Origin of the sequence: Microbacterium paraoxydans (assembly GCF_019056515.1) — a bacterium.
GTDB lineage: Bacteria > Actinomycetota > Actinomycetes > Actinomycetales > Microbacteriaceae > Microbacterium.
In genome coordinates, this window is sequence record NZ_CP064873.1 from 3,250,237 (window position 1) to 3,305,276 (window position 55,040).

General features: G+C 70.9%; 59 protein-coding genes and 1 pseudogene (2 of these 60 only partly in view). 16 read left to right on the top strand and 44 right to left on the bottom strand.

The window, feature by feature from the left end; genetic code table 11:
• The 6 genes in view from IZR02_RS15905 to IZR02_RS15930 are tightly spaced (at most 49 nt apart) and all read right to left on the bottom strand, a layout consistent with a single transcriptional unit that may run on beyond the window.
• Window positions 1-765, bottom strand: the 5' portion of a protein-coding gene (locus tag IZR02_RS15905; protein WP_025102713.1) for a sugar ABC transporter substrate-binding protein. The gene continues 246 nt to the left of window position 1, outside the view; only the first 765 of its 1,011 coding nucleotides appear in the window; it begins with the start codon at window positions 763-765; the stop codon falls past the left edge of the window.
• A gap of 49 nt (window positions 766-814) precedes the next feature.
• Entirely contained in the window at window positions 815-1,852 is a 1,038-nt protein-coding gene (locus IZR02_RS15910) for an ABC transporter permease (protein WP_025102714.1), read from the bottom strand.
• 2 nt (window positions 1,853-1,854) lie between these two features.
• Window positions 1,855-3,354, bottom strand: coding sequence for a sugar ABC transporter ATP-binding protein (locus IZR02_RS15915; protein ID WP_025102715.1), 1,500 nt, complete (start codon window positions 3,352-3,354; stop codon window positions 1,855-1,857).
• On the bottom strand, window positions 3,351-4,406 hold the full coding sequence (locus IZR02_RS15920) for an NAD(P)-dependent alcohol dehydrogenase (RefSeq protein ID WP_025102716.1): 1,056 nt from the start codon (window positions 4,404-4,406) through the stop codon (window positions 3,351-3,353). The genes IZR02_RS15915 and IZR02_RS15920 overlap by 4 nt, the downstream gene beginning before the upstream one ends.
• A gap of 40 nt (window positions 4,407-4,446) precedes the next feature.
• Window positions 4,447-5,904: an FGGY family carbohydrate kinase gene (locus IZR02_RS15925; protein ID WP_051582167.1), complete on the bottom strand. Its 1,458-nt coding sequence runs from the start codon at window positions 5,902-5,904 to the stop codon at window positions 4,447-4,449.
• On the bottom strand, window positions 5,901-6,551 hold the full coding sequence (locus IZR02_RS15930; protein ID WP_051582168.1) for an SIS domain-containing protein: 651 nt from the start codon (window positions 6,549-6,551) through the stop codon (window positions 5,901-5,903). The genes IZR02_RS15925 and IZR02_RS15930 overlap by 4 nt, the downstream gene beginning before the upstream one ends.
• A 180-nt stretch (window positions 6,552-6,731) precedes the next feature.
• On the opposite strand from IZR02_RS15930, the gene IZR02_RS15935 reads away from it, so the two are divergent.
• Together IZR02_RS15935 and IZR02_RS15940 are read left to right on the top strand one after the other, a co-directional pair.
• Window positions 6,732-7,640, top strand: a complete 909-nt coding sequence (locus IZR02_RS15935; RefSeq protein ID WP_025102719.1) for a sugar-binding transcriptional regulator — start codon at window positions 6,732-6,734, stop codon at window positions 7,638-7,640.
• Window positions 7,637-8,245 carry a hypothetical protein gene (locus IZR02_RS15940; RefSeq protein WP_025102720.1) on the top strand — a complete coding sequence of 203 codons (609 nt, stop codon included), beginning with the start codon at window positions 7,637-7,639 and terminating at the stop codon, window positions 8,243-8,245. The genes IZR02_RS15935 and IZR02_RS15940 overlap by 4 nt, the downstream gene beginning before the upstream one ends.
• A gap of 6 nt (window positions 8,246-8,251) precedes the next feature.
• Here IZR02_RS15940 and IZR02_RS15945 read toward each other — a convergent pair whose 3' ends face one another.
• The 3 genes from IZR02_RS15945 to IZR02_RS15955 all read right to left on the bottom strand — a co-directional run bounded on the left by IZR02_RS15945 (window position 8,252) and on the right by IZR02_RS15955 (window position 11,958).
• On the bottom strand, window positions 8,252-9,562 hold the full coding sequence (locus tag IZR02_RS15945) for a xylulokinase (RefSeq protein ID WP_025102721.1): 1,311 nt from the start codon (window positions 9,560-9,562) through the stop codon (window positions 8,252-8,254).
• A 72-nt stretch (window positions 9,563-9,634) separates the two neighbouring features.
• Window positions 9,635-10,651, bottom strand: a complete 1,017-nt coding sequence (gene corA / locus IZR02_RS15950; RefSeq protein ID WP_025102722.1) for a magnesium/cobalt transporter CorA — start codon at window positions 10,649-10,651, stop codon at window positions 9,635-9,637.
• A 26-nt stretch (window positions 10,652-10,677) separates the two neighbouring features.
• A complete protein-coding gene (locus IZR02_RS15955; protein WP_025102723.1) occupies window positions 10,678-11,958 on the bottom strand; it encodes a serine hydrolase domain-containing protein in 1,281 nt (426 codons plus the stop codon).
• 85 nt (window positions 11,959-12,043) lie between these two features.
• On the opposite strand from IZR02_RS15955, the gene IZR02_RS15960 reads away from it, so the two are divergent.
• Window positions 12,044-12,358 carry a DUF2470 domain-containing protein gene (locus tag IZR02_RS15960; RefSeq protein WP_025102724.1) on the top strand — a complete coding sequence of 105 codons (315 nt, stop codon included), beginning with the start codon at window positions 12,044-12,046 and terminating at the stop codon, window positions 12,356-12,358.
• Window positions 12,359-12,414: 56 nt separating this feature from the next.
• Window positions 12,415-13,062: a heme oxygenase (biliverdin-producing) gene (locus tag IZR02_RS15965; RefSeq protein WP_025102725.1), complete on the top strand. Its 648-nt coding sequence runs from the start codon at window positions 12,415-12,417 to the stop codon at window positions 13,060-13,062.
• Window positions 13,063-13,076: 14 nt separating this feature from the next.
• On the opposite strand, the gene IZR02_RS15970 is transcribed toward IZR02_RS15965, so the two are convergent.
• Entirely contained in the window at window positions 13,077-14,465 is a 1,389-nt protein-coding gene (locus IZR02_RS15970) for an ATP-dependent DNA helicase (RefSeq protein ID WP_025102726.1), read from the bottom strand.
• A 117-nt stretch (window positions 14,466-14,582) separates the two neighbouring features.
• Here IZR02_RS15970 and IZR02_RS15975 point away from each other — a divergent pair, with 117 nt between their 5' ends.
• Window positions 14,583-15,653 carry a hypothetical protein gene (locus IZR02_RS15975; protein WP_025102727.1) on the top strand — a complete coding sequence of 357 codons (1,071 nt, stop codon included), beginning with the start codon at window positions 14,583-14,585 and terminating at the stop codon, window positions 15,651-15,653.
• A gap of 10 nt (window positions 15,654-15,663) precedes the next feature.
• On the opposite strand, the gene IZR02_RS15980 is transcribed toward IZR02_RS15975, so the two are convergent.
• The 17 genes from IZR02_RS15980 to IZR02_RS16060 form a co-directional block, all read right to left on the bottom strand.
• A complete protein-coding gene (locus tag IZR02_RS15980) occupies window positions 15,664-17,676 on the bottom strand; it encodes a cytochrome c oxidase assembly protein (RefSeq protein WP_025102728.1) in 2,013 nt (670 codons plus the stop codon).
• A gap of 82 nt (window positions 17,677-17,758) precedes the next feature.
• Window positions 17,759-18,046, bottom strand: coding sequence for an HU family DNA-binding protein (locus tag IZR02_RS15985; RefSeq protein ID WP_017203554.1), 288 nt, complete (start codon window positions 18,044-18,046; stop codon window positions 17,759-17,761).
• 323 nt (window positions 18,047-18,369) lie between these two features.
• A complete protein-coding gene (rpsN, locus tag IZR02_RS15990; protein ID WP_017829734.1) occupies window positions 18,370-18,675 on the bottom strand; it encodes a 30S ribosomal protein S14 in 306 nt (101 codons plus the stop codon).
• 3 nt (window positions 18,676-18,678) lie between these two features.
• Entirely contained in the window at window positions 18,679-18,849 is a 171-nt protein-coding gene (gene rpmG / locus IZR02_RS15995) for a 50S ribosomal protein L33 (RefSeq protein WP_017203558.1), read from the bottom strand.
• Complete coding sequence (gene rpmB / locus IZR02_RS16000; RefSeq protein ID WP_025102729.1) at window positions 18,849-19,085, bottom strand: 50S ribosomal protein L28; 237 nt, start codon at window positions 19,083-19,085, stop codon at window positions 18,849-18,851. The genes rpmG and rpmB overlap by 1 nt, the downstream gene beginning before the upstream one ends.
• 191 nt (window positions 19,086-19,276) lie before the next feature.
• Entirely contained in the window at window positions 19,277-19,999 is a 723-nt protein-coding gene (locus IZR02_RS16005; protein WP_025102730.1) for a DNA-3-methyladenine glycosylase, read from the bottom strand.
• 1 nt (window position 20,000) lies between these two features.
• On the bottom strand, window positions 20,001-21,857 hold the full coding sequence (locus tag IZR02_RS16010; protein WP_025102731.1) for a hypothetical protein: 1,857 nt from the start codon (window positions 21,855-21,857) through the stop codon (window positions 20,001-20,003).
• A complete protein-coding gene (locus IZR02_RS16015) occupies window positions 21,847-22,659 on the bottom strand; it encodes a TIGR03943 family putative permease subunit (protein ID WP_025102732.1) in 813 nt (270 codons plus the stop codon). The genes IZR02_RS16010 and IZR02_RS16015 overlap by 11 nt, the downstream gene beginning before the upstream one ends.
• Entirely contained in the window at window positions 22,652-23,692 is a 1,041-nt protein-coding gene (locus IZR02_RS16020) for a permease (protein ID WP_025102733.1), read from the bottom strand. Before IZR02_RS16020 ends, IZR02_RS16015 begins: the two co-directional genes overlap by 8 nt.
• Window positions 23,689-24,105 carry a Fur family transcriptional regulator gene (locus tag IZR02_RS16025; protein ID WP_025102734.1) on the bottom strand — a complete coding sequence of 139 codons (417 nt, stop codon included), beginning with the start codon at window positions 24,103-24,105 and terminating at the stop codon, window positions 23,689-23,691. The genes IZR02_RS16020 and IZR02_RS16025 overlap by 4 nt, the downstream gene beginning before the upstream one ends.
• Window positions 24,106-24,223: 118 nt before the next feature.
• The gene (locus IZR02_RS16030; protein WP_025102735.1) at window positions 24,224-25,096 is read right to left on the bottom strand and encodes a metal ABC transporter permease; all 873 of its coding nucleotides are present in this window, start codon (window positions 25,094-25,096) and stop codon (window positions 24,224-24,226) included.
• A complete protein-coding gene (locus tag IZR02_RS16035) occupies window positions 25,093-25,944 on the bottom strand; it encodes a metal ABC transporter ATP-binding protein (RefSeq protein WP_025102736.1) in 852 nt (283 codons plus the stop codon). Before IZR02_RS16035 ends, IZR02_RS16030 begins: the two co-directional genes overlap by 4 nt.
• Window positions 25,941-26,939: a metal ABC transporter substrate-binding protein gene (locus IZR02_RS16040; protein WP_025102737.1), complete on the bottom strand. Its 999-nt coding sequence runs from the start codon at window positions 26,937-26,939 to the stop codon at window positions 25,941-25,943. Before IZR02_RS16040 ends, IZR02_RS16035 begins: the two co-directional genes overlap by 4 nt.
• 63 nt (window positions 26,940-27,002) lie before the next feature.
• Entirely contained in the window at window positions 27,003-28,694 is a 1,692-nt protein-coding gene (locus IZR02_RS16045; protein ID WP_025102738.1) for a glycoside hydrolase family 13 protein, read from the bottom strand.
• Window positions 28,695-28,733: 39 nt separating this feature from the next.
• Window positions 28,734-29,612 carry a carbohydrate ABC transporter permease gene (locus tag IZR02_RS16050; RefSeq protein ID WP_025102739.1) on the bottom strand — a complete coding sequence of 293 codons (879 nt, stop codon included), beginning with the start codon at window positions 29,610-29,612 and terminating at the stop codon, window positions 28,734-28,736.
• Window positions 29,612-30,556 (bottom strand): carbohydrate ABC transporter permease, encoded by a 945-nt coding sequence (locus IZR02_RS16055; RefSeq protein ID WP_025102740.1) that lies wholly within the window; start codon window positions 30,554-30,556, stop codon window positions 29,612-29,614. The genes IZR02_RS16050 and IZR02_RS16055 overlap by 1 nt, the downstream gene beginning before the upstream one ends.
• Window positions 30,553-31,878, bottom strand: coding sequence for an ABC transporter substrate-binding protein (locus IZR02_RS16060; protein ID WP_025102741.1), 1,326 nt, complete (start codon window positions 31,876-31,878; stop codon window positions 30,553-30,555). Before IZR02_RS16060 ends, IZR02_RS16055 begins: the two co-directional genes overlap by 4 nt.
• 96 nt (window positions 31,879-31,974) lie before the next feature.
• On the opposite strand from IZR02_RS16060, the gene IZR02_RS16065 reads away from it, so the two are divergent.
• Window positions 31,975-33,189 (top strand): ROK family protein, encoded by a 1,215-nt coding sequence (locus IZR02_RS16065; protein WP_025102742.1) that lies wholly within the window; start codon window positions 31,975-31,977, stop codon window positions 33,187-33,189.
• Window positions 33,190-33,318: 129 nt separating this feature from the next.
• Here IZR02_RS16065 and IZR02_RS16070 read toward each other — a convergent pair whose 3' ends face one another.
• From IZR02_RS16070 to IZR02_RS16095, 6 genes are all read right to left on the bottom strand, one after another.
• A complete protein-coding gene (locus IZR02_RS16070) occupies window positions 33,319-33,990 on the bottom strand; it encodes an ArsR/SmtB family transcription factor (RefSeq protein WP_205272902.1) in 672 nt (223 codons plus the stop codon).
• A 17-nt stretch (window positions 33,991-34,007) separates the two neighbouring features.
• Window positions 34,008-34,631 (bottom strand): flavin reductase family protein, encoded by a 624-nt coding sequence (locus IZR02_RS16075; protein ID WP_025102744.1) that lies wholly within the window; start codon window positions 34,629-34,631, stop codon window positions 34,008-34,010.
• 52 nt (window positions 34,632-34,683) lie between these two features.
• Complete coding sequence (locus IZR02_RS16080) at window positions 34,684-36,048, bottom strand: dihydrolipoamide acetyltransferase family protein (RefSeq protein ID WP_025102745.1); 1,365 nt, start codon at window positions 36,046-36,048, stop codon at window positions 34,684-34,686.
• 28 nt (window positions 36,049-36,076) lie between these two features.
• A complete protein-coding gene (locus tag IZR02_RS16085) occupies window positions 36,077-37,042 on the bottom strand; it encodes an alpha-ketoacid dehydrogenase subunit beta (RefSeq protein WP_029989147.1) in 966 nt (321 codons plus the stop codon).
• Between the two features lie 11 nt (window positions 37,043-37,053).
• Window positions 37,054-38,181, bottom strand: coding sequence for a thiamine pyrophosphate-dependent dehydrogenase E1 component subunit alpha (locus tag IZR02_RS16090; RefSeq protein WP_025102747.1), 1,128 nt, complete (start codon window positions 38,179-38,181; stop codon window positions 37,054-37,056).
• A 105-nt stretch (window positions 38,182-38,286) separates the two neighbouring features.
• On the bottom strand, window positions 38,287-39,354 hold the full coding sequence (locus IZR02_RS16095) for a histidinol-phosphate transaminase (protein ID WP_025102748.1): 1,068 nt from the start codon (window positions 39,352-39,354) through the stop codon (window positions 38,287-38,289).
• A gap of 67 nt (window positions 39,355-39,421) precedes the next feature.
• Here IZR02_RS16095 and IZR02_RS16100 point away from each other — a divergent pair, with 67 nt between their 5' ends.
• From IZR02_RS16100 to IZR02_RS16110, 3 genes are read left to right on the top strand one after another with little or no spacing between them, the layout of a single operon-like run.
• Window positions 39,422-39,628 (top strand): ribbon-helix-helix protein, CopG family, encoded by a 207-nt coding sequence (locus tag IZR02_RS16100; protein WP_029989149.1) that lies wholly within the window; start codon window positions 39,422-39,424, stop codon window positions 39,626-39,628.
• Between the two features lie 3 nt (window positions 39,629-39,631).
• On the top strand, window positions 39,632-40,015 hold the full coding sequence (locus IZR02_RS16105) for a type II toxin-antitoxin system death-on-curing family toxin (RefSeq protein ID WP_025102750.1): 384 nt from the start codon (window positions 39,632-39,634) through the stop codon (window positions 40,013-40,015).
• A 34-nt stretch (window positions 40,016-40,049) separates the two neighbouring features.
• Window positions 40,050-40,454, top strand: a complete 405-nt coding sequence (locus IZR02_RS16110; RefSeq protein ID WP_025102751.1) for a phage holin family protein — start codon at window positions 40,050-40,052, stop codon at window positions 40,452-40,454.
• 25 nt (window positions 40,455-40,479) lie between these two features.
• Here IZR02_RS16110 and IZR02_RS16115 read toward each other — a convergent pair whose 3' ends face one another.
• Both IZR02_RS16115 and IZR02_RS16120 read right to left on the bottom strand, forming a co-directional pair.
• The gene (locus IZR02_RS16115) at window positions 40,480-41,775 is read right to left on the bottom strand and encodes a hypothetical protein (RefSeq protein ID WP_025102752.1); all 1,296 of its coding nucleotides are present in this window, start codon (window positions 41,773-41,775) and stop codon (window positions 40,480-40,482) included.
• Window positions 41,772-42,026, bottom strand: coding sequence for a hypothetical protein (locus IZR02_RS16120; RefSeq protein ID WP_025102753.1), 255 nt, complete (start codon window positions 42,024-42,026; stop codon window positions 41,772-41,774). The genes IZR02_RS16115 and IZR02_RS16120 overlap by 4 nt, the downstream gene beginning before the upstream one ends.
• Before the next feature lie 164 nt (window positions 42,027-42,190).
• Here IZR02_RS16120 and IZR02_RS16125 point away from each other — a divergent pair, with 164 nt between their 5' ends.
• Together IZR02_RS16125 and purB are read left to right on the top strand one after the other, a co-directional pair.
• Window positions 42,191-42,730, top strand: a complete 540-nt coding sequence (locus IZR02_RS16125) for a low molecular weight protein-tyrosine-phosphatase (protein ID WP_025102754.1) — start codon at window positions 42,191-42,193, stop codon at window positions 42,728-42,730.
• The gene (purB, locus tag IZR02_RS16130) at window positions 42,727-44,109 is read left to right on the top strand and encodes an adenylosuccinate lyase (protein ID WP_051582177.1); all 1,383 of its coding nucleotides are present in this window, start codon (window positions 42,727-42,729) and stop codon (window positions 44,107-44,109) included. The genes IZR02_RS16125 and purB overlap by 4 nt, the downstream gene beginning before the upstream one ends.
• 4 nt (window positions 44,110-44,113) lie before the next feature.
• Here purB and IZR02_RS16135 read toward each other — a convergent pair whose 3' ends face one another.
• Genes IZR02_RS16135 through IZR02_RS16145 form a run of 3 tightly spaced genes read right to left on the bottom strand, consistent with a single transcriptional unit; the run spans window position 44,114 to window position 46,602 of the window.
• Entirely contained in the window at window positions 44,114-45,547 is a 1,434-nt protein-coding gene (locus IZR02_RS16135) for an MFS transporter (protein ID WP_025102756.1), read from the bottom strand.
• Between the two features lie 49 nt (window positions 45,548-45,596).
• Entirely contained in the window at window positions 45,597-45,830 is a 234-nt protein-coding gene (locus IZR02_RS16140; protein WP_254385399.1) for a hypothetical protein, read from the bottom strand.
• A complete protein-coding gene (locus IZR02_RS16145; protein WP_254385401.1) occupies window positions 45,799-46,602 on the bottom strand; it encodes an acyl-CoA synthetase in 804 nt (267 codons plus the stop codon). Before IZR02_RS16145 ends, IZR02_RS16140 begins: the two co-directional genes overlap by 32 nt.
• 290 nt (window positions 46,603-46,892) lie before the next feature.
• Between IZR02_RS16145 and IZR02_RS16150 the strand changes: the two genes are divergently transcribed.
• Window positions 46,893-47,819: a hypothetical protein gene (locus IZR02_RS16150; protein ID WP_025102759.1), complete on the top strand. Its 927-nt coding sequence runs from the start codon at window positions 46,893-46,895 to the stop codon at window positions 47,817-47,819.
• Here IZR02_RS16150 and IZR02_RS16155 read toward each other — a convergent pair.
• Window positions 47,807-48,646 (bottom strand): sulfurtransferase, encoded by an 840-nt coding sequence (locus IZR02_RS16155; RefSeq protein ID WP_025102760.1) that lies wholly within the window; start codon window positions 48,644-48,646, stop codon window positions 47,807-47,809. The genes IZR02_RS16150 and IZR02_RS16155 overlap by 13 nt on opposite strands.
• Before the next feature lie 106 nt (window positions 48,647-48,752).
• Between IZR02_RS16155 and IZR02_RS16160 the strand changes: the two genes are divergently transcribed.
• The 3 genes from IZR02_RS16160 to IZR02_RS16170 all read left to right on the top strand — a co-directional run bounded on the left by IZR02_RS16160 (window position 48,753) and on the right by IZR02_RS16170 (window position 50,304).
• On the top strand, window positions 48,753-49,403 hold the full coding sequence (locus IZR02_RS16160; protein WP_025102761.1) for a GTP cyclohydrolase II: 651 nt from the start codon (window positions 48,753-48,755) through the stop codon (window positions 49,401-49,403).
• Between the two features lie 17 nt (window positions 49,404-49,420).
• Window positions 49,421-49,891: a MarR family winged helix-turn-helix transcriptional regulator gene (locus tag IZR02_RS16165; RefSeq protein ID WP_025102762.1), complete on the top strand. Its 471-nt coding sequence runs from the start codon at window positions 49,421-49,423 to the stop codon at window positions 49,889-49,891.
• Window positions 49,892-49,953: 62 nt separating this feature from the next.
• Complete coding sequence (locus tag IZR02_RS16170; protein WP_025102763.1) at window positions 49,954-50,304, top strand: helix-turn-helix domain-containing protein; 351 nt, start codon at window positions 49,954-49,956, stop codon at window positions 50,302-50,304.
• A 70-nt stretch (window positions 50,305-50,374) separates the two neighbouring features.
• On the opposite strand, the gene IZR02_RS16175 is transcribed toward IZR02_RS16170, so the two are convergent.
• Both IZR02_RS16175 and IZR02_RS16180 read right to left on the bottom strand, forming a co-directional pair.
• Window positions 50,375-50,977: a ClpP family protease gene (locus tag IZR02_RS16175; RefSeq protein WP_025102764.1), complete on the bottom strand. Its 603-nt coding sequence runs from the start codon at window positions 50,975-50,977 to the stop codon at window positions 50,375-50,377.
• Window positions 50,974-51,588, bottom strand: a complete 615-nt coding sequence (locus tag IZR02_RS16180) for a ClpP family protease (protein WP_025102765.1) — start codon at window positions 51,586-51,588, stop codon at window positions 50,974-50,976. Before IZR02_RS16180 ends, IZR02_RS16175 begins: the two co-directional genes overlap by 4 nt.
• A gap of 136 nt (window positions 51,589-51,724) precedes the next feature.
• On the opposite strand from IZR02_RS16180, the gene IZR02_RS16185 reads away from it, so the two are divergent.
• Entirely contained in the window at window positions 51,725-52,195 is a 471-nt protein-coding gene (locus IZR02_RS16185; protein ID WP_081811533.1) for an acyl-CoA thioesterase, read from the top strand.
• 94 nt (window positions 52,196-52,289) lie between these two features.
• On the opposite strand, the gene IZR02_RS16190 is transcribed toward IZR02_RS16185, so the two are convergent.
• The 3 genes and pseudogenes from IZR02_RS16190 to IZR02_RS16200 form a co-directional block, all read right to left on the bottom strand.
• Window positions 52,290-53,312: a hypothetical protein gene (locus tag IZR02_RS16190; RefSeq protein WP_217316531.1), complete on the bottom strand. Its 1,023-nt coding sequence runs from the start codon at window positions 53,310-53,312 to the stop codon at window positions 52,290-52,292.
• Between the two features lie 69 nt (window positions 53,313-53,381).
• Window positions 53,382-53,480 (bottom strand): annotated as a pseudogene (locus tag IZR02_RS18110) (hypothetical protein); the annotation flags it as partial.
• A gap of 365 nt (window positions 53,481-53,845) precedes the next feature.
• Window positions 53,846-55,040, bottom strand: the 3' portion of a protein-coding gene (locus IZR02_RS16200) for a trans-sulfuration enzyme family protein (protein ID WP_025102768.1). 44 nt of this gene lie beyond the right edge of the window; 1,195 of the gene's 1,239 nt are visible here — the last part of the coding sequence; the start codon falls outside the window, past its right edge; it ends in the stop codon at window positions 53,846-53,848.

The window sequence follows — 55,040 nt, forward strand, 5'->3', positions numbered from 1 at the left end:
GTCGAAGCCGCCCTTGCCCTTCACCGCCTCCAGCGCACCGGAGGCCATGTTGTCGTTCATCGAGATGATCGCGTCGATGTCGGAGTTGGCCAGCGACCAGTCCTCCATCAGGGTCATCGCCTCGTCCTTGTTCCAGTTCGCGATGTCCTCGGCGACGATGGTCACGTCGGGACGCTCGGCGAAGAACTCCTTCTCCCAGGCGTCGCGGCGAGCCGTGCTGTGGAAGTTGCCGGCCGGGCCGTTCAGCACCACGACGTTGGCCCCGTCCGGGATCTGCTCCACCGCGAGCTCGGCGACGACCGCGCCCTGCTTGTAGGGGTCGGCGTCGACCGAGTCGCCACCGGTCAGGCCCTCCACGCGCGGGTTGGTCGTGATGGTCACGATGCCCGCGTCGATGGCCTGCTGGATGTACGGCAGCTGTGCGTCGGCGTTGTTGGCCTGGACGATGATCGCGTCGAACTTGTTCGCGATCGCGTTCTCGATCATCTTGTTCTCGATCTCGTCGTCGGCCTGGCCGTCGAAGACCTCGAGGGTGATGTCGTCGTACTCGCCGGCGGCCGTCTTCATCTCGTTCGCGAGCCAGGCGGCGAACGAGTCGGCCTGCGCACGGGCGATGTACGCGACGCGGTACTCGTCCTTGTCCTCGGAGCCACCGCCTCCGCCGTTCCCGGTCGGGTTCCCGGTGGTGACGGCGCAGCCGGCGAGGCTGATCGCCGCGGCGGCAGCGGCGCCGAACGCGATGATCCTGCGGGTAAGACTCTTCATTGTCTTCTCCTGTTTCTCTGGGTGGGGTGAAGCGGTCGGGTGGGCGCGGTCAGGACGACGTCCTGCCGCCTCCCGGGTCGGATGCGGATGCGGATGCTCCGACAGGGAAGGGATCGCCCTTCGCGTCGGACTTGAGGATCGTGGTCTTGGCCTTGCCGCGCTTGCTGAACACGTCGTAGGCGACGGCGACGACGATGATCGCGCCCATCACGATCTGCTGGATGTACGAGCCGATCCCGATGAGGTTCATGATGTTGCCGAGGATGCCGACGATGAGCGCACCGGCGAGGGTGCCCATCACGGTGCCGACGCCGCCGGAGAAGCTCGTGCCACCGATGATCGGGGCGGTGATGGCCTGCAGCTCGTAGCCGACGCCCGCGTTGGGGAGACCGGCGTTGACGCGGGACATGAAGATGACACCGGCGATGCCGACCAGGGCGCCGTTCACGAGGAACGCCTGGTACTTCACGCGCTCCACGGAGATTCCGGCGGCGCGTGCCGCCTCCTCGTTGCCGCCCACCGCGTAGACCGAGCGGCCGTACCTGGTCTGGTTCATGAGATACCAGATCACGATCGTCACGCCGATCAGCACGAGCACCGGGATCGGCAGCCAGCCGAGGTTGCCCTGGCCGATGAGGATGAAGTCGCCCAGCTGGAGGACGTTCTGCCCCTGGGTCAGCTCCAGCACCGCGCCGCGGGCCATCAGCATCATCCCGAGCGTCACGATGAACGCGGGGGTCTTCAACGTCGCGACGAGGAAGGCGTTCACCAGGTTGCACAGCATGCCGATGAGGATGCCGGCGAGGATCGCGAGCAGCAGGTTGCCCGTCGACTTGTAGACCAGCACCGACACGACACCCGCGAACGCCATGACGGCGCCGGCGGACAGGTCGATCATGCCGCCGATGATCAGCGTCATCGCCCCGAAGGCGAGGATCGTGATCACCGCGACCTGGCGCAGCACGTTGAAGATGTTGTCCGAACTCAGGAAGTTCGGGCTCAGGAAGCTCGCCGCGACGATCACCACCAGCAGGATGATGTAGATCGAGAAGCGGTTCACCTCGAGTCTCTTCAGTGTCTGGAGCATTGTCATGCCACCTCGATTTCATTCATGGCGTAGGTGAGGATGGTTTCCTGCGAGAACTGATCGGGCGTCAGCTCCGCGGTGAGGCGTCCGGCCGACATCACGTAGATGCGGTCGCACATGCCGATGAGCTCGGGGAGCTCGGACGAGATCATGAGGATGCCGCGTCCCTGGCGGGCGAGCTCGGTCATGATCTTGTAGATCTCGAACTTCGCGCCCACATCGATGCCGCGCGTCGGCTCGTCGAGGAGGAGCACCTTCGGATCGGCGATCAGCCAGCGGGCCAGGAGCACCTTCTGCTGGTTGCCGCCGCTGAGGTTCGCGATGCGCGTCTGCAGGCTCGGCGCCTTGACGTTCATCTTCCGGAAGTACTCGGTGACGAGCTCCTCCTCCTCCCGACGCCGGGCGAAGCCGCCGTGGATCACCTTGCGGAGGCTGGCGAGGGTGGCGTTCTTCATGATGCTCAGCTGCGGGACGATCCCCACCAGCCGGCGGTCCTCGGACAGCATCGCGACGCCCGCCTTGATCGCCTGGGTCGGGTTCTTGATCTTCACGGTCTGCGTGTCGACCTCGATCTCCCCGGCGTCCAGCTTGTCGAGGCCGAACACGGCGCGGATGACCTCGCTGCGCCCGGCGCCGATGAGCCCGGCGAGCCCGACGATCTCGCCGGCGCGGATGTGCAGGTCGATGTCCTCGAACATGTGCTCGGCGGACAGCCCGGTGGCCCGGAAGACCGTGTCGCCGATCTCGACGCGCTCCTTCGGGTAGGACTGGTGGTCGAGGTCACGGCCCACCATCTGCGCGATCACCTGGCTCGACGTGATCTCGGAGGCCGGCTGCGAGCTCACCACCGTGCCGTCCCGCAGCACGCTGATGTCGTCGGCCAGCTCGAAGACCTCGTCCATCTTGTGCGAGATGTAGATGATCGACTTGCCCTGGGCGCGCAGGTCGCGGATCTTCGCGAACAGCGACTCGACCTCCTTGTGCGCGATCGCCGAGGTCGGCTCGTCCATGATCAGCACGTCCGCGCTGTGGTACACGGCGCGGAGGATCTCGAGCGTCTGGATCTCCGACACGGTGAGGGTGCCGAGACGGCGGTTGATGGAGAAGTCGAGCCCCTCCTCGGCGAGGATGCGCCGGGCCTCGCTGCGGATGAACCGCCAGTCGACCTTGCCGAACTTCATCGGCAAGCGGCCCAGGAAGAAGCTCTCGGCGATGGTCATGCCGGGCACGTAGTTGAGCTCCTGCGAGATCATCGCGATGCCGCGGGCGCGGGCGTCGATGGGGTTCTTGATCCGCACCTCCTCGCCGCGCACCCGGATGGTCCCGGCGTCGGGCTGGTAGATGCCGTTGATGATCTTCATCAGCGTCGACTTGCCGGCGCCGTTCTCTCCGCACAGGGCGTGGACGGTGCCGGGACGCACGTCGAACGAGACGTCGTCCAGGGCCTTCACCCCGGGGAACGACTTCGAGACGCCCTCGACCGAGAGCAGGGCCTCGGTCATGACGCCGCCTTCACGGCGGGCTCGTCGACGCGCCGGACGCGGGGCAGGACGATGCGCTTGAGGGAGTCGATCGATCCCTCGCCCGACAGCGCCTCCTCCACCTGCTCGATGCCGTAGACGTGGGTCACGAGCGAGTCGAGCTCCACCTGACCGGATTCGAGGAGCGCGCGGGCGATGGGCCACGTGCCGGTGTACCGGAAGATGCCGGTGACGTTGAGCTCGCGCATGGCGACCTCGGGCACCGACAGCGGGAACTCGTCGGCGCTGCCCACGAGCACGACCGTGCCGCCGGCCCGGGTGGAGCGGATGCCGTTGACGATGGCGGGCGTCGCGCCGGAGGCGTCGATGAACACGTTCGCCTCCAGCTCCACCGTGGAGTCGGCGGCCGGATCGATCGTGCGCGCACCGTACGACGCGGCGAGCTCGCGGCGGGCCGGGTTGATGTCGGCGATCACGACGTCGACCGCACCGAATGCTTTCGCGACCTGCGCCGTGATGATGCCGATGGGACCGCCTCCGGCGATCAGCACGGTGTCGCCGACCTTGATGCCGCCCTTCTGCGCGGCCGCGATCCCGACCGACAGCGGCTCCATGAGGGCGGCGGCGTGATCGCTGATCGAGTCGGGGACGTCGTAGGCGAAGTCGTCCTGGATGAGCACGTAGTCGCAGAACGCGCCGTCCACGGGCGGGGTGGCGTAGAAGGCCATCTGCGGGCAGAGGTTGTAGTCGCCCGCCCGGCAGAAGTCGCAGCGGCGGCAGGGCCGCTGCGGCTCGATGGCGACGCGCCGGCCGATCCGCGCCGGGTCGACGTCCGCACCCACCGCGACGATGCGTCCGCTCACCTCGTGGCCGAGGATGAGCGGGCTGTCGACGACGTACGGGCCGATGCGGCCGTGCTCGTAGTAGTGCACGTCGGAGCCGCAGACGCCGACGCTGGCGACCTCGATCAGCACCTCGTCGGCCGCGGGGACCGGGACGGGGCGCTCCTCGAGCGCCAGGTCCTTCACCCCCCGCAGCACGCTGGCGGTCATGGTGGTGGGGATCTCCGTCATGGGTGTCCTCTCTCTCCTGTGGAAGCGGGCATGCGTCCGCCTAGAACCGTCGGCCGTCGGCCTGGAGCTCGGCGAGCTCGAGGTAGCGGTCCGCGATGTCGGTGCGATCGGCGGCGGGGGCGGTGACGGAGGTGATCTCCGGCCGCCACTCCGCGGTCACGGCGGCGACCGTGGTCCCGCGCCACACGGCCGCGGCCTGCACGGCGGCGCCGCGCGCGGTGCCCTCGGGCGCGTCGACGGTGTGCACCGGGCGACCCGTGAGGTCGGCGATCACCTGCCGGTAGGCGAGCGACCGCGCGCCGCCACCGATGGCGATGGTGTTCCCCGTCACCGGGATGCCGAGGTCGGCGAGGGCCCGCTCCCCGCGGACCAGGCCGAGCACGACGCCCTCGAAGGCGGCGAGGGCGAGCTGCTCGCGGCTCGTCGCGGTGGTGAGTCCGGCGAGCATGCCCCGCGCGGCGGGGAGCCGCGGCGAGCGCTCCCCGTCGAGGTAGGCGGCGAGCACAGGACGGTCGGGGGCGAGCGGCGCGTCGAGGGCGAGGGCCGTCAGCGTCGCGTGGTCGACGGCGAGCAGCCGCGCCATCGTGTCGGTGACCTTGGTGGCGTTGAGCGTGCAGACGAGCGGCAGGTACCCGCCAGTGACGTTGGCCACGCCGTCGACGGCTCCGCGGGGGTCGACGACCGGGTCGGGCGTGGTGGCGAACACCACGCCGGAGGTGCCGAGGCTGTAGGCGATGTCGCCGGTGCCGAGACCGATGCCCTGCGCCGCGAGGTGCTGGTCGCCTCCGCCCGCGCTGACGACGGCCGCAGGATCGATGCCCAGCGCCGCGGCGGCCTCGGGGAGGATGCGTCCGGCGGCCTCGTCGGGTCCCAGGACCTCGGGCAGCAGGGCCGCCCAGTCGCGGGGTCCTACGAACTCGTCCAGGATGTCGGTGCGCCACTGCCCTGCGGCGGCCGCGTAGTAGCCGGTGCCCGATGCATCGGAGCGGTCCGTGACGTGACGGCCGGTGAGGCGGAAGGTCAGCCAGTCGTGCGGCACGGCGAGGTGGCGGGTACGGCCCCACGTCTCGGCATCCGTCTCGGCGAGCTGGACGAGCTTGGGCAGGGTGAGCGCCGCCGACGGCACGACGCCGATCTGCTCGGCCCACCACGCCGCGGGGCGGGCCTGGACCAGCGCGGCCGCCTGACCGGCGGAGGTCGTGTCGTTCCACAGGCGCGCAGGGCGCAGCACGCCTCCGTCGGCGCCGGAGACGACGAGCCCGTGGCACTGCGCTCCGACGCCGACGCCGACGATGCGGACGTCGTGGTCGGCCCGCGCCGCGGCCATGGCGAGGACGAGCGCCTCCCACCATGCCTGGGGGTCCTGCGTGCTCACGGGCGGGTGGGTGATCGGGTGCGGCGCCCGGCCGGTGCCGATGAGGGCCCCGGTCGTGGCGTCCCTGAGCTCGACGGTGCAGGACTGCGTCGAGCTGTCGACTCCGGCGACGACGTCGATCATCGCGCACCTCCGCCGGGAGCGGGGATGACGATGCGCGGGGGGTCCGACGGCAGGTCCTCGAGGCGACCGACCGCACCGGCGGGATGCGTGGTCATGAACTCCGCCCACGTGTACCCGCGGCCGCGCATGAGCACCTCGGCGAGCGCGTCACCCCAGGCGGACTGGGCGATGGTGATGCCGGTGGCCACGATGCCGCCGATATCGGCGGAGGGCGACACCGCGACGGCCACACTGTGGTCGGCGAGCTGCGCCAGTGGGGTCGTGTGGCTCCGGGTGAGCGCGATGACGCGGGCACCGCGACCGCGGGTGATGCGGGCGAGCTGCACGACCTCGTCGGAGGCGCCGCCGTTCGAGATGAGCAGGACGACGTCGTCGGCCGTGATCGCTCCGGACGCGCCGTGAAGGCCGTCCATCGGGGAGAACGGCAGTGCGGGGGTGCCGGTGACGGACAGGATGTGCGCCATGCGACGGGCCACGGTGCCGGACGTCCCCGAGCCGCCGACGAAGAGCTTGCCCGTACCGGCGAGGATCAGCGACGCGGCGGTCACGAGCGTGTCGTCGATCGTGTCGATGAGCGCCGTCACGGCATCGGCCTCGGCCCGCAAGCGCTCGCGCGCCACCGCCAGGATGTCGTCATTGACCGTCAACACGTCTCCTTCGATCGCGCCTGAAGATTCACTTCGCTCATCTGTGATGCTTGGATGTACGTTTGAGCATAGGAAAGCGGCCGGAGCCGGAGGAAGGCAGAATCACATATGTCACAATTTCGTGATTTCAGCGCTCAAACGAGCGATGGGCCGAAGGGCCTGGAACACGAGCGCGCACTGATGGCCGCGGTGGCCAGGGCGCATTATCTCGAGGACCGATCCCGGGTCGAGATCTCCGATGCCCTCGGTATCTCCCGGTTCAAGGTGGCCCGGCTGCTCGCTCGCGCCAAGGAGGAGGGCGTGGTCACGATCGAGATCCACGACTGGGGTCTGCCGGACGTCGAGCTCAGTCAGCGCCTGCAGGACAAGCTCGGCCTCGAGAACTGCCTCGTCGTCCGTTCCCATGGCGACGACGACGACGTCCGCCGCCAGATCGGCGCTGCCGCGGCCCGCGCCCTCAGCGACACCCTCCATGAGGACGAGGTGCTGGGCGTCACCTGGGGGCGCACGCTCACGGCCACCGCGAGCCAGTTCGCCCATCTGCCACGCCTGTCGATCGTGCAGCTCACCGGTGTGGTCGCCGGCGATCTCGCCTCCTCCCCCATCGAGGTCGTCCGGCAGACCTCGCGGCGCGCGGGCGGCGCGGTCTACCCCATCTTCTCCCCGCTCATCGTCGGGGATCGCGAGACCGCGGCGAGCCTGCGCAATCACCCCGACATCCGCTCCGCGATGGACCTGTTCCCCTCCGTCACGACAGCCCTGCTCTCGGTCGGCGCCTGGGACCCGCCCGTGTCGCAGGTGCGGGACGTGCTCCCCATCGACGATCTGGCGAATGCCCTGAAGAAGGGATGCATGGCCGACATCGCAGGGATCCTCATCGGCAGCGATGGCACCCCGGTCGACGAGGAGTTCCAGGACCGCTGCGTGAACATCTCCTACGCCGAGCTGCAGAGGGTGCCCCGCGTCGTCGCGGTGGCGGGCGGCGCCGCCAAAGCCGACGCGATCCGCACGGTCTCCCGGGTAGGCCTCATCACCGAGCTGTTCACCGATCACGCGCTCGCCCAGGCCGTGCTCGCGGAGGAGGCGTGATCCAGGTCGCGGGGTCGCTGTGGTCGGTGCCGGCGACCGAACGACGGGCGACCGCCGAGCGGCTGCGGGCGGCCGGACTGCGCCGCCTGCACTGGGACACGACCGACGGACGGTTCGCCGCGGCAGGCGGCTTTCGCCCCGAGGAGGCGGCGAGCCTCGCCGCCGAGACCGGTCTGACGGCGGAGGCACACGTCATGGCGCGGCGTTCGGCGGTGGAGGTCGACCCGTGGACCGATTTCTGCGACCTCGTGATCGTGCACGTCGAGAGCGACGACTGGGAGGCCGCCGTCGATCGCATCGCGCGGCGCGGCGGCACGCCCGGCCTGGCAGTGTCACCGCAGACGCCGGCGACGAGCGTGCCGGCGGACATGGCGGTGCTCTGCATGTCGATCGTGCCGGGTCAGGCCGGCAGTGCCTTCGACCGCGCCGTCCTCGCCAAGGTCACCGCCCTGCGGGAATCCTCGCCGTCGCGTCGCATCGGCGTCGACGGCGGCGTGCGCCGGGCTGACGCCGCAGCCCTCGCCGCGGCGGGGGCGGACTGGGTCGTCGTCGGCACCGATCTCGTCGGCGACCGGACCGCGGCCTGGGCCGACGTCCTCGCCTGATCGCGGTCAGGCGGCCGGAGGCAGATCCCGCCCCAGCGTCCGCGCCGCCTGACGGGCCATGCCCCACGCCACGTACTCGCCGGGCGGCGGCGCGTCGATCGGGATGTCGAGGATCAGCGGCGCGATCGCCCGCACCGCCGCCGACCGCGCACCGCCGCCGATGAGTATCCCGCGTTCCGCCGGCACCCGGAGGTCCCGGATGGCGTCGAGGCCGTAGCGCAGACCGCCGAGCACCCCTTCGAACGCCGCGCGGGCGAGGTTCTCCCGCGTCGTCGACCCGAGTGTCATGCCGAAGAGCGTCCCGGTCGCATCCGGGAGGTTCGGCGTGCGCTCTCCCTCGAAGTACGGTTCGAGCATCAGTCCGCCCGCGCCGGGCTCCGCGGCGAGGGCGAGTCGTCCGAGCCCATCGTGGTCGACGCCGAGAAGGGCCGCGACCACGTCGAGCACCCGGGCGGCGTTCACCGTGGCGACGAGGGGCAGATGGCCGCCGGCCGCATCCGCGAAGCCCGCCACGGTTCCGGTGGGATCGACCGTGCGGTGCGCACTCGTGGCGAAGACGGTGCCGCTCGTGCCGAGCGAGAGCACCACGTCGCCGACGCCCGCGCCCAGACCGAGCGCGGCGCCGGCGTTGTCCCCGGACCCGGGACCGACCGGGCGCCCCCGGGCGTCGTCGACGGCCGCGTCGTGCGCGAGCACCCGCGGCAGGATCGCATCCTGTCCGAGCGCCGCGCAGAACAGTTCGCGGTCGTACCCGGCATCGGTCCAGTACCCGGTGCCGGACGCCTCCGAGCGATCGGTGACGAGCTCTTCCAGCACGGCGCCGCGCTCGCTCTCCGGTCCGAAGCCGCGCAGCCGCCACGTGAGCCAGTCGTGCGGGAGCGCCACCGAGGCCACCCGGCGCGCGTTCGCGGGCTCGTGCTCCCGCAGCCAGCGCACCTTGGTGAGCGTGAAGGAGGGCACGGGCACGAGTCCCGTACGCGCGGCGAGAACCGCGGCACCGTGCTCGGCGATGAGCGCGGCGGCGGCGGCGGCCGAGCGCAGGTCATTCCACAGCAGAGCAGGCCGGACGACCCGGCCCTGTGCGTCCAGCGCGACCATTCCGTGCTGCTGACCGCTGATCGCCCAGGCCTCCACGTCGTCGAAGCCGCCTGCGACTGCGATCGCCGCCTGCAGAGCACGCCACCACTCCTCGGGATCGACCTCGGTCCCCGGCGGGTGGGGAGCGCGACCCTCCCGGATCACCCGGCCGGAGACCGCATCGACGATGACGACCTTGCAGGACTGCGTCGAGGAGTCGATTCCCGCCACGAGTTCCATGGTGCGATCATCCCATGCCCGACCTCATCGCCCGTCGCGACGGCCGCGACCCGGATCCCGCTGCGGACCGGCTTACAGCCAGCCCTTGCGTTTGAAGGCCGCGTAGAGCCCGACCCCCATCGCGACCATGAGCAGCACCGCCATGGGGTACCCGAACACCCAGTGCAGCTCGGGCATGTGGTCGAAGTTCATGCCGTAGACCGTGCCGACGAGCGTCGGGGCGAAGAGGATCGCGGCCCAGCCGGAGATCTTCTTCACCTCGTCGTTCTGGCGGATGCTCAGCTCCGTCATCCGGCGCATCTCGTCGTTCTGGCGCCGCGCGACGATGGTCGACTCGACCGTGAGGGCGTTGTCGAGCACGGAGCGGAAGGTGGCCGCCTTGTCGCTCACGCGCAGGGTGTGGTCGAGCACGTCGCGCAGGTACCGTTGGAGCTCCTCGCTCACGCGGTACTTCTCGGAGCCGCGCAGCAGCGCCTCCAGCATGCCGGCCAGCGGCTGGGTCGCCCGCTGGAAGTCGATCACCTCGCGGCCGAGGTCGTAGATCCGCTGGGTCGCGTCGGCGTCCTCCTCGAAGAGCTGACCCTCGATCTCGTCGATGTCGTTCTCGAGACCGGCCAGGACCGGGGAGTACTCGTCGACCACCTCGTCGAGGATCGCGTAGAGCACCGCCTCGGGACCGTGGGCGAGCAGCGCCGGGTCGGCCTCGAGCCGCCGCCGCACGCGGCCGAGGTCGGGCGACTCCGCATGACGGATCGTCACGACGAAGTCCGGCCCGACCAGCACGTGCACCTCGCCGAACTCGACCTCCTCGCGCTCGTCGAGGTAGCGCGCGGGCCGCAGCACCATGAACAGCACGTCGCCGTACCGCTCCAGCTTGGCGCGCTGATGGCCGGACAGGGCGTCCTCGACCACGAGCTCGTGGATGCCGAACTCGTCGGCGACGGCCCGGACCTCCTCCGCGCTCGGGCGGTAGAGGCCGATCCACCCCATCCCCCGCCGTTCACGGATCCGCTCGAACGTCTCGTTCAAGCTGCGCGGGTTCTCGGCGCGCACTCCGTCCACGTAGATCGCGTTGTCGACGATCGCCATCCGGACCTCGCTCGCTCGGGCCGGGATCACTCCGCCGGCGGAATGCAGGGAAGAGCCGCCTCCGCCGTCGCCGCGTGGTACTGCTCCGCGGTGAAGGGGAGACCGAACTCGGGTGCCGTCTCCCCGGACGCGGCCGGCGCCTTGGAGGCGATCGCCGCGAGCTCCCACGAGAGCTGCTGAGCGAACACCGCTCCGGCGGTGGAGTCGTTCAGCACGACCGCGACCGTGAACCCCGTGGTCGGATCGGAGTAGGCCGCGGTCGCGTACCCGGGCGTCCACCCGTGCTGACCGATCATCGACCCGGCGATGTACGCTCCCCCGGTCGCCTGGTACCAGGTCGGCGCGTCCTCGGCCACGGGCAGCGGAGTGGCGAACCGGTCGGGATCGTCCTTCGTGCGCAGGGCCTGCGTGGCCTCGGCCTGGATGTAGCGACCGAGATCGGTGATGGTCGACACGGCCCCGGAGTCGGTGAAGCCGGTGCTCGACGACAGCGTGGTGATGTCGACGGGGGCGGCGCAGTCGTACCCGCCCTCGCCCTTGTTCATGTAGTGCCCCTCGAGCACGGGGCCGTCCGAGGGCGGCGCGGCGGCCGCGGGCGGAAGCGACGTCTCGGCCAGCTCGAGCGGCTCGGTGACGTACTCCGCGATGAGCTCACGCGCGCTCATCCCGGACGCGCGCTCGAGGGCGAGCCCGAGCAGGAGGTACCCGGCGTCGGAGTCGCGGAACGTCGTGTGCGGAGCCACGCGGGTGCGACCGAGGCCGTACCCGGCGAGCTCGAGCGGCGCCCACACACGGTCGGGGGTGTTCTTCCACGCCGCCTTGACCGTCTTCTCCGAGGAGCCGGCTCCACTGGTCCCGTTGCAGAGGTCGAGCAGGGTGATGTCGTCCATGTCGGCGACGCCGGAGACGTACTCCGGCACCTTCGCGTCCAGCTCGACCGTGCCCTCGTCGGCGAGCGCGTAGAGCACGTCGCAGGTCATCAGGCGGGTCACGTCGGCGATGCGGAACGACATGTCGGTGGAGAGCTCGCCGCCGTCCGCCTTGCTCTGCGTGCCCGTGGCGGCGACCCAGGTCCCGCTCCACGGCACCCAGACGCCGACGATCGCGCCGCTTGCACCGGAGGCCGCGATCGCGTTGTCGACGGCGCCCTGGAGCGCGGCGACGGTCTCGTCGGGCAGGGTCGCGTCGACCTGCTCGGGCGGCGTATAGCTGAAGGTCTCCTCAGAGGAGCATCCGGTGAGGACGAGACCGAGGACGGCCGCCGTGGCCGCTGCGGCGCGCCACCGGCGCGACGAGAGAAGCTGCATGTGTGGGAACCCCCGAAGACGTGTCTCCTGAGTCTAGAGCGCGGATGCTGAAAGTCGGCCCCGCGAGCCGTCGTAGGGTGTCCCTGTGCCCCATGACTTCGCTGCCGACGTGATCGCCGCCGTCCTCCGCCACATGAACGACGACCACACCGACGACAACCTGCTCATCGCCCGCGCCTTCTCCGCACCGCCCGTGGACGACGTCGACGGCGCCGTGATGACGGGCTTCGACGGGGAGGCCGGACGGTGGGAGGTCTCGCGTGGCGGCGCGACGTCGGAGCTCCGGGTGCCGTGGCCGGGCGGTCCCATCACCGAGCGCCGGGAGGTCCGCCGGGAGATCGTGGCGCTGTACGACGACGCCTGCGCCCGCCTCGGCGTGGAGCCCCGACCTCACGACTGACCGCCGGCGGCGCCCCGGGCTTCCCTCCGAGGTTAGGCTGCCCTTACACTGAAGCCATGCCCGAGATCCTCTCCTTCTCCGCCGCCCTCCGGGAGCGCTCCTCCGGTTCGCATTCCCGCAGCGAGACGGCGGGCTTCATGTCCGATCTCCTCAAGGGCGAGGGGTCGCGCGAGGACTACATCGCGCTCGTCGCGCAGCACTACTTCATCTACGACGCGCTCGAGGGCGCCGGCGAGCGGATGCGCCAGGACCCGGTGGCGTCGGTGTTCCTGAGCGACAAGCTCACGCGCCTCCCCGCGCTCGAGGCCGACCTCGCCTTCCTCCTCGGACCAGAGTGGCGCGAGCGGATCGCCCCGCTGCCCACCACGCAGCGCTACGTCGAGCGCATCCGTCAGGTCGGCGCGACGTGGGCGGGCGGTTTCGTCGCCCACCACTACACCCGCTACCTCGGCGACCTCTCCGGCGGCATCTTCATCGGCCGGGTGATGGCGCGGCGCTTCGGCTTCGAGACGAACGGCATCGGCTTCTACCTCTTCGACGACATCGCCGACCCCTCCGCCTTCAAGGACGTGTATCGCGAGCAGCTCGACGCCGCTCCGTGGGACGAGGCCGAGCGCGAGCGCGTCATCGACGAGGTGCTCCTCGCGTACCGCTTCAACACCGAGCTGTTCGAAGACCTCGACCGCGCCCGCGCCGCCGCCTGACCCGGCGGTCGCCGTCAGGTCCGCGGCAGCTCGGGCGTCGAGGCGGCGAGCCACGCATCGCGCATGAACCGCCGCACGTCCTCGTCCACGCGGATGTCGCTCGGCCGCAGGGGTCGGGAGAGGTAGAGGCCGTCCAGCGACGTGAGACGGCTGAGGGCGACGTAGGTCTGCCCCGGCGCGAACGCCCCGGAGCCCAGGTCGATCACGGCCCGGTCGTAGGTCTTGCCCTGCGACTTGTGGATCGTCACGGCCCAGGCCAGGCGCAACGGGAACTGGGTGAACTCGGCCACGACGTCCCGGGAGAGCTTCTTCGTGTTCGGGTCGTAGGCGTACCGGAACCGCTCCCAGACGGCCGGCTCGACGTCGACCTCCTCGCCGTCGATCTCCACGCGCACGGTCCCGCCGAGGATGCGGGTCACCGTCCCGATGGTGCCGTTGACCCAGCGCGGCGGCTCTCCGGTCATCGCGGTGTCGTTGCGCAGGAACATCACCTGCGCCCCCACCTTGAGCTTGAGCTCGGACTCGGCGGGGAGGGAGGCCTCTCCGCGTCCGAAGTCGCCGCTGACCTCCGCCCGTGCGGTCTGCTCCTTGCCGGGGAGCGCGGCCAGATGCCGGCTGTTGATGCTGTTCACGATGTCGTTGCGGGTGGCGAGGGTGATCATCGGCACCTCGCCCGGCTCGGGGTCCGGAGGGGTGCGCGCGCCCTGGGCGTTGAGGATCCCGGCGATCTCCGCCGTCACCCGGCCGTAGCGGACCGCGTTGAGCATGGACTTGAAGCCGTCGTCCGACTGGCGGTGGATCTGCACGAGCTCCCGCACGTGCAGCTCCGCCCGGGTGTCCACCTCGAACAGCGCCCCCTGGGTCCCTGAGCCTGTCGAAGGGCCCGCCCACACCTTCGCGTCGAAGAACCAGAACGACCGGTAGTGATCCTTCACGTACCGGGCCTCGTCCCCGCGCGGGGGGACGGGGGCGAGCTGGTACGGGTCGCCGAACATGACGATCTGCACGCCGCCGAAGGGCTCGCCCCGTCGGCCCCTGGCCTGCCGGAGGGAGCGGTCGATGGCGTCCATGAGGTCGGCGTTGACCATGGAGATCTCGTCGATGACGAGGGTCTCGATCGCGTTGAGGATGCGGCGGGTCGCATCGTTCTGGTCGACGTCCCCGTCCCCGATCAGCCCGATCGGCAGCCGGAAGAGAGAGTGGATCGTCTGCCCCTCGACGTTCAGGGCCGCGACGCCGGTGGGGGCGCAGATCGCGATCTGCTTCTTCGTGTTCCAGGCGAAATGCTGCAGCAGCGTGGACTTGCCGGTGCCCGCGCGTCCCGTGATGAAGACGTGCTCCCTGGTGTCCTCGATGAGCCGGAACAACTCCTGCTGCTCCTCGGACAGGGCGGGAAGGGACACGGTTCTCACAGGGCTGGCGGGGCGGACACGGGACGCTCCCCCATGGTACGTGCCCCGTCCGGTGGGGGCTCGCCGACGCTCGGCGTCCCCTCAGGACGCCCTCCTAGACTGACCGGCATGGAGCGGGCCGGGACGCGCGCGCCCCGGCGGTCGCGCCTGGGCGCCGATCTGGCGATCCTCGGGCTCATCGGCGTCCTCCTGCTGGCCGCGATCGGTGCCGGGGGTGCGACCCTCTACCGGCAGTTCTACGGTCCGTCGGCCTTCGTGGTCCGCTATCTCGATCTGCTCGCCGAGGGGCGCGCGGCCGACGCCCTCCGGGTCCCCGGCGTCGCGATCGATCGGGAGACCCTCGACGAGGCCGGGATCGACCCCGCCGCATCCGAGGCGATGCTGCGCCGCTCCGCCCTCGGCCCGCTCACCGACATCGAGGTCGAGTCGGAGGAGACCTCCGGCGACGACACCGCTGTCACGGTCAGCTACCGGGCGGGTGGCCATTCCGGGACGACCACCTTCCACGTCACGCAGGACGGCTGGGCGGGGGTCACCCCGAACTGGCGCTTCACGACGAGCCCCCTGGCGGTGGTCGAGCTCACCGTGCGCGGCTCCGACAGCTTCGCCGTGAACGGCTTCGAGGTCGACCGTCGCCAGGTCTCCGCCGCCGGCGCCGCCGCCGCTCCGCTCGAGCCGCTGCCCCTGCTGGTCTTCACCCCCGGCGTCTACTCCGTCACCGTGGACACCGCGATCTCGGAGTCGTCCGGCCACGGCGTCCTCGCCGACAAGCCGCTCGCCGTGACCCCGTTGGACGTGCAGTCGGAGCCGACGGAGGAGTTCGTCGAGGTCGTCCAGGAGCGCGTCGAGGAGTTCCTCACCGGCTGCACCACGCAGGAGGTGCTCCAGCCCACGGCCTGCCCGTTCGGGCTCCGCGTCGAGAACCGGATCGCGTCGCCCCCGAAGTGGTCGATCGCCCAGCAGCCCGAGATCATGGTCGCGCCCTCCGACGACGGCCACTGGCAGATCCCGCCCACGACCGCCGTGGCGCACGTCGAGGTCGAGATCCAGTCGCTGTTCGACGGCTCCGTCGAGCCGGTCTCCGAAGACGTGCCGTTCCGCGTGAACGGATCGATCGCGATCCTCCCCGACGGCTCCGCCTCGATCCGCGTCGGATCGCCGGACGACCTCGGGCAGTGAAGCCGTCGCGTCAGCGGCGCTGACGCTCCGCGGCGCGCTGGTCGCGGGCCGCGAGATCGGCCAGCCGGGCGTTGTACTCCTCCAGCTCGGCGTCGCCCGTGCGGTCGGCGTGCCGATCGCGACGGCGCTGGAGCTTGGTGTCGCTCCGGCTCCACTGGATCGCGACCGTGATGGCCAGGATGAGCGTGGGGATCTCCCCGATCGACCACGCGATGCCGCCGCCCACGTACTGGTCGGTCATCGGGTCGGCACCCCAGTCGCGGCCCATCGCGCCGAACCAGTCCGCGACCATCAGCCCTTCCTGCATCATGATCGCCATGCCGAAGAACGCGTGCATCGCCATCACCGCGATGAGCGTGATGAGCCGGCCGGGGTACGGCAGGCGGTACGGCACGGGGTCGGCGCCGATCAGGCTCATCACGAACAGGTAGCCCGAGATCAGGAAGTGGATGACCATCCACTCGTGCCCGAGGTGCTCGTACATCGACCAGCGCACGAGGTCGGTGAAGTAGAACGCCCAGAGCGACAGGATGAAGATCGCCGCCGCCACGATGGGGTGCGTGACGACCCGCGCGAACGGCGAGTGCACGGCCCACATGATCCACTCCCTGCCGCCGCGCGTGCCGTCGTCGCGCTTGTGGATGGCGCGCAGGGCGAGGGTGATCGGCGCCCCGGAGACCAGCAGCAGCGGGATCGCCATCGAGAGCATCATGTGCCCGAGCATGTGCACGCTGAAGAGGTACTCCTGGTAGGCGTTGATGGGGCCACCCGTGACCCACACCAGCAGCAGCAGGCCGAGCACCCAGAAGACGGTGCGGTGGATCGGCCAGCGGTCGCCGCGGAGCCGGAGCCGGCGCACGCCCGCGAGATAGAGGAAGAGTCCGAAACCCGCCGCGACGAGCCACAGCACGTCGATGTCCCACGCCGTGAACCAGCGCTCCAGGGTGAGCTCGGGCGGCAGCAGCGATCCGGTGAGGATCTGCGCCGGGGTCTGCGCGAACGCCGCGACCTCGCCGGTGGGCGGGGGCGTGCGCGCGAGCGCGGCCGCGGCGCCGGAGGCGAGTCCCATCAGCGCCACCTCACCGAGGACGAGCGCCCAGAACCACCGGGACGCGCGGTCCCCGCTCAGCTTCGGGATCAGACGCGTGCGGTACCAGGCGCCGAGCAGCCCCATCCCGACGAGCAGAGCGGCCTTGACGACGACGATGAGTCCGTAGGGGGTGGTCCACACGGCCTCCCAGCTCCCGACGGCGACGATGGAGCGGGTGAAGCCGGAGACGGCGACGACCGCGAAGGCCGCGATCGCGAGGGAGGAGTACCGGCCGACGAGCGTGCGCAGATCGAGGCCCTGCTGCCCGCGGAGGAGCACGAGGAGGAGCAGTCCGCCCAGCCACACCGCCGCGCCGATCGTGTGCAGGAGGATGGAGTTGACGGCCATGTTGTGTCCGTCGAGGTCGCCGGCGTGTCCCTGCGTGGCGAGCGGCAGGAACGACACCGCGGCCAGCAGGGCGGTGAGCAGCGTGGGCGTCCAGGTGCGCCAGGCGAACGCGAGCACCGTGATGACCGCACCGAGGATGGTCGTGATCAACCACGACTGCCCCAGCGGGAGCTCCAGCAGGAAGCGCCCGAGCTGCGAGCCGAACTCGCGCTCGATGCTGAGCTGCGGGTTGAAGGCCGCCATGAAGGAGAAGAAGCCGGCGAGACCCGCGGAGACGGTGAAGACGGCGGCGCCGACCGAGGCGATGTTGAGGGCCGTGTCGAACGTGCGCTCTCCCGCTCGCAGTCCGAACAGGGCCAGCACGAGCGATCCGAGCATGAGCGCACCGGCGAGGTTCATGACGAGCTTCGCGAGCGGTGTGCCCCACAGCACCACGGGTCCGGGGTCCTGCAGCAGCGGCGGGTTCGCCCCTCCCCCGACGAGCAGCGCCCAGACGAGGGCGACGCCGGCGGCGGCGAGGAGGATGACGAGGCCGGCGAGACGGTACGCCGACGTCGAGCGCGGCGTCTCGGTGCGGGAACTCACCCCTCCAGCCTAGGCGCGCGCAGCAGGGAGGATGCACGAAGGCCGCCCCCGGAGCGGGGGCGGCCTTCGAAAGGGTGCGGTCTTACTTGACGGCAGCCTTGAGCTTGGAACCGGCGGTCACCTTGACGCGCTTGCCGGCCGGGATCTTGATCTCGGCGCCGGTCTGCGGGTTGCGGCCCGTGCGGGCGGCCGTGTCGACCTGCTCGAACGAGATCCAGCCCGGGATGGAGACCTTGCTGCCCTTGGCGACAGCGTCGGAGACCGTGGCGAACAGCGAGTCGAGGACACCGGAGACGGTGGCCTGGCTCTGGCCGGTGGCGGAAGCGATGCTCGCGACGAGCTCGGTCTTGGTGATGGACTTGTCAGCCATGTCATCCTCCAGCGACGAAGGACCGTCGCATCGTGTGTGGGTGCGAGGAGCGGGTGCTCCCCGTTGGTCGTGTGACCGCCTCGAATGTACCAACGGCCACCCGGATTTCCGCGTCATTTCGCGGGTTTCGACCGATTTCCCGGCGTGTCGCGTCACATTGGCCACTCGCGTCACAGGTTTTCGGTCGCCCTCTGGCCGGTTCAGGCCCCCGCGCGACAACAGGCGCTCCCCCGCGTACGCGCCTGATCCCGCGCGATCGCCTGCGCCGCCGGGCATGCAAAAAGGGCGAGGATCCGAGATCCTCGCCCTTTCTTCGCTGGTGCTTACCAGCTCGACTTGGTCACGCCGGGCAGCTCGCCACGGTGAGCCATGTCACGGAAGCGGACACGCGAGATGCCGAACTTCGTGAGGACACCACGGGGGCGGCCGTCGATGACGTCGCGCGAACGCACGCGAGCCGGCGACGCGTTGCGCGGCAGCTTCTGCAGGCCGACGCGGGCGGCCTCGCGGGCCTCGTCGGTGGCGTTCGGGTCGACCAGGGTCTTCTTCAGCTCGGCACGACGCTCGGCGTAGCGCTCGACGATGACCTTGCGCTGCTCGTTGCGCGCGATCTTGCTCTTCTTAGCCATGGATCAACGCTCCTCTCGGAATTCGACGTGCTGACGGATGACCGGGTCGTACTTCTTGAGCACGAGGCGGTCGGGGGTGTTGCGGCGGTTCTTCTTGGTCACGTACGTGTAACCCGTACCTGCCGTCGAACGCAGCTTGATGATCGGACGGACGTCCTGAGCCTTCTTGGCCATTAGAGCTTCACACCCTTCGCCTGGAGGTCCTTGACGACGTTCTCGATGCCGCGCGCGTCGATCACCTTGATGCCCTTGGCGGACACGTTGAGCGTGATCTTACGACCGAGCGAGGGCACGAAATAGGTCTTCTTCTGCACGTTCGGGTCGAAGCGACGCTTCGTCCGGCGGTGCGAGTGCGAGACGTTGTGACCGAAGCCGGGAACAGCTCCGGTCACCTGGCACACTGCTGCCATGATGATGACTCCTTCATTACCGTGAGACCGGACGGCCTCACCCAAGATCCCTTGTCTGCACGCCGCCCCGCATGCCGATCTCTCGGCGGAAGAAGGGGGAGCACACGAACTGCGCACAGGAGCGTGCGCAGACGAAGAGTCAGTCTAGCACGGCCTCGGTCGGCCGTTCGAATCGCCTGAATGGCCCCATCTCAGGCCGAAAAGCCGCCATTCGCGCGATTCGAAGCGTCGGCGGCACCCCGCCCCCAGCGGAACGGGGAGACCGTGGGGTCGCCGGGGATCCAGAAGCGCCAGGGGAACGCGTCCGTCCCGGCGACACCCGCCACGCCCACCCGCGGACCCTGAGCCACGTCGACCACGGGAGGGCCGAGCCACAGCTCCGCCCTGGCGCCGTTCTGCTCGTCGCCGGTGATGGCGTCGATGCCGTCGTGCAGGGAGTGCCGCAGCCCCGCGGCCTGTCCGAGCCGCCCTGGTCCGCGCGCGAGGTCCCGGAGGGCGGTGCGGCCGAGCGGCGGGACCGCTCGTCGTCGTCGGGCCGCCGCCTGCACGCCGGACACGATCTCCCCGGCACGCAGCAGGACGCCGTCACCCTGCCCCTCGGGACCACAGGCCACGTTGACGCAGGAGTGGATGCCGTGACTCAGGTACACGTACAGATGCCCGGGCTCGCCCCACATCGTGGCGTTCCGAGCCGTGCGCCCCATGCGGGCGTGCGACCCGGGGTCGGCGACCGCCCCCGTGCCCTGCCCGTGATACGCCTCGACCTCGGTGATGCGCACGCGCACCTCGACCGGGAGGCCGTCCTCGATGACGACGGTCCGCAACTCCGCGCCGAGCAGCGTCGGCGCGACGTCCACGGCGGAACGCATCACGTCCTCACGGGTGGCGCGGCGCAGGGCCTCCGGCTCCGTCACGTCAGAACCGCGGCGCCGTCTGGCACCAGGACGCGTCGAAGCCGGTCAGCGCCACGAGCTCATCCCCGGACTTCATGTCGATCAGGTGCGTCTCGAGCTCTTCGGGGAGGGGCAGCAGCATCCCGTCATAGGCGTTGTCGGCCATGTCGGGGGCGATCACGACGGCGGCGTACTGGCCGCTCGGCGACGCGCAGGCCTGGAGGATCGAATCGGCGGCACTCACCTCCACGAGCGGGGTGGCCGCACCGGAGTCGTCGACGCGGATCACGGCCTGGCCCACCGGGAGACCGCCCTCGTCCCGGGCGACGACGTGTCGCAGGGTCCCCCCGGGGAACGGGGTGATGGAGGTGGCGCTGCCGTAGTCCGGCTCGGAGGGGGCCAGCGGCTCCTCGGAGCCGTCCGTGAGGTCGAGCTCGACGACCGACCCGTCCAACCGCTCGACGATGGCGGTGTACGTGCCGCGGGAGATGCCCTGGATGGTCGTCGCGAGCCCGAGGGACTGCACGCCGGTGTCGGCGGACTGATCGACGAGCGAGAGCGCCCCGTCGAAGTCGATGAACAGCACGGCGGCGCTGTCGGGCACGAACTGCCACACGAAGACGCTCACCTCCTCGTCGCCGACCTCGATGATGCGGGGCTCGTCGTCGCCGCTCAGCGACTGGGTGACGAGCACGCTCGCGCGCCCCTCGGTGTCGCTGAGCTCGCGATCGGAGTAGCTGTAGCCGACGAGGTTGCCGCGCTCGGACACCTGGATCGCGCCCACGTACCCCTCGCCGGGCAGCGGGAGTTCGCGCTGATCGGAGCCGTCCCTGTCCATCACGAGCAGCCGCGACTGGTCGTCGTCCTCGACGGCGGCCACAAGCTGCGTGGACGTGGCCCGGAAGTCGTCGATGCGCGGGTGGGAGAACACCGGCTGCGCGTTCTCCCCGCTCAGATCGGTGCGGAAGATGATGTCGTCGCCGTCGGGGTCGCGGCGCAGCAGGAAGATCGACGACGGCGGGGTCTCGAAGGACGTCGTGAGGTCCGCGGCGGGGCCGCCCCCGGCGCCGGTCACCCCGGCGACGGTGACCGTGTAGGTCGTGTCGTCGTCGAGGGGCACGGTGAAACGCACGCCCACCCCGCGGCCGGCGGCATCGACCGTGAAAGGCACGGAGGGCTCGACGGTGACCTGCTCGGGGTCGATGGCGGAGAGGGGCTGGTTCGCGGTGAGGATGACGCGGCTTCCGGACGATTCGATGGCCTGCGCGGCGTCGACCTGCACGTCGGTGACCCGCGGGCCCTGGAGGAGGCTCACGATTCCGAGCCCCGTGCCGACGAGTACGAGCACTCCGACGACGGCGCCGATCGTGACGAGGAACCGGCGGCGGGACCACGGGGCGCTCCGCGGCGCCTCGTCGTCGGCGGGGAGGTCGGTCGTGGGCGTCCAGCCCGGCTCCCCCGCGTCGTCCGGGGCACCGTCTGCTCGGGAGGTGGACGCCGGGCCCGCGGGGGTGAACACCGGTTCGGGTGCCTGCGGGATCGCGGGGATGCCAGCGGCCGACTCCTCTGCCGCCTGCTCGGCGGCTTCGCGCTCCGCGGCACGCTCGGCCGCAGCATGCTCGGCCGCAGCACGCTCCGCGGCTTCACACTCGGCGGCTTCCCGGTCGACGGCTGCCTGCTCGGCCGCGACCTCCGCCGCCATGCGCTCCACGGCCGCACGCTCCTCCGCGACCTGCTCCGCCTCGGCCTGCTCGACGGCGGCGCGCTCGGCCGCCGTCTGCTCCTCCGCGGCGCGCTCCTCCGCTTCCCGGGCGGCGCGCAGCTCGGCGCGGGTCCGCGGGACGGCGGGCGGCTCCGGCCGCTCGTCGTCAGTACTCATACGGGTCCTTCGGCTCGTCGATCGCCACCACATCGGTCGGCTCGATGTGCAGGGAACCGTCGTCGTCGGCGCGGACCTTCCCCGTGATCTCGACCCATTGTCCGGTCTTGTAAGCGTCGGCGTCGACACTCACCGGCAAGGCGGCGGTCTGGGCGTCGATGACGCAGTGCGTGATGACGAGGCGCGTGAGGTTGACGCCGTCTCCCTCACCGGGCGTGACGAAGCCCTGCAGCGTGACGTCGGCCCCGTCGTAGGCCGCGGTGTTCGTCGCGGCGGCGAAGACGCTCGCCCAGTCGCCCACACCGAAGGTCGAGGTGTCCGCGACCCCGAGGGCGACGGTGTCGGCCCCGGCGAACAGCGCGGTCTCCTCGCCGGCGCGGGACATCGCGAGCTCCACCGAGAGCGAGGCGGGCGGGAGGACGAGCGCGGAGACGACGACCCCGGTCGCGACCACGCCGCCGGCCAGCGCACCGACACCGGCGAGACGCCGGCGCGACAGCCCGGACGGGCGGTCGGCTTCGTCGTCCGCGGACGCCGCCGGCTCGGCGGAGCGCGAGGCCGCGGGACCGTGGTCGTGTCCGTGGTCCTCCTCGGCCCCCAGCGGCAGCGCGCACGACCAGATCGCCCCGGCGAGCGTCACGACGGCGGCCGCGCACGCGAACCACACCGACTCCGGGCTGATGTAGAGGCTGAGACGGTCGGTCACCGCGAGGCCGAGGGTGACGACCGCGACGACGGATGCCAGGCCGATCCCCAGCCACCGGGTGGCGAGGGCGCGGGAGCGGGCGGAGAGCTCAGGCAAGGACGTTCACCCCGATCCCGATCGCGAAGGCCGATGCCAGCACGACAGCGGTGATGCCCACGAGCGTGCGGGTGGTGAAGGTCGTGCGCATCAGCGCGAGCATCTTGATGTCGACGAGCGGGCCGACCAGGAGGAACGCCACGAGCGCACCCGAGGAGAAGGTCGACGCGAACGACAGCGCGAAGAAGGCGTCGACGTTGGAGCAGATCGCCACGACGATCGCGAGCAGCATCATCGCGACGATCGACAGCACGGGGTTGGCGCCGATCGTGAGCAGGACGTCGCGCGGGATGAGCACCTGGACGGCCCCGGCGAGCGCGGAGCCGATCACGAGCGCCGGCATCACGGCCCGCAGCTCCACGAGGAACTGCGTGAGGCTGCGGCGCACGGGGGTTCCCGGTTCGTGCGTGACGCGCTCGCACGTATCGACGAAGCGCTGGGTGAGCAGCGACTCCGGCGAGGGGTGGCGGCTGTAGATCCAGCCGATCAGGTTCGCGATGAGGTAGCCGCCGACGAGGCGGGCGACGAGGATGCCGCCGTCCCACCCGAAGGCGGCGTGCGTCGTGAGGATCACGATCGGATTGACGATCGGCGCCGCGATGAGGAAGGTCAGCGCCTCCGCGGGGGCGAGGCCGCGCATCATGAGCCCGCGGGCGAACGGGACGTTGCCGCACTCGCAGACCGGGATGAGCATGCCGAGCAGGGAGAGCACCGCGCGACGGGCCCAGGCGCGGCGCGGGAGCCAGCGGTGGATGACGTCTGCCGGGAGCCAGACCTGCACGACGATCGACAGGAGCACGCCGAGCACGACGAACGGCAGCGCCTCGATGAGCACACTGAGGGCGAGCGTCAGGCCGTCCTGCGCTCGGGTGGGCAGCGAGGCGGGGAAGAGGGTGGGGAGGAAGGCGTCGACGAGGAACAGGGCAGCGATGATCACGACGCCGATGCCGACGGCGATCCACGTCGAGCGCGGCGAGGGCGCTCGACGGTGCGTGTGGCCCGGACGGGTGGCCGTTCGTGCCGGGGCGGTCACGCTGTCGCAGCCCTCTCCGCGTCGCGCTTGTTGGCGCAGGGGGTGCAGAGCCCGAAGATGTCGACGACGTGGGCGGCCTCGGTGAAGCCGTGCAGGGCGGCGGTGCGGTGCGCCCACTGCTCCACGTCCTTCGCCTCGATCTCGACCGTGAGGCCGCAGGATCGGCAGATGAGGTGGTGGTGGTGGCCCTGGGTGGTGCACGCCCGGTAGAGCGCCTCTCCCTCGGGGCTCTGCAGCGAGTCGGCGTCGCCGGCGGCCGCGAGCCCGGCGAGAGCGCGGTAGACGGTGGCCAGGCCGATCCCGGTGTTGTCGTCGCGGAGCGTCGCGTGGAGGCTCTGCGCGCTCACGAAACCGCGCGCGTCGGCGAGCGCTTCGCGCACACGTTCGCGCTGCCAGGTGTTCCGCTGAGCCATGCCATCGATTCTAGGCCGGGACAGTTGGCGAGGGCTGGGAGCGGCCTTCCCCGCTTCGAATCGCCCGATTGGCGGCATCTCCGGCCGAAATGGAGCCAGGTGCGCGATGTGAACGGGGTCAGACGCGGGTGACCCGGGACCGGACGCGCTGCACGATCCAGCACACGACGTAGATCATGAAGGACAGGGTCGTGATGTAGGGGCTCACCGGGAGGGTTCCGGCGAGCGCGAGGAGGATCCCGCCGACGGCCGACACGAACCCGAACACAGCCGCCAGCACCGGCACCGCGACAGGGCCCGCCGTGATCCGCATGGCGGCGGCCGCCGGTGTCACCAGCAGCGCCATCACCAGCAGCGCGCCGATGATGTGCACGCTCACCGCGACGATGAGCCCCAGCAGCACCATGAACAGCAGACTCACGGTGCGGGTGGGCACCCCGCGGGCGGCCGCCGACTCCGGGTCGAGCGAGTCGAAGCGCAGCGGATTCCACATCACGAGCAGGCCGAGCAGCACCACGAGGCTGATGCCGATGAGCCAACCGAGGTCGGGGCTCGAGACCGACACGATCTGCCCCGTCAGGAGGCTGAACCGGTTGGCGCTCCGGCCGTCGTACAGCGACAGGAACAGGATGCCGAGACCGAGCCCGAACGGCATGAGCACGCCCACGATCGAGTTGCGGTCCCTGGCCTTGGCGCCGAGGACCCCGATGAGGATCGCCGCCACGAGGGCTCCGCCGAGGGAGCCGAGCACGACGCTGCCGCCGAACAGCAGCGCCGCCGCCGCTCCCGCGAAGGAGAGCTCGCTCACCCCGTGCACCGCGAAGGCGAGATCGCGCTGCATGACGAAGACCCCGATGAGGCCGCCGACGAGGCCGAGCACGGCACCCGCGATGATCGAGTTCGAGAGCAGGGCGACGAGCTCGCCGTAGTCCTGGAAGGAGAAGATGTCGTCCCAGCCGACCATCGGGACGAGGGCGGACGCGGCGGTCATGCGGCGCCCCCGTGCTCGTGGTCGTGGTCGTGGTGCGGCTCCGCATCGGGGACGCCGACCACGACGAGGCGGTCGCCGGCCCGGAGCACGAACACCGGGGTGCCGTAGAGATCCGTCAGCACGCGGGTCTGCAGCACCTCCTCCGGGGTCCCGAGGAGGAACCGGCCCCCGGCGATGTAGAGGATGCGGTCGACGCGGTTCAGGATCGGGTTGACGTCGTGCGTGACGAAGAGCACGGCGGCCCCGCGCTCCCGACGCTGGCGGTCGATGATGTCGGTGACGGCGACCTGGTTGGCGAGGTCGAGGTTCGACAGCGGCTCGTCGCAGAGCAGCAGCGCGGGCTCGTCGGCCAGCGCCTGTCCGACCCGGAGGCGCTGCTGCTCCCCGCCGGAGAGCAGGCCCACGCGGCGGTCCGCGTAGGAGGTCGCCCCGACTGCGGCCAGCAGCGCGTCGACCTTCGCCCGGTCGCCGCGGTGCGGGACCGGGAAGCCGAAGCGGCTGCCCTGCACGCCGAGGGCGACGAGGTCACGGGCCCGCATGCTCGTGTCGGGCGCGAGCGCACGCTGCTGCGGGATGTACCCGATGCGGGCGTTGCCGCGGTGCACGGGCTCGCCGGCCACGCGGATGCTGCCGCGGGACAGGGGCTGGAGTCCCAGGATGCTGCGCAGGAGCGTCGTCTTCCCGGAGCCCGACGGACCGAGAACCGCGATGAACTCGCCGGGCTGCACCGCGAGGTCGAGCCCCGACCAGAGCTCGCGGTCGCCCCGCTGCAGGGCGCCGTCGGCGATCTCGAGGACCGGACCGGTCTCCCTCGCGGGTCGCTGAGCCTGTGAACGGGCTCCGCTCACGACTGGACGGCGGCGGCGAGGCTCTGGATCGCGTCACTCATCCACTCAGAGTACGACGATCCGTCCTCGAGCAGCTCCGTGAACGCGACCACGGGCACCCCGGCGTCCTCCGCGGCCTTCTCCACGCGCTCCGTCTCCGCGCCGCCGGTCTGGGCGTTGGTGAGCACGGCGGTCACATCGCCGGACCCGACGACCTGCAGCGCCTCGAGCAGCACGGCGGGCGCGACATCGCTGCCCTCCTCCACCGACTCCGCGAAGCCCTCGGGGGTGACGTCGGTGAGCCCGGCGGCCGTGGCCAGGTATCCGGGCAACGGCTCGGTCATGAACACCGTCGCACCGGCGGCGTCCGCCTTGATCGCCTCGAGGTCGCCCTCGAAGCCCTCCAGCTCCGCGACGAGCTCGTCCGCGTTCGTGCGGAACGTGTCGGCGCCGTCGGGGTCGATCTCGGTGAGCTCGTCGGCGATCGCCTCGACGACGTGGATCATCGTGTGCGGGTCGAACCACACGTGCTCGTTGAAGCCCTCGATGTGGTCGTGGCCGGCGTGCTCGTCTTCGCCCTCGGCGTGCTCGTGATCGTGCGCCTCCTCGGTCGCGGCCTCGTCGTCGGCGTGATCGTCGTGGCCCTCGTTGCCCGGGTAGTCGTGCGAGAACTCCACCGCGGTGACGACGTGCGGGTCCTGCGCATCCTGCAGGAGGCTGTCGACGAACGCGTCGTAGCCGCCGCCGTTCTCCACCACGAGGTCGGCCTTCTGCAGCGTGAGGCGGTCGCGAGCGCTCGCCTCATAGGAGTGCGGGTCCTGGGTGACCGAGTCGATGATCGAGGTGACGTCGACCCGGTCTCCACCGACCTGCGCGGCGATGTCGCCGTAGACGTTGGTGCTGGCGACGACCGTCACCGCGCCGTCGTCTTCCGCGGCGCCGGAGGTCGACGAGCATCCGGCCAGGGAGAGGGCGGCGACCGAGGCGAGCGTGAGGGCGAGGGCGGGCTTCTTCATGGGTCCCACTCTAAACGCTAATGAGAACCATTATCAAACCGGCCCTCGCCCGGCGGTGCCGCCTCAGCGCGCGAGCGCACCCGGGGCGACCCACACCGTGGCCTCGCCCGGCAGCTCAGACCCGTCCAACGCGACGGTCGACAGCACGGCGTCGTCGGCCGCAGCGCCCAGCTCGAACGGCACGGTGCCGAAGTTCGTCACGACCTCCCACCCGTTCGGGCGGCGGAATCGCAGCACGTCCTCCCGACCCGTGTCGACCCACTCGAGCGTCTCCCCGGTCTGCAGCAGTCGTCGCAGCCGCAGCGCCTCGCGGTACAGGTTGAGGGTCGAACCGGGGTCGGCGTCCTCCACCTCCACCGCATGCTCCGCGAACCAGGCGGGCTGCGGCAGGTGCGCGCCGGCGGCCCCGAAGCCGTACGAGCTGCCGGACGCCGTCCACGGCAGAGGCACGCGGCAGCCGTCGCGGCCCAGGCCGTCGAAGTCCGCGCCGCGGAAGAACCCGGGGTCCTGACGCTGGTCGGGCGCGATCTCCGCGACCTCGTGCAGACCCAGCTCCTCCCCCTGATAGAGGTAGGCGCTGCCGGGCAGGCCGAGCAGCAGCAGCGTCGCGGCGTGCGCCCGGCGCAGGCCGCCCTCACGGTCGAGGCCCTCCTCCGGGCCGCCGGCGCGCACCCACTCGGTGCCCTGCTTGACCGCGCGGCCGCGCAGCGGCGGCAGGCCGTAGCGGGTGGCGTGCCGCGTCACGTCGTGGTTCGAGAGCACCCAGGTGGTCGACGAGCCCGCAGCCTGCGCCTGGGCGAGGTTGTCGGCGATGATGCGCTGGAAATCGGCGGCGTCGAAGTCGGCGACGAGCAGGTCGAAGTTGAACGCCTGCCCGAGCCCCTCCGCGGAGGCGTACTTCGCGCGGCGCTCCGGGGTCTCCACCCACGCCTCGGCGACCGCGGTGCGCGGCGGGTCGTACTCGTTGAAGACCGCGCGCCACTGGGCGTAGATCTCGTGCACGTCGTCGCGGTCGATCATCGGATGCGTGCCGGAGGTGCGGTCCATCGCGTCGAGCTCGGCGCGGGACGGCAGCGGCTCGGTGAGGTCCTTCGTCAGCATGTGGGCCACATCGATGCGGAAGCCGTCCACGCCGCGGTCCGACCAGAACCGGAGCGTCGTGAGGAAGTCCTCGCGCACCTCCAGGTGGTCCCAGTTCAGGTCGGGCTGCTCGACCGCGAAGTTGTGCAGGTACCACTGGCCGTCCGCGACGCGCTCCCAGGCGCTGCCGCCGAAGACCGAGACCCAGTCGGTGGGCGGCTCCGCGCCGTCGGGGCCGGTGCCCTCACGGAAGATGTAGCGCTCCCTGGCGGCCGAGCCGCGGCCGGCGGCGAGTGCCTCCTGGAACCAGGCGTGCTGGTCGGAGGTGTGGTTGGGGACGATGTCGACGACGACGCGGATGCCCCGCGCGTGCAGCGCCTCCACCATGGCGTCGAAGTCGTCGAGGGTGCCGAGACGGGGGTCGACGTTCCGGTAGTCCGCCACGTCGTAGCCGCCGTCGGCGAGTTCCGACGGGTAGAACGGGCTCAGCCACACCGCGTCGATGCCGAGCTCGGCGAGGTAGTCGGCGCGCGACACGATGCCGGGGATGTCGCCGAGGCCGTCGCCGTCGGCGTCCGCGAAGCTCCGCGGATAGATCTGGTACACGGCGGCCTGGCGCCACCAGGTCGCGGTCTTGTCGTCTTCGCGGGTCGCGGTGAGCAGCGAATCGGTCATGAGGAAGAGGCTCTCCTTGGTCTTCATGCGGGGGTCGGGTCAGCCCTTGACGGCACCCTGCGTGACGCCCTCCATCACCCAGCGCTGAGTGAAGAGATAGGCGACGATCGCGGGAGCCATGGCCATCAGGTACGAGGCGAAGGCGACGTTGTAGTTGTTGCTGAACTGGTTCTGGAAGAGGTTCTGCCGCACCGGGAGCGTCTGCAGCGCCGGGTCGGAGATGATCAAGGACGGCATCATGAAGTCGTTCCAGGCGTAGAGGAAGGCGAAGATGCCGACCGTGGCGCTCATCGGCGCGAGCAGCGGGAAGATGAGCCGCCAGAACGTCTGCCAGGTCGTGGCGCCGTCGATCCGCGCGCTCTCCTCCAGTTCGATCGGGATCGAGCGCAGGAACGCCGTGAACAGCAGCACGCTGAAGCTGAGCTGGAACATCGTGGCGAGGATGATCACGCCGAACGGGTTGTCGAGGCCGACGCGTCCGGTGAGCTGGATCTGCGGAAGGGCCACGACGGGGAACGGGATGAACATCGCCGCGAGCAGGTAGAAGAACGAGTAGCGGAACAGCCGGCGGTCCCAATTGCGCACGATCGCGTACGACGCGAAGGCCGCGAGCACGATCGTCGCGATGACCGTGCCGGCAGTGACGAGCAGCGAGATCGCGGCGCCCACCGGGAACTTCGTGAGCGTCCACGCCTGCACGAAGCCGTCGAGGCTGAACGGCGCCGGCAGCGAGAACGCATTGCCGTCGACCGCCTGGCCGGTGGTCTTGAACGCCATCGAGATCGTCACGTACAGCGGGATGAGGATGGTCGCCGTGCACAGGATCAGGATGATGGTGCCCGACCAGTTGACGCGCTCCATCTTCTGCCGCTTCCGGCGTCCGTCCGCGGGGATGGTGGTGAGGGTCTCCGTCGACATCAGAACGTGTTCCTTCCGCGGGTCAGCGAGAGCTGGAGGACGGAGATGAGCACGGCCACGATGAAGAAGATCGTGGCGTTGGCCATCTGGTAGGCGTAGTCGCCGCCGTTGAAGCCCGCGATGATCGTCATCGCGACGCTGCGGGTGGCGGTGCCCGGGCCGCCGTTGGTGAGGCCGACGATGATGTCGTAGGCGTTGAGGAAGCCCTTGAAGCCGAGGATCACGTTGATGACGACGTACCCGGCGACGAGGGGGATCGTGATGCGGGTCAGCTGCTGCGTGCGGCTGGCGCCGTCGATGCTCGCCGCCTCGTACACCTCGCCCGGCACCGACAGGAGTCCGGCGATGTAGATGAGGAGGGTACCGGGGACCGCCTGCCAGGCGGTGACGATCACGATCGCGACCCAGGCGAGATCGGGGTTGGCGAGCAGGCTCGTCTCCAGCCACGGGATGCCGGTGGCCGCGCCCGCCGCGGGGATCGAGTTCGAGAACAGGAAGTTGAAGACGTAGGCGATGATGATGCCCGAGATCACCATCGGGATCACGAAGATCGTCCGCAGCCCCGTCTTGAACCGGATGCGGGAGGTGAGGCCGACCGCCAGCAGGAACGCGATGACGTTGACGACGATCACGGTCGCGATCGAGAACCCGAAGGTGAAGAGGTAGCTCTGCAGGATCGCCGGGTCGCTGAACAGCGCGATGTAGTTCGTCAGCCCGTTGAAGCTCCACTCGCCGATGCCGATGGAGTCGGTGAAGCTGAAGAAGATGCCGATGACACCGGGGACGGTGATCGCGAGCGTGAAGATCACGAGGGTCGGCAGGAGGAACAGGTAGTAGATCGGCTCGACGCGGCGCGTGTGGCGGCGGATCTTCCGCGGCCCGCCGGTGAGGATCGCGGTGGTGCTCGTCCCGGCGTCGACGCCGGTGGTCGTGGTCGTGCTCATGGCGCGGACTCCTCTGTCTCGCCCGATGCGGAATCCTCGGAGCTCGGGATGGGGGCGCGGAAGGCGATGCGGGCCCAGTCGGCGTCCATGGTCCGGAGGATGGACGACGGGGCGGCGCCGAGGACCATGGCCTGCGCGTAGTTGAAGATCGGCAGGGTCTTCGGGACGAGCACCGAGGGGCCCTGGTAGATCCGGCCCTCGTCGTAGTACGCGATCATGCCCTCGATGCGCGGGTCGTCCGGCGGCGCCGCGTCGGTCGTCGGGGTGAACCCCAGCTGCGAGGCGTTGTACTCCTCGATGTTCTCGGGAAGGTAGAGGTACTCCAGGAAGTCGCGTGCGGCCTCCTGGTGCCGGGACTCCTCGGGGATCATGACCGCGAGGTCCATGTTCACGCGGACCGCGAGGTCGTCCGGGTCGTCGGTCATGGGCAGCGGGAAGGTGCCGAGGTCGAGGTCGGGGTCGGTCTTGGCGATCTCGCTGAACGCCCACGGCCCCTGCAGGTACATCGCGGCCTCGCCCTTCGCGAAGGCGAGGTTCCCGTCTCCGTACGCCCGGCTCGCGGCGTCCTCGTTCGTGTATTCGTTCGCGAGCACCATCATCCTGTCCATCGGCTCCGCGAAGTCCTTCTCGAAGGAGACCTCCGAGTCCGGCCCGACATCGGTGCCCTCGGCGGCGAGCGCGTCGAAGAACGCCAGCACGTCGAGCGAGCCGCCGACGGCGTAGTCGTACCACCCCTGTCCGACCGTCCAGTCGTCCTTGAAGGTGGCGTAGAACGGATCGATCCCGGCCTCACGGAGGCTGTCGCTGACGGCGAGGAGCTCGTCCCAGGTCTGCGGCACCTCCAGGCCCTGCTCCGCGAAGATCTGCTTGTTGTAGATGACCGAGGCGGCCATGACCGAGTAGGGCAGGGCGCTGGTGCGGCCCGCGCAGGAGCCGTACTGGTCCATGAGCGGCTGCAGGTCCTCGCGGATCCCGGCGGCGGCCTCGGTGTCGGAGAGATCGGTGAGCGCGCAGCGCTGCACGAACCGGGCGACCTCGTAGTTGTAGTTGGCGAGCATGATGTCGGGCGGATTGCCCCGGACGAAGCTCGCGGAGACGACGTCGACGCCGGACGTGTCGATCTCCACCCGCACGTCGTCCTGCGACGCGTTGTACTCCGCGACGAGCTCCGTCATGAACGGGATGGCCTCGCGCTTGCTGAACGTGAAGCGGATGGTCTCCGCTCCCCCGCCGACGGCGCAGCTCGTGAGCGCCGTGCCGGTCAGCACGAGACCGAGCGCTCCGGCGGCCCAGCGCACCGCCCGTGATCGTGTGGCAGACACCGTCGTCCTTTCGTAGATCCGCGGAGTAAATCTAGTGAGCGAATTTAGTCCGTCTAGAGGTACTGTCTCATCTGGGCGACAGAAAGGTCAAGGGGAGTGGCAGAGGTCTCGACAGGACTCGGCACCGGCCGCGCGAGTGTGAGCGCGGTGCTCGACTTCGCCTGGACGGCCGGCGAGTTCACCGCCACCGAGGCGATGGCCGGCACCTCGCTCACCCGCTCCACAGCCATCGACGCCATCGACACGCTCGTCACCGCCGAGGTGCTGCGCGAGCTTCCGAACGCTCGCGCCATCGGCGACTACCGCTCCGGACGCCCCGCGCGCCGCTTCGCCCTCGCGGCGGATCTCGGTGTGGTGATGGGCATCGACGCCGGGGACACCCACCTCGCGGTCACCGTCGCGGATCTGCTCGACCGCACGCTCGTGCATCATCGCGTGGAGGTCGACCCCGCGCAGAGCGTCGACGACCGCCGGGCGACGATCCTGCGGCATCTCGCCGCCGCGCGCGACGAGGCCGGGGTGCCCCCGGAGCGCGTGCTCGCGGTGTGCGCCGGCGTCGCCGCCCCCGTGAACCGCGACGGCATCTCACCCCCGCACCCCGACGGCTTCTGGGAGCGCACGAACCCCGGCCTCGCGGAGGCTCTGCGCGACTGGGCCCCGGTGGTCGAGGTCAAGAACGACGCCCAGCTGGCCGCGATCGCCGAGGGGACGCTCGGGGTCGCCGTCGGCTGCCGCGACTATGTGGCCCTGCTCGCCAGCGAGCGCTTCGGCGGCGGCGTCGTCGTCGACGGGCATGTGCTGCACGGCGCCCACGGCGGCGTCGGCGAGGGCGTGGTGTTCGACCACATCATCGGCGTCGGCTCGGCGGTCGGGTTGCGGTACGCGCTGGAGGAGCAGGCCCGGGCCGCCGTCGCGGAGGGCGAGGCCCCCGCCGATGGAGCCCTCGGCCGGCTCGTGGCGGACGGGCCGGTCGACCCCCGACTGGTGCTGACGCTCGCCGCCTCCGGAGACCCCGACGCCCTCCACGTCGCCGAGCGCGTGGGCGCGACCCTCGCCCGCGTCGTCGGCGTGCTCGGCAGCATGTACGACCCCGCGCGCGTGATCATCTGCGGCGCCGTGGCGGAGAGCATCGAACCCGTGCTGGCCGCCGCCCGCCGCATCCTCCCCGACGAGCTGCACCTGCCCGCACCCGAGATCCTCGCCTCCACCCTCGGCGCGGAGGTCGTGTCGGCCGGGGCCATCGCCACCGCCCGGAAGGCTGCCAGGGAACGGGCCGTCCCCCGCCTCGCGGAACAGCGCCTCACCGCCTGACCCCCTCCCTCTCCCTCCCCCTCTCCCCGCGAGAACAGGCAAGCGCGCGAGTTCAGGCTCTCCCACCCCTAGCAGCCTGTTCCCGCGCGAACGCCTGTGTCGCGCGTCGCACGGACGGGGTGGTCGCGGTCAGGACAGTGTCGGCGGAATACCGAAGAGGCTGGGGAAGGCGGCCGTGCCGGCGGGAGAGATCGTCACGGCGCGCGAGGTCTGCTGAGCGTGGATCCAACCCCTGTCGCGCGCGGCGCGGAGGAGGACGGCTCCGAGGTGACCCGAGAGATGCGAGCGCCGTTCGGTCCAGTCGAGGCAGCTCCGCACAAGAGGACGACGAGACGACGGCACCAACGCGTCCGGCCCCGCGATGCTCTCGAACAGGTCGCGCCCCGTCGCGGTCACCGCGAGGTCCGGCGTGAGGTGCCCCCGCTCGACGAGCGCGTCGAAGAGGGCGACCCCCAGGCGACCGGCGAGGTGGTCGTAGCAGGTGCGGGCCAGGGCCATGCCGTCTCGCGCCGTCGCCGAACGAAGGCTCGAGACGGGAGCCGCCTTCCCGGCGTATGCCGTCGCGGCCTCGATGATGTGCGCGGCGTCAGAAGACGCGAGGGTGACGTAGGAGTGCCGCCCCTGTCGGCGGAGTGCGACGAGCCGGACGTCGAGGAGCGTCGTCAGGTGCTCCGACGCCGTCGACCTCGACACCCCGGCGGCACGCGCGAGCTCGCCGGACGTCCATGCCCGGCCGTCGAGGAGCGCCAGACACATCTGCACCCGGGTCGGGCTGCTGAGCGCGTGTCCCAGCTGGGACACGGACGAGGGATCGACGATCACGCCACGACGGGGTCGTCGAGGAGCGGCGCGCGGAAGTTGGAGCCGACCCGAGGCCCCTGGGCGAAGTAGTGGCGGAAGGCGTAGGAGAGAGGGTCCCACTTGTCCGTGTCGATGCGGTCCGGTCCGTGCGCCTTCAGGATGTCCTCGTGCACGTGGACCTGCAGGACCTCCGCTTCGACCGCCAGCGCGTCGCCGTCGTCGATCGGGATGATCTGCGCCACGCGCGCTTCGATCTGCACCGGACATTCCGCGATCCGGAACGGGATCACCGCGTCCGACGGCACAGGGGTGAAGCCCCCGAGACTCCATTTGTCCGGCTCATGCCGGTACGCGGGAACCTTCTCGGCGGGAACCGGCGAGCGGCCCGTGGTCGGCGCGATCGCCTCCACGGCGTGCACGAGGTCGGCGGAGGGGAGATTGATGACGAGGTCCCTGACCCGTTCGATGTTCGCGGCCGCCTGCCCTTCGGCACCGAGCCCGAGCATGTACCGCGTCCCCAGCGCCCATGCGGACGAGATCGGGCTGATGTTCGACGACCCGTCCGGGTTGACCGTGGTGATCAGCGCGACGGGAGTCCCGAAGTACAACACCGGCAGGTCGACGCTCCGCGTGGTTCTCATCCGTCCATTCTCGCCACCCGATCGTTCGGGCCGCGCCGAAGTGTGGACTCCCTCAGTCCACCAGGAGCGCGGGCTCCTCGAGGATGGAGGCGACGTCGGCGATGAAGCGGCTCATGCCGTCGCCATCGATCACGCGGTGGTCGAACGAGCCGGCGACCGTGGTCACCCAGCGCGGACGCACCTCGCCGTCGACGACCCAGGGCTTCTGGCTGATCGTGCCCATGGCGACGATGCCGGCCTCGCCCGGGTTGATGATCGGCGTGCCCGCGTCCATACCGAACACGCCGATGTTCGTGATGGTGATCGTGCCGTTCTGCTGGTCCGCCGGCGGCGTCTTGCCCTCGCGTGCCGTGAGCGTGAGCCGGTTCAGGGCGCGGGCGAGGTCCTTCATGCTGAGGTCCTGCGCGTCCTTGATGTTCGGCACGAGCAGACCCCGGGGCGTGGCGGCGGCGATGCCGAGGTTCACGTAGTGACGCACGGCGATCTCGGCCCCGGCTTCGGTGTCGATCCAGGCCGCGTTGACCATCGGCGTCCGGCGGACCGCCCAGATCACCGCGCGGGCCATGATGAGCAGCGGCGAGACCTTGATGTCGGCGTAGTCGGGCGAGGCCTTGAGGCGCTTGACGAGCTCCATCGTGCGGGTGGCGTCGATCTCCTTCCACACCGTCACGTGCGGGGCGGAGTACGCGCTCTGCACCATCGCCGACGACGTCGCCTTGCGCACGCCTTTGACGGGGATGGACTCGGTGCGGTCGTCGCCGGCCGCCGACGGGCGCACCGGCGCGAGGCCGCGCGCCAGGCCGGACGGGGCCTGCGGTGCCGGGACGGTCTCCTCGCGCACGCTCCCCCACTCCGGGGTCTCGATGTTGCGGAAGACGCTGGCCTGGGAGGCGTGCTTCATCACGTCGTCGCGGGTGACCTCGCCATCGGCACCCGTGGGCGTCACGCTCGTGAGGTCGACGCCGAGGTCGCGGGCGAGCTTGCGGATCGGCGGCTTCGCGATCACGCCGACCGACGACCGGACGGGGCGCTCGGCCGGGCGCTTCCGCCGCGAGGTCGCACCGCTTCCGGAGCCGTAGCCGACGAGGACCGACCCGCCGCCCTCCTCCGGTGCGGGCGCCTCCGCCGTGGCGACGGTCCCGGGTGCGACCGAACCGGTCCCCGAGCCGGCCGCGGGGTCGGTCACGAAGGTGATGATCGGGGTGCCGACCTCGACCGTCGCCCCCTCGTCGACGAGCAGCTCACCGACCACGCCCGCGTGCGGGGAGGGCAGCTCGACCAGGGACTTCGCGGTCTCGATCTCGCAGATGACGTCGTTGATGGCCACCCGGTCGCCCGGTGCCACCTTCCACGCGACGATCTCGGCCTCGGTCAGCCCTTCGCCGACGTCCGGAAGGGGGAAGTTCTGCGTGCTCATGACGGGTCCTTTCGGCGGATGCCGGGTGTCAGTAGGCCAGGGAGCGGTCGACGGCTTCGAGGATGCGGTCGGCATCCGGCAGGTAGGCGCCCTCGAGCTTCGCGGGCGGGAACGGGGTGTCGTACCCCGAGACCCGCAGCACCGGAGCCTCGAGGGCGTAGAACGCGCGCTCCATCACGGTCGCGGCGATCTCGCTGCCGAGGCTCGTGAACCCCGGAGCCTCCTGCGCGTAGACCATGCGACCGGTCTTGCGCACCGACCCGAGGATCGGCTCGTAGTCCACCGGCGACAGCGAGCGCACGTCGACGACCTCGCAGCTCGTGCCCTCGGCCTCGGCGAGCGCGGCGGCCTGGAGCAGCGTCGTGACCATGGCGCCGTGTCCGACGAGCGTCACGTCGGTCCCGGTCCGCACCACCCGCGAGGAGTGCAGCGGGACGGCGGGGGCGTCGAGCTCGACCTCGCCCTTCGGCCAGTACCGGCTCTTCGGCTCCAGGAAGATCACCGGATCGTCCGACGCGATGGCCTCCTGGATCATCCAGTAGGCATCGTTCGCGGTCGACGGCGACACCACCCGCAGACCGGGGGTGTGCGTGAAGTAGGCCTCCGGGCTCTCCTGGTGGTGCTCGACCGCCCCGATGTGCCCGCCGTACGGGATGCGGATCACGACGGGCAGCCGCAGCGACCCCTCGTGCCGGTTGGTGAGCTTGGCGAGCTGGGTGGTGATCTGGTCGAACGCGGGGAAGACGAAGCCGTCGAACTGGATCTCGACGACAGGACGGAACCCGGCCATCGCGAGGCCGATCGCGGTGCCCACCAGGGCTGACTCCGCGAGCGGAGTGTCCAGCACGCGCTGCTCCCCGAAGTCGCGCTGCAGGTGCTCGGTGATGCGGAACACGCCGCCGAGCTTGCCGATGTCCTCGCCCATGAGGAGGACCTTGGGGTCGTCCTCCATCGCCTTGCGCATTCCGGCGTTCAGCGCCTTGCCCAGCGGCATGGTCTCCCGGGTCACTGGCCCTCTCCTTCGAACGACGCCTCGTAGCGGGCGCGCCACGCTTTCTGCTCCTCGATCAGCGGATGCGGCTCGCTGTACACGTGGTCGAACATGAGGTCGGCGCGGGGCGGGCCGAGCTGCACGGTGCGGGCGCGGAGGTCTTCCGCGGCATCGGCGGCCTCGGCGTCGACCTCGGCGAAGAAGCTCTCCTCGGCGCCGCGGTTCTCCAGGAAGGCGCGCATGCGGACGATCGGGTCACGCCCGGCCCACGCGAGCTCCTCGTCGTCGCCGCGGTACTTCGTGGGATCGTCGCTGGTCGTGTGCGCGCCGAGCCGGTACGTCACGGCCTCGATGGCACGGGGTCCGCCGCCGGCGCGCGCCTCGTCGAGGGCCACGCGGGACACCGCGTAGCTGGCGAGTACGTCGTTGCCGTCCACGCGGACGCTCGGGATGCCGTACCCGGCGCTGCGCTGCACGAGCGGCACCCGGGACTGCGTGGTGACGGGGACCGAGATGGCCCAGTGGTTGTTCTGCAGGAAGAAGAGCGTCGGGGCCTGGTAGCTGGCCGCGAACACCATGGCCTCGTGCACGTCGCCCTGGCTGGAGGCGCCGTCGCCGTAGTAGACGACGACCGCCTCGTCGCGCTCGGGGTCGCCGGTGCCGGTGCGGCCGTCGAACGTGAGGCCCATCGCATAGCCGGCGGCGTGCAGCACCTGGGAGCCGAGCACGAGCGTGTAGAGCCGGGTGTTGCCGTTCTTCGGGTCGGTCGGATCCCAGCCGCCGTGGGAGACGCCGCGCATGAGCTTGATGATGTCCAACGGATCCACGCCGCGGATCCGGGTGACCGCGTGCTCGCGGTACGAGGGGAAGATCGTGTCCTGCGCGCGGGCGGCCCGACCGGAGCCGACCTGCGCCGCCTCCTGTCCGCGGCTCGGCGGCCACAGGGCGAGCTGGCCCTGGCGCTGCAGGTTGGTGGCCTGGGTGTCGATCGCGCGGATGCCCACCATGTCGCGGTAGAACTGCGCGAGCTCGTCGTCGGGGATGGCCTCGATGAGCGGCAGGTACTGCTCCGCAGCCGGCGTCGGGGCGACCTTTCCGGTCTCGTCCAGAACGCGCACGAGGGGGGTCTCAGAGGTGCTCACGGCCCCCACGCTACCCGCGTCGGCATGCCGGGTCACGCATACCTAGGACGCCCTCGTATCTCCCCGGAACCCCGAGATTCCGCGGTTCGCAGGGCGGTGCCGCGTTCAGCGGAGGGTCGCCGCGACCTCGAGCACGCGGGCGACGGCCGCCTCCTCGCCGACGGAGATCCGGATGCCGTCGCCGGAGAACGGACGCACGATCAGGTCGGCGTCGATGAACGCCGCTGCGACCTCGTCGGTGCGCGCGCCGGTCGGCAGCCAGACGAAGTTGCCCTGGGCGTCCGGCACCTCCCAGCCCTGCGCGCGGAGCCCCTCGACGAGACGAGCGCGGCGTTCGACGATCACGGCGACGCGCTCCAGGAGCTCGGCTTCGGCGTCGAGGCTCGCGATGGCGGCGTTCTCGGCCGCGGACGTGACAGACAGCGGGATGCCGGTCGTCCGTGCCGCGTCGAGCACCTTCTCGTGGCCGACCGCATAGCCGACCCGGAGCCCGGCCAGACCGTAGGCCTTGGAGAACGTGCGGAGGACGACCACGTTCGGGTGCGCCTCGAAGACGCGCTCGGCCAGGCCGTCGACGGCATCGGGGGCGGTGACGAACTCGGCGTAGGCCTCGTCGAGGATGATGAGCACGTCGGACGGCACGCGGTCCACGAACGCCGCGAACTCGGCAGACGTGACGATGGGACCGGTCGGGTTGTTCGGCGTGCAGACGATGATCGCGCGTGTGCGGTCGGTCACGGCGTCGGCCATCGCGTCGAGGTCGTGGCGGGAGTCGGCCGTCAGCGGCACCTGCACCCCGGTCGCGCCCGCGACCAGCGGCAGGCTCGGGTACGCCTCGAACGACCGCCAGGCGTAGACGACCTCGTCGCCGACCGAGGCAGTGGCGAGGACGAGCTGATGCAGGATCGCGACACTGCCGGAGGCGACATGGACCTGCTCGGGCTCGACCCCGTAGCGAGCCCCGAGCCGCGCACGCAGGCGGCCGGCGGTGGCATCGGGATACCGGTTCATCGGCGTCGTGTGCTGCAGCGCGTCGAGGACCGAGGGCAGCGGATCGAACGGGTTCTCGTTGCTGGAGAGCTTGAAGGCCTCGGGACCGGCCTGCTTGCCCTGTCGATACGGCGCGAGGGAGGCGATGGCGGGACGGATGCGGGGCAGGATCGGCTCGGTCACGCGTCGAGTCTAGGACGTGCGGCCCGCCACCCTTTCGAGGCCGAGGGTGCGGTGATACCATTCTGGTATGGCTATGACGGTGCGACTCCCTGAGGAACTCGATGCGCGGCTCGAAGACATCGCACGAGCCCGGCACGTCTCCAAGCACGCCGTGATCATCGAGGCGGCCACCCGGTTCGCGAACAGCGAGTCCAAGACGGATCGAGTTCTGGCGCTCGCGGACGAGGTGACCGAACGCTACGGCGACGCCATCACGCGCCTCGAAGACGCCTGATCGATGGCCACCGAGTACGTCGAGCCCGAGCAGGCCCTCGCGCTGATCGCGAAGCTCGGCCTGCATGTGCGCGACGAGGGGCTGCTCTTCTCCGCCCTGGCGCGACCCGCCGCCGGCATGTTCGGCGTCGATGCGTATCCGACGTTCGCGGAGAAGGCAGCGGCCCTGATGAGCTCCGTCGCCCAGAATCACGCACTGTTCGACGGGAACAAGCGCACAGCGCTCTATCTCACCTTCATCTTCATCCGGCTGAACGGCTACGACATCACCTTCACGAACGACGAAGCCTTCGAGTTCGTCATCGATGTCGCGCAGAGCCGGATGGATCTCGGGGAGATCGCCCAGGTTCTCGCCGCCCACATCCGTCCCGTGGACGACCGCGGCTGACACCACGGGCCCCGCGTGGGAGACTGAACGCATCATGCGCTTCATCATCCGGGTCGTCGTCAACGCGTTCGCCATCTGGGTCGTCACGCTCATCCCCGTGCTCCAGGTCACGGTGCGCGCCTTCCCGCCGGGCGAGACGCTGCAGCTCGTCCTGACGCTCCTCGCGGTCGGCGCCCTCTTCGCGCTGGTGAACACCATCATCGGCACGATCGTGAAGATCGTCGCCTTCCCGCTGTACATCCTCACGTTCGGCCTCATCGGCTTCCTCATCAACGGCTTCCTGCTCTGGCTGACCGCGTGGATCACCAGCAGCTTCGGGTGGGGCCTGTCGGTCGAGTCGTTCTGGTGGGGAGTGCTCGCCGCGCTGATCATCTCGATCATCAACGGCATCTTCGGCTTCATCCTGCGTCCGCAGAACAAGCGCTCCCGCCGCGACTGACCCGTCTGCGGAGGGCGCGTACGGCTCACGGATCGGGGAGCACCCGCTCCGCGCGGTACTCGGTGCGTTCGACGGTGACGGCGCGGTCGAGGTCGGCCCAGTAGGCGTCGAGAGCCACCGCCCGCGGGTCGGCGGAGGCGTCGACCATCGCCGCGGTATCGATGTAGTTCTCCAGGGAGTGGGTCTCGAGCGCGAGGTCCTGGCGACCGGCATCCGTGTCGCCCACCCGGCTCGCGGTGAAGCTGTCGGCGGACCCCGTGCCCTCCCTCGCCCCTCCTGCGGCGAGCGCGGACACCGCGTCGTCGGTGTGCCGGAGCTGCACGAGCGTCTGGTCGGCGGGCAGCGTCGGCTCGACCGGGCTCCCGGCGGTGATCTGGGTCGTCACCGTGAACGCGCTCTCCATCGACAGGTGCGCCGCGATCATGCCACCCTGCGAGTGGGCGACGACGTCCACCCGATCCCCGGGTCTCGCACCCGCCGCGGCCAGCGCGTCGAGGGTCGCCTGATACGACGCGGACCGGCCCCCGGTGTAGAGCTCGATGTTCGACTTCATGTCCCAGGCCTCGACACCCCCGCCCTCCCGGAGGGACATCGAGCGGCTGCCCGAGACGTAGGCGACGTAGCGCGGAGACTCGCCCGGAACCGTGTACTTCTCGATCGCCACCTGCGCCCCGGAAGCGGAGGGCAGGCGCCCGAAGGCGCTGGCCAGTCCGTTCGGAGCCCCGGCCGGGCGGGAACGCGAGGTGACCGATACCCGCACCGGATCCGCCGTCGCGCCGAGTGCCATCCCCGGTCGCACCCGCCCCAGCCCCGACGTCACGCCGACGACAGCGCCGCCCAGGAACACCGGTGGAAGCAGTCCCCCGGCGTCGAACTGGTCGCCCAAGCCACGGAAGCGTCGGTCGTCCGCCATCCGCTCCCGCGCGTCGGCCAGCGCGGCCAGACGCTCGTCGCCGGCGAGGAGCAGCCGCAGGCGCCCCTCCACCGCAGCGGCCGCAACCGTATCCGTCCGCGCCAGCGCCTCCGCCTGCGCCCGCAGCTCGACCACCTCGTAGACCTCGGCCATGAGGTCGAGATCGGCGGCCGTCTCCTGGACACGCGCCGCGAGCGCCTCCAGCGCCGTCACTGCGGACCGCAGGGACCACGCCGCCGAGGCGAGCGCGGTCCATGCGGCGGAGCCGAGCAGCGCCTCGGCACGCCCCACCGCGTCCTGCACCTCCGCGCACACCGGCTCGGCGGCCCGCACGCGCACCGCGAGCTCGCGGAGCTGCGCCGTGTCCACCGCGATCGCGCCGCCGTGGTCGATGTCGAGCCCGCTCATGCACCCTCGACCTCCCCGCGGCACGCCTGCAGCGTCCGGCGCACCGTCGCCGTGTCGTCCGACAGCCGCCAGAGGGCCCATCGCAGCGCCTCGACGCCGTCGGACTCCCAGGCGCACGCGTCACGCAGCGCCGTCAGCGTGGAAGCGAGATCGTCGAGCCCCGCGATGGCGGCGTCCAGCTCGGACAGCACTCCGGCCCGCAGCGCAGGATCGACGTCGGCAGAGGGCGCGGTGAGGACGAAGGACGACATGGACCCAGCCTTCCGCCGGACCGCGTCCGTTACGGCCAGGGCCCCGTCAGACGGCCACGACCAGTGGAGAGCCCGTTCTCCCCCAGCACCGTGCAGGAGGCTCGAGCCACCCCGCGATCCGATGCCCGCTGTGCAGGAACGGCATCGACCGGCAGAATGGATCCGTGACAGCCCGAGATCCCTTCCGCGTGATCTTCGTCTGCACCGGCAACATCTGCCGCTCCCCCATGGCGGAGGTCGTGTTCCGGGACCTCGCGGAGCGGCAGGGTCTCGGCTCCCAGATCGTCTCGCGCAGCGCGGGCACCGGGGACTGGCACCTCGGAGAGCGCGCCGACCACCGCACCATCGACGCCCTCGCCCGCCGTGGCTACGACGGCTCGCTGCACCGCGCCCGCCAGTTCACCGCCGCCTCCTTCGCCGAGAACGACCTCGTGGTGGCCCTGGACCGCACGCATGAGCGCATCCTCCGCGAATGGGCCGGGGACGAGGACGAGGACGGCAAGGTGACCCTCCTCCTCGCTTTCGATCCCGATGCCTCGACGCACGACGTCCCCGACCCGTACTACGCCGGCCCGGAGATGTTCGATTCGGTGCTCGGTATGATCGAGACGGCGACTCGCGGCTTGTTCCGCCAGCTCGAACCCGCCCTGCGCCTGCCCCGCACGCCCCGAACCTTCGGGGCCTCATCAGGAGGACTCCCCTGACTTTCCAGCCTTCACTCCCGCCGCAGCCCCTCAGCCCCCTCGACGGCCGCTATCGCGGTGCCGTCACCGGGCTCGCCGACTTCCTCTCCGAGGCCGGACTCAACCGCGCCAGGGTCGAGGTGGAGGTGGAATGGCTGATCGCCCTCACCGACCGTTCGCTGTTCGAGACGACCCCGCTGTCGGACGACGACAAGGAGCGCCTGCGCGCCCTGTACCGCGACTTCGGGCAGGCCGAGATCGACTGGCTCGCCGAGAAGGAGGCCGTCACGCAGCACGATGTGAAGGCCATCGAGTACCTCGTCCGCGACCGGCTCTCCACGCTCGGCCTCGACCGCATCGCCGAGCTGACGCACTTCGCCTGCACGAGCGAGGACATCAACTCCGCGTCCTACGCCCTCACCGTCAAGCGCGCGGTCGAGGAGGTCTGGCTCCCGGCCCTCGACACCGTGATCGCGAAGCTGCGCGAGCTCGCGGTCGAGCACGCCGACGCCGCCATGCTGTCCCGCACGCACGGGCAGCCCGCCACCCCCTCGACGATGGGCAAGGAGCTCGCGGTCTTCGCCTGGCGTCTCGAGCGCGTGCGCAGCCAGATCGCCGGCTCCGAGTACCTCGCGAAGTTCTCCGGGGCGACCGGCACCTGGTCCGCTCACCTCGCAGCCGACCCGGACGCCGACTGGCCGACCATCGCCCGCGAGTACATCGAGGGACTGGGCCTGGGCTTCAACCCGCTCACGACGCAGATCGAGTCGCACGACTGGCAGGTCGAGCTCTACGACCGCGTGCGTCACGCCGGCGGGATCCTGCACAACCTCGCGACGGACATCTGGACCTACATCTCGCTCGGCTACTTCGCGCAGATCCCGGTCGCCGGCGCCACCGGCTCCTCGACCATGCCGCACAAGATCAACCCGATCCGCTTCGAGAACGCCGAGGCCAACCTCGAGATCTCGGGAGCCCTGCTCGCGTCGCTGGGCCAGACGCTGGTCACGAGCCGGCTGCAGCGCGACCTCACCGACTCCACGACTCAGCGCAACATCGGCGTCGCGTTCGGGCACTCGCTGCTCGCTCTCGACAACCTGCGCCGCGGCCTGAACGCGATCTCGCTCTCGCGTGATGTGCTGCTCGCCGACCTCGACGTGAACTGGGAGGTGCTCGCCGAGGCGATCCAGACGGTGATCCGCGCCGAGGTCGTCGCCGGCCGGTCGAGCATCCAGGACCCGTATGCGCTGCTCAAGGAGCTCACCCGTGGGCACCGCGTCGGCGCCGCCGACCTCGCGTCGTTCGTGGAGGGTCTGGAGATCGGGGACGCGGCCAAGCAGCGGCTCCTCGCGCTGACCCCCGCGACCTACACCGGCATCGCGGAGCGCCTCGCCCGCTGAGGAGCTAGGAGCCCGACTCCCCGGAGTGCTCCTCGACCCTGTCCTTCGGCATGAACGACGCCGCCAGGAGGGTGAGAACCGCGGTCACGGCGACCGCGACGAACACCCACACCGACGCGCGGACGATCGTGTCGGGGTCATCGGGTCCCGCACCCTGCGCGATGACCGCGTTCGAGATCGCCCCGAACACCGCCACGCCCACGGCGCTTCCCGCTGACCGTGCGAACGCGTTCATCCCGGTCACCGCGCCCCGCTCCCCCCAGCCGACCGAGGCCTGTGCGGCGATGAGGGTCGGGGCCGCGCTCCACCCGAGCCCGAAGCCGAGGAGGAACGCGATGCCGGCGACGATGAACGGGTTCGGCCAGGAGGCGACGGCGGCGAGCGCGACGGCTGCGACGGTCGTGATGCTCATGCCGATGAGCGTGGTGCGACGGAAGCCGATGCGCAGGTACAGCCGTCCGGCGTTCGCGGCGGCGAGCGGCCAGCCGAGGGTCAGAGCGGCCACCGCCAGACCCGACAGCAGCGGAGCGATGCCGATGGACCCCTCGAGGTAGGCCGGGGCGAAGCTGGTCACGCCGAGCATGAGCGCCCCGATGCCGAGCGAGACCACCGTGGTCGTGAGGATGAGCCGACGGGTCACGAGGCGCAGATCGACGATCGGCTCCGCCACCCGGCGCTCGACGAACCCGAAGGCCCCGAGCGCGACCGCCCCGATCCCGAAGCAGAGGGCACTCGGCACGGACAGCCACGCCCAGGCGTTCCCGCCCTCCAGCATGCCGAGGATGAGCGCGGTCAACCCGATCGTGAGCAGCACCGCGCCCCCGTAGTCGATGCTGTGCCGCTGGGTCTGCTTCTGCTCCTTGTACGTGCGCAGCAGCATCCATCCGGCGATCAGGCACAGGGGCACGTTGATCCAGAAGATCCATCGCCAGGCGTCGAGCTGGGCGAAGATGCCGCCGAGTGCGGGGCCCACCACCGAGGAGATGGCCCAGACGCTGGCGACGTATCCCTGCACCTTCGCGCGCTCGGCGACCGTGTAGATGTCGCCGACGATGGTCATCGACATCGGCGCGACGGCACCGGCACCGATGCCCTGGATGATGCGGAAGACGATCAGCGCCGGCATGCTCCAGGCGAACCCGCAGAGGACGGATCCGAGCAGGAAGAGGGCGATGCCGAGCAGGATGATCGGCTTGCGACCCACGGTGTCCGCGAAGCGGGAGTAGATGGGCACGCTCACGGCCTGCGCCAGGAGGTACACCGAGAACAGCCAGGGGAACTGCTGGTAGCTGCCGAGGTCGCGCACGATGCTCGGCACCGCGGTGGCGAGGATCGTCGCGTCGATCGCGATGAGGCCGGTGGCGAGCATGAGCGCGCCGAGGATGGGTCCCCGCTCCGACCGGAGTCCGATGGAGGCGCGGTCGACGGAGGCAGTCACTCCAGAGACAAGCGGAACGACCTCACCGATATTCCGCCCGATCTCCGCGTCACGAGGAGGCGGGGCGTCCCGGCTCGTCGGTGGGGCCGTCGCTCGCGCCCTCGTCCTCCGCGTCGTACAGCACGGGGCGGTCGACGGTCTTCGTGACGTCGGCGGGATCGACCGCGAGCATGAGCATCGCGAGGATCAGGAGGGTCGCGATGAAGGCGCCGCCGCCCACGACGAGGCTCAGCGCCACCGGGGTGAGACCCTCATAGGTGCCGTTCGCGATGGCGGTGTTCACGCGGAGGGTGAAGGCGCCGGTGGAGACGAGGGTGACCACCATGGCGAACACGCCGCAGCCCAGGGCGATGCCGAGCAGGTGGAGGGGCCGGAGGATGTCCCGTCGGGTGGGCTTGTCGTCGCTCATCGCTCTCCTCCGTGCTCCACAGGAGCCGCATCGTTCTCGGGGCGGCAGCGACGTCATCGGCGTCCGCGCGCTTCGGGGTGAGGCCGGCGATGCCGAGGAAGACGGCGACGATGGCCGCATACCCGCCGAACATCCCCACGCCGAGGATGATGCCGGACAGCTCGAACGTGCCCGCCTTCTCGATCGTGTACTCCTGGACGAAGCCCGACGGGATCAGCAGCAGGACGACCGCGAGGAGCACGCCCAGCGCCCCGACCGTGATCGCGTCGGTGGCGAGCGCTCCCCCGACGCGGCGGGCGCGGAAGCCGGCGAGCAGCTCGAGGCCGCCGCTGAGCACGCCCCAGGTGATGAGCACGATGAAGAACATGTCGTCCGTGCGCCAGGCCGGCACGCCCCCGGCCATTCCGGCGATCGCGCTCACGACCGCCAGGAGGATCGCCGACCAGCGCGACCCCGACGGGAGGACGAGCCAGGCCGCGAGGATGTGCACCAGGGCGGTGACCAGCGCGAAGCCGCTGAAGACGGCGAGACCGACCGCGGCGGAGTGATCCGAGGAGAAGGTGATCATCAGGGCGGCGACGGCCGCGAACAGCGCGCGCAGCAATTGCACGTGGCGCATGGTGAACGCGCGAGCAGGGGCAGACATAACGGCCAGATCCTCCGGGGTTTCCCCACCAGTCTACGCGGGGCCGCGAGCCGCACGCGCCGGGGGATGCTCGTGAAGCCCGGCGGATCTCCCCAGATCGATTGCCGGGCTTCACGACATACGCAGCAAGGGGGGCATCACTGCGTCGGGCCGCTGCCGCAGGGTCGGGCACCCTCCCCGCGACATCACAGCCCCGTGACCCACTTGCCCACCTGGTCCCCTGAGGTGTGCGCGTGCGGTCGTATGCTCACTCTAGAGGTGTGTTCTTCACATACCGGGTGGGGGCTGTGATGGGTTTTGGGGACGACGAGAAGAGGGCCGCGACGCCGGACGCGTTCGCGGCGGCGCTGCGGGATGCCATCAACGCGAGACCGGTGACTCTGTCGTGGTTGCAGCGACAGCTCCGCGACCGGGGCAACCGCGTCTCGATGGCCACGCTGAGCTACTGGCGGTCGGGAGCCCGCCGCCCTGAAGGACCGCAGTCGCTCGCCGCCCTCGCCGACATCGAGGACCTGCTGTGCCTCGAGTCCGGCGCGTTGAGCAGGCTCCTGCGTCCGCACCGCACCGGGCCCCTGGGGCCGCAGGGGTTCCCGCTGGAGCAGGTCGACATGGAGCGGGCGGTCCGCGAGGTCTACGCGGCCCTCGGCGCCACGTACCCGGATCCGTCGCGGGAGCTCACCGTCCACTCCGTCACGGAGGTGGACGCCGACGGCGAGGTGTCCTCCTGCCTCACCCGCAGCATCGTGCAGTCGACGAGCGGCGTGATCACCGCCATCCCCGTCCTCGACCTCACCCCCGGCGTCCCCGGGCCTCCACCGCTCCTCACGGCCGTGGCCGGCGGACGGATCGCCGCGCGCTACTCCCACCCGAACGGCGAGGCGCACGGCGCGCTGATCGAGCTCGATGTCCCGCTCGAGGCTCCGGACACCGCGGTCGTCGAGTGGTCGGTGCAGTACGAGCCCGGTCGCCCCTCGGATCGGGAGACCGGGCATGCTCTGTCCCGCCAGGCTCGCGAGCTCCTGGTGTGGACGCGCTTCCACCCCGATGCCGTGCCGGACTGGTGCGACGAGCTCGTCGAGACCGCTGGAGGCACCGTCGTCACCGCGCTCCCGCGACCTCGCGGCACGTCGGTGCATCAGGTCCGCCGGGCGTTCGGTCCGGGCGCCCTCGGTCTGCGCTGGGGGTACGGCCCTCGCGGCGGCGATCAGCCCGGCTGATCACCCGTCGCGACCGGTCGTCCCGGCGTGTTGGACCACTGGCTCCAGGAGCCGGGGAAGACCTTCGCCGGGATGCCGACCTCCTGCAGCACGAGAGCCGTATGCGCCGCCGTGATGCCGGAGCCGCAGTAGGCCGCGACCGGCGTCTCCGTCGTGATGCCGACCTCCGCGAGCGTCGCCAGGACCGTGTCGCGGTCACGGATGCGCCCGCTCTCGTCGAGGTGCCGCGTGGTGGGGAGGTTCCGGGCCCCGGGGATGTGTCCGGCGATCGGGTCGAGCGGCTCGGTCTCGCCCCGGTAGCGCTCCGGGGCGCGCACGTCGAGCAGGACCCCGGTTTCCGGGAACGCCGCCGCCTCGTCGATCGAGAGGGCGTCCTGCCCGGGATCCGCGAGGACGACGTCACCGGTCTCCGGCACGACGTCGTCGGTCGCCAGGTCGTATCCGGCCGCGGTCCAGGCCCGCAGCCCGCCGTCGAGCACCCGGACCTCGACGCCGGCCTGCCGGAGCAGCCACCACGCCCGAGCCGCCGCGAGTCCCTTGGTGTCGTCGTAGGCCACGACCGTGTCGCCCTGCCGCACGCCCCAGCGCCGTGCCGCCGCCTGCAGGGTCTCCGTCGAGGGGAGCGGATGCCGGCCCTCGGTGGGCGCTCCGGGCGTGGAGAGCTCCTGATCCAACGACGCGAACACGGCGCCGGGGATGTGGCCAGAGCGGTAGTCGCCCGGGCCCGCCTCGGGACGGTCCAGGCGCCAGCGCACGTCGACGACCCGGATCGGGGCGCCGTTCTCGAGGAGGTCGTGGAGTTCTGCCGCGGAGACGAAGTGACTCATGGTGCGAGGCTACCGAGTCCGCGGCGCCACGCGTCGATCGCCGTCACGGACCGACACGGTCCTCGCGGCCCGGGAATAGCCACGCGCCCACGGCGTTTCCCCTCACATGATTGAAACTTCAACGGTCGCCGCGGAGCGCACCCGCGTGCGGGTGCCCCTGCGCTTCGCGGACGGCTTCGCGACGACGGCCGACGTCGTGACCTTCGATGGACTCGTGGACGGGCGCGAGCACCTGCTGCTCGGACTCGGTGACTGGCAGGCGGCGCTCGCCCGCTCCGCCGCCGGCGGCGAAGCTCCCCTCGTCCGCCCGCACAGCGAGTGCCTCACGGGAGACGTGTTCGGCTCCGAGCGCTGCGACTGCGGGCCGCAGCTGCGGGAGGCCGTCGAGCGGATCGCCGCCGAGGGCGGCTTCCTCCTCTACCTCCGGCAGGAAGGCCGCGGCATCGGGCTCTACGCCAAGCTCGACGCGTACGCGCTGCAGGACGCCGGCCTCGACACCTATGAGGCGAACGTGGCCCTCGGACGCGGCGAGGATGAGCGGGACTACACCGTCGCGGCGCAGATGCTGCGCGCGCTGGGCGTGGACCGCATCCGCCTGCTGAGCAACAATCCCGACAAGGCCGCGCAGCTCGACGGGCTCGGCATCCATGTCACCGAGCGGGTGCGCACCGAGGTGCACCTGTCCGAGGCGAACTCGCGCTACCTCCAGGCGAAGCGCGACCACACGGCGCACACGATCGACCTGACCGCGGCGTGACCTCCGAGGAGCACGACATGAACGAGACGCGGCACCCGCGGCGGCTCGACGACGACGAGCTCGCGACGTGGCTCCCGATCATCCGGTTCGTCCAGCTGCTGCCCCAGGTCCTCGACCGGGCGCTGAAGGACGAGGTGGGCCTGAACCACGCCCGCTACGCGATCCTGGTGACCCTCGCCGGGCAGGGGGAGGAGGCCGTCACCATGACCGAGCTCGCGCGCATCGCCGGACTCAGCCGGTCGCGTCTGAGCCACGCCCTGGACTCCCTGGAGGAGCGCGGGTGGGTGGAGCGGACGTCGTGCTCCACGGACAAGCGCACGCTCTCCGCGACGCTGACCCCGGCGGGGCGGGAGATGCTCCGGGCGGCCGCGCCCGTCCACGTGGCCCAGATCCGCGAGCTCATCCTCGACCCGCTGTCCGCGGAGGATCGGCAGCGGCTGCAGGACATCCTGGGCGCGCTGCTTCCCGGCGTCACGGCGGCGCTGTGAGCCGCTTTCTGCTCTGAGCAGAACGTCTCGATCGCCGCACAGACGGCGGCTTATCGTGAGGCATGGCCGACATCGTCCCGTTCCCCCACGCCCCGCATCCCGTCCGTCCGCCGTCGAACGGCCCCGAACCGCTGTGGCGCGACCTGCTCGGGGATCAGCTCCGGCGGCGGCGCCATGACCGCGGCGAGACGCTCAGCGAGACCGCGGAGAAGGCCGGGGTCTCGCCGCAGTACCTCTCCGAGGTCGAGCGCGGCAGGAAGGAACCGTCCAGCGAGATGATCGCCGCGATCGCCGGGGCCCTGGACGCCACCCTCGTGGAGCTCACGAGCGCGGTCGCCGAGGAGCTTCGTCAGGCCACCCCCGCCGCGGCGGTGGTGTCGGCCTCCCGCGGCGCCTTGGCCCTCGCCGCCTGACCCGTTTCCCCTGCACGACCGGAGTCCGGGTGCACGACGGATCCTGGAGATCCGTCGTGCACCCGTCACTTCATCGTGCCTCCGGATCACGGGGACCGAGCACAGTGTCGATGAGGCCGTAGTCGAGGGCGGCGGCGGCGGTGAAGACCCGGTCCCGGTCGGTGTCGGCGCGGAGCTCCGCGAGGGAGCGGCCGGTGTGCCGACCCAGGATCGTCTCCATGTCCGCGCGCACCCGCACGACCTCGTCGGCCGCGAGGATGAGGTCCGGGATGGCTCCGCGCGACTGACCGGCCGGCTGATGCAGCACGATGCGCGCGTGGGCGAGGGCCGCCCGCTCCCCCGGCGCTCCCGCCGCGACCAGCAGGGCGGCCGGACCGATGGCCTGCCCGACGCACGTCGTCGCGATCCGCGGACGGATGTGCTGCATGGTGTCGTAGATCGCCAGCGCGGCACCGGGATCCCCGCCCTCGCTGTTGATGTAGAACTGGACGCCGGTCTCCGGGCTGTCCGCGTCGAGGTGCAGGAGCTGCGCGATGAGGGCGTTCGCCACCCCCGCGTCGATGCCGGTGCCGAGGTAGATGACCCGCTCGGCGAGCAGATGCGAGTACACGTCCATGACCCGCTCGCCCCGCGGATGCTGGGCGATGACGTTCGGGATCGTGTAGCTGCTCATGCGTCCGCCCCCAGTCCCACCCGCGCACGACGACGCGGCAGGATCTCCGCCGTCGACTGCACGATCTCGTCGATGAACCCGTAGTCCCGCGCCTCGGCGGCGGTGTACCAGCGGTCATGGAGGGAGTCCTCGAAGATCCGCGCGAGGGGCTGACCGGTGTCGTCGGCGATGAGGCCGAGGACGGTGTCGCGCATGTGCCGGAGGTCGTCGGCCTGTGCCTCGATCTCCACCGCCGATCCGCCGATCCCCGCCGAGCCCTGGTGCATGAGGATCCGCGCGTGCGGGAGAGCGCGCCGCTTGCCCTTCGTCCCCGCGGAGAGCAGGAACTGCCCGGCGCTGCAGGCGAGACCGAGGGCGAGGGTGGAGACGTCGTTCGGGATGAGGTGCATGAGGTCGCGGATCGCCAGCATCGACGGCACGGACCCGCCGGGCGAGTGGATCCAGAGGGCGATGTCGGCCGCCGGATCCTCGGCGGAGAGGCCGAGGAGCTGCGTCATCAGGAGGGTGCCGTTGTCGTCGTCGAGGGCGCCGTCGAGGACGAGCACCCGCTCGTGGAACAGGGCGCGCCGGGCCTCGGGGCCGAACTGCGGGAGAGGTTTGTCTTCGCTCATGACCCCAGCCTCCGGCTCCGGCTGCGGCCGCGGAAGCGAATCCGCCCGGAGCAGATCCGCTGTGGGCGGCGGCGTGTGCACCCGCCGGAAAACGCGACGTAACACCGCCGACGCACGACCCGCCTAGCCTCGGGGCATGGCGAAACAGAAAGCACCCGCATGGCAGTCCGAGGACGGCCTGAACTTCCGCACCCGCAAGTGGGTGCGCCCGGAAGACCTCAACGCGAACGGCACGCTGTTCGGCGGAAGCCTGCTGAAGTGGATCGACGAGGAGGCCGCGATCTACGCGATCGTGCAACTCGGCAACTACCGCGTCGTCACCCGGCACATCTCCGCCATCACGTTCGAGGCGTCGGCGGTGCAGGGCGACCTCATCGAGATCGGGCTGCAGGCCACCCGTTTCGGCACCACGTCGCTCACCATGCGGGCCGTCGCGCGCAACATGATCACGCGCAAGCGCATCCTCACCATCGACGAGATCGTGTTCGTCAGCATCGGCGAGGACGGCCTGCCCACCCCGCACGGCTACGACGAGATCACCTACGATCGCGACCGCATGCCCACCGAGCGCATCGCCACCGGCACGATCCCCCTCCCGAAGCGCTGACCCTCATTCGCCGACCCACCCCCTTGAGGTCGACCCACCCCCGAAAGTGCGTCATTTATGGGGGTGGGTCGCACGGAAGGGGGTGGGTCAACGATCAGCGGTGGGTGACGCGGTGACCGATCCAGAAGCCGATCGCGATCAGGCCGACCAGACCGATCCCGAGGATCCACGGGAGCAGAGAGGGTGCGGCGCCGGCCGTGGCCGTCGCGAGGGTGCCGGAGCCGTCGGCGATGCGCCCGTTGCCCGCCGCGAGGTCGGCGGCACCCGCGTCGAGCTTCGCGCTTCCGGCCGCGAGGGTACCGGACCCCTCGGCGACCGCGTCGGCGCCGGTACGGAGTTCGGTCATCCCGGACCGGAGGTCACCGGCACCCGACTGCAGCGCGTCGACGCCCGTGGCCAGAGTCCCGGCACCCTCGTCGAGCCGGGCCGCGCCGGCGCTGAGCTCCGCGGTGCCGGAGTACAGCGACGATGCTCCGGTCGAGAGGGTCTGCAGCCCGGACGAGAGATCCGCCGCGCCCGCCGCGAGCCGGGAGGTGCCGTCCTGCAGCGTCTGCGCTCCGGCGACGAGGGCGGGAGCGCCCTTCGGGGAGACCAGCGCCACGGTTCCCGGCCAGCCCTTCGAGGTGTCGCCGTTGATGAGCGCACCGACGCCGGCCGTAACACGAGCGGAGCCGTCGGCGGCGCCGATGAGTCCCTGTGCGAGGCCCGGAGCAGCCGCGGCGGGGGCGGCCAGCGCGCCGACCTGCTTCTCGACGCCGGCGGCGAGCCCCGCGAGCTGCTGGAGCTGCACATCGGCAGGGTTCGCCGCGAGGAGACCCTGCAGACCGGCGGCGAGCGTCCGCGCATTGCCGGGAGCACTCGTGGCGACGCCCGTCAGCAGGGCCTTCGTCTCCGGATGGGCGAGTTTCTGCACATCGGCACTCACTCCGGCGCGCAGGGTGGTGCTGAGGGTCGTCGCCCCCTCGAGCACACCGTTCGCGTACCGGTGCGCGCCGTCGACACCGGCGGCGAGAGTGGTCGCGCCGTCGACGAGCTGCCGGGCCCCGGCGTCCGCCGCCGCCATCTTCGCCGCGAGCTCCTGCGATCCGGCGAGCGCCGTCTGGGCTCCGCCGCTCACCCGTCCCGCACCGTCGAGGGCCGTGGCGGCTCCCGCGGCGAGGGTGCCCGCACCCTCCGCGAGCGTGGTGGCGCCCGCGGCGGCGGTCGTCGCGCCGTCACTGAGCTTCGCCGATCCCTGCTGCGCCGTCGCGGTGCCTGTCGCGAGATCCTGCGTGCCCGCGGCCAGCTCGTCGGCCCCCGCGGCGAGGTCGGCAGCACCTGCGGCGAGGTCCGCGGATCCCCCTGTGCGGTGGTGGTGCCGTCCGCGAGTTCCGAGGCGCCCGCGGACACCTTGCTCATCGTGGCGAAGAACAACAGCACCATCGCCGCCAGCAGAAGGCTGAGGACGATCACGGCGATGCGCATGCCGAGGCCGTGCGCGTGGGTCTTTTCACTCGTCATTGAGGACTCCCGGGGTCAGTGGCGTCGTTGCCACCCGCGACTGTAGGCCCGCCCTCTCCGCGACCCCCCGGTTTTGCCGCTAGGAACCAAGTCCCACCTCAGGCGATACTCAGTTTCTTGTCGTCCTCACACAATCGCCGATCCGGCCCCTTATGTGCGAGCCACCCCCATATGTGACGCACTTTCGGGGGTGGGTCGCACGGAAAGGGGTGGGTCGGCGAGAGTCGCGAAGGCGTTCGCGAGGTCGGCGAGGAGATCGTCGACGTCCTCGAGGCCGATGGACAGGCGCAGGACGTCGGCGGCGGGACGCGCCTCCGCGGGGACCGGGCGGTGCGTGAGCGCGGCGGGGTGCTGGATGAGGGAGTCCACGCCCCCGAGCGACACGGCGTGCGTGAAGAGGCGGGTCGCCCCGGCCACCGCTGCGGCCGCTGCATAGCCGCCGCGCAGCCGCAACGCGATCATCGCCCCCGGCCCGCGGAGCTGCCGTTCCAGGATGCCGCGCGGATCCCCGTCGAGCCCGGGATAGAAGACCTCGGCGACCTCCGGCCGATCGACCAGCCACTGCACGATGCGACGAGCGCTCTCCTGCTGGTGCCGCACGCGGACCGGCAGGGTCGTGAGACCGCGGTGCAGCAGGTACGCGCCGAGCGGGTGCAGGAGCCCCCCGGTCACCGCACGCACGCGACGCAGCGCCTCCGCGGTCGTCTCGTCACAGGCGACGACGCCGGCGATGACATCACCGTGGCCGCCGAGGTATTTGGTGGCGCTGTGCAGCGACATCGCCGCGCCGTGATCGATCGGGTTCTGCAGCACGGGGGTCGCGAACGTGTTGTCGACCACGACCGGCGCGCTCCCCGCCTGCCGCACGACCTCGGCGATGTCCGCGACCTCGAGGGTCGGGTTCGCCGGCGTCTCCACGACGACGAGTCCGGTGTCGGCGCGCAGCGCGGCGGCGACCTCGTCGGGACGGCAGTACGTCGTCTCCACGCCGAGCAGACCGGACCCGAGCAGGTGGTCGGTCCCCCCGTAGAGCGGACGCACCGCGACGACGTGCCGCGCTCCCGTGGCGCCCGTGTGCGCGAGGATCACGGCGGTCATGGCCGCCATCCCGGAACCGAAGGCCACGGCGGCCTCGGCGTGCTCCAGCTCGGCGAGGGCGTCCTCGAAGCGCGCGACCGTCGGGTTCCAGAGGCGGGCGTACACCATGCTGCCGTCCTGCGGCGGCCGCCCCCCGGTGGCCATCGCCTCATACGAGTCGCCGCCGCGCTCGACGTCGGGCAACGGGTTCGTCGTGGAGAGGTCGATCGGCAGGGCGTGGACCCCGAGCGCCTCGAGGTCGGCACGG

Bases quoted from the DNA above. Each gene is read 5' to 3' on its own strand.
- IZR02_RS15910 (WP_025102714.1), bottom strand. From the start codon at position 1,852: ATGCTCCAGACACTGAAGAGACTCGAGGTGAACCGCTTCTCGATCTAC.
- IZR02_RS15915 (WP_025102715.1), bottom strand. From the start codon at position 3,354: ATGACCGAGGCCCTGCTCTCGGTCGAGGGCGTCTCGAAGTCGTTCCCC.
- IZR02_RS15920 (WP_025102716.1), bottom strand. From the start codon at position 4,406: ATGACGGAGATCCCCACCACCATGACCGCCAGCGTGCTGCGGGGGGTG.
- IZR02_RS15925 (WP_051582167.1), bottom strand. From the start codon at position 5,904: ATGATCGACGTCGTCGCCGGAGTCGACAGCTCGACGCAGTCCTGCACC.
- IZR02_RS15935 (WP_025102719.1), top strand. From the start codon at position 6,732: ATGGCCGCGGTGGCCAGGGCGCATTATCTCGAGGACCGATCCCGGGTC.
- IZR02_RS15945 (WP_025102721.1), bottom strand. From the start codon at position 9,562: ATGGAACTCGTGGCGGGAATCGACTCCTCGACGCAGTCCTGCAAGGTC.
- corA (WP_025102722.1), bottom strand. From the start codon at position 10,651: ATGGCGATCGTCGACAACGCGATCTACGTGGACGGAGTGCGCGCCGAG.
- IZR02_RS15955 (WP_025102723.1), bottom strand. From the start codon at position 11,958: ATGCAGCTTCTCTCGTCGCGCCGGTGGCGCGCCGCAGCGGCCACGGCG.
- IZR02_RS15965 (WP_025102725.1), top strand. From the start codon at position 12,415: ATGCCCGAGATCCTCTCCTTCTCCGCCGCCCTCCGGGAGCGCTCCTCC.
- IZR02_RS15975 (WP_025102727.1), top strand. From the start codon at position 14,583: ATGGAGCGGGCCGGGACGCGCGCGCCCCGGCGGTCGCGCCTGGGCGCC.
- IZR02_RS15985 (WP_017203554.1), bottom strand. From the start codon at position 18,046: ATGGCTGACAAGTCCATCACCAAGACCGAGCTCGTCGCGAGCATCGCT.
- rpsN (WP_017829734.1), bottom strand. From the start codon at position 18,675: ATGGCTAAGAAGAGCAAGATCGCGCGCAACGAGCAGCGCAAGGTCATC.
- rpmG (WP_017203558.1), bottom strand. From the start codon at position 18,849: ATGGCCAAGAAGGCTCAGGACGTCCGTCCGATCATCAAGCTGCGTTCG.
- rpmB (WP_025102729.1), bottom strand. From the start codon at position 19,085: ATGGCAGCAGTGTGCCAGGTGACCGGAGCTGTTCCCGGCTTCGGTCAC.
- IZR02_RS16010 (WP_025102731.1), bottom strand. From the start codon at position 21,857: ATGAGTACTGACGACGAGCGGCCGGAGCCGCCCGCCGTCCCGCGGACC.
- IZR02_RS16025 (WP_025102734.1), bottom strand. From the start codon at position 24,105: ATGGCTCAGCGGAACACCTGGCAGCGCGAACGTGTGCGCGAAGCGCTC.
- IZR02_RS16030 (WP_025102735.1), bottom strand. From the start codon at position 25,096: ATGACCGCCGCGTCCGCCCTCGTCCCGATGGTCGGCTGGGACGACATC.
- IZR02_RS16040 (WP_025102737.1), bottom strand. From the start codon at position 26,939: ATGAAGAAGCCCGCCCTCGCCCTCACGCTCGCCTCGGTCGCCGCCCTC.
- IZR02_RS16045 (WP_025102738.1), bottom strand. From the start codon at position 28,694: ATGACCGATTCGCTGCTCACCGCGACCCGCGAAGACGACAAGACCGCG.
- IZR02_RS16050 (WP_025102739.1), bottom strand. From the start codon at position 29,612: ATGTCGACGGAGACCCTCACCACCATCCCCGCGGACGGACGCCGGAAG.
- IZR02_RS16055 (WP_025102740.1), bottom strand. From the start codon at position 30,556: ATGAGCACGACCACGACCACCGGCGTCGACGCCGGGACGAGCACCACC.
- IZR02_RS16075 (WP_025102744.1), bottom strand. From the start codon at position 34,631: ATGAGAACCACGCGGAGCGTCGACCTGCCGGTGTTGTACTTCGGGACT.
- IZR02_RS16080 (WP_025102745.1), bottom strand. From the start codon at position 36,048: ATGAGCACGCAGAACTTCCCCCTTCCGGACGTCGGCGAAGGGCTGACC.
- IZR02_RS16085 (WP_029989147.1), bottom strand. From the start codon at position 37,042: ATGCCGCTGGGCAAGGCGCTGAACGCCGGAATGCGCAAGGCGATGGAG.
- IZR02_RS16100 (WP_029989149.1), top strand. From the start codon at position 39,422: ATGGCTATGACGGTGCGACTCCCTGAGGAACTCGATGCGCGGCTCGAA.
- IZR02_RS16105 (WP_025102750.1), top strand. From the start codon at position 39,632: ATGGCCACCGAGTACGTCGAGCCCGAGCAGGCCCTCGCGCTGATCGCG.
- IZR02_RS16110 (WP_025102751.1), top strand. From the start codon at position 40,050: ATGCGCTTCATCATCCGGGTCGTCGTCAACGCGTTCGCCATCTGGGTC.
- IZR02_RS16115 (WP_025102752.1), bottom strand. From the start codon at position 41,775: ATGAGCGGGCTCGACATCGACCACGGCGGCGCGATCGCGGTGGACACG.
- IZR02_RS16120 (WP_025102753.1), bottom strand. From the start codon at position 42,026: ATGTCGTCCTTCGTCCTCACCGCGCCCTCTGCCGACGTCGATCCTGCG.
- IZR02_RS16145 (WP_254385401.1), bottom strand. From the start codon at position 46,602: ATGTCTGCCCCTGCTCGCGCGTTCACCATGCGCCACGTGCAATTGCTG.
- IZR02_RS16150 (WP_025102759.1), top strand. From the start codon at position 46,893: ATGGGTTTTGGGGACGACGAGAAGAGGGCCGCGACGCCGGACGCGTTC.
- IZR02_RS16155 (WP_025102760.1), bottom strand. From the start codon at position 48,646: ATGAGTCACTTCGTCTCCGCGGCAGAACTCCACGACCTCCTCGAGAAC.
- IZR02_RS16160 (WP_025102761.1), top strand. From the start codon at position 48,753: ATGATTGAAACTTCAACGGTCGCCGCGGAGCGCACCCGCGTGCGGGTG.
- IZR02_RS16165 (WP_025102762.1), top strand. From the start codon at position 49,421: ATGAACGAGACGCGGCACCCGCGGCGGCTCGACGACGACGAGCTCGCG.
- IZR02_RS16170 (WP_025102763.1), top strand. From the start codon at position 49,954: ATGGCCGACATCGTCCCGTTCCCCCACGCCCCGCATCCCGTCCGTCCG.
- IZR02_RS16175 (WP_025102764.1), bottom strand. From the start codon at position 50,977: ATGAGCAGCTACACGATCCCGAACGTCATCGCCCAGCATCCGCGGGGC.
- IZR02_RS16180 (WP_025102765.1), bottom strand. From the start codon at position 51,588: ATGAGCGAAGACAAACCTCTCCCGCAGTTCGGCCCCGAGGCCCGGCGC.
- IZR02_RS16185 (WP_081811533.1), top strand. From the start codon at position 51,725: ATGGCGAAACAGAAAGCACCCGCATGGCAGTCCGAGGACGGCCTGAAC.